Origin of the sequence: Stenotrophomonas pavanii, assembly GCF_900101175.1 — a bacterium.
Classification (GTDB): Bacteria; Pseudomonadota; Gammaproteobacteria; order Xanthomonadales; family Xanthomonadaceae; genus Stenotrophomonas; species Stenotrophomonas pavanii.
The window spans coordinates 40,722-87,846 of sequence record NZ_FNFQ01000016.1; the positions used below are offsets into that span (position 1 = coordinate 40,722).

The 47,125-nt window shown below is 67.5% G+C and carries 50 protein-coding genes and 2 tRNA genes; 24 read left to right on the forward strand and 28 right to left on the reverse strand.

Translation table 11 applies throughout. From position 1 onward, the window contains the following. The first annotated feature begins 203 nt into the window (after window positions 1-203). The 5 genes from yccS (at window position 204) to BLS66_RS20025 (ending at window position 5,612) form a co-directional block, all read left to right on the forward strand. Window positions 204-2,381 (forward strand): YccS family putative transporter, encoded by a 2,178-nt coding sequence (yccS, locus tag BLS66_RS20005; protein ID WP_074726630.1) that lies wholly within the window; start codon window positions 204-206, stop codon window positions 2,379-2,381. A gap of 42 nt (window positions 2,382-2,423) precedes the next feature. Next, on the forward strand, window positions 2,424-4,313 hold the full coding sequence (locus BLS66_RS20010; RefSeq protein ID WP_074726631.1) for an MFS transporter: 1,890 nt from the start codon (window positions 2,424-2,426) through the stop codon (window positions 4,311-4,313). 229 nt (window positions 4,314-4,542) lie between these two features. Next, the gene (locus tag BLS66_RS20015; RefSeq protein ID WP_005419784.1) at window positions 4,543-4,830 is read left to right on the forward strand and encodes a CD225/dispanin family protein; all 288 of its coding nucleotides are present in this window, start codon (window positions 4,543-4,545) and stop codon (window positions 4,828-4,830) included. Between the two features lie 34 nt (window positions 4,831-4,864). Next, on the forward strand, window positions 4,865-5,143 hold the full coding sequence (locus BLS66_RS20020; protein WP_005419785.1) for a CD225/dispanin family protein: 279 nt from the start codon (window positions 4,865-4,867) through the stop codon (window positions 5,141-5,143). 43 nt (window positions 5,144-5,186) lie between these two features. Further along, entirely contained in the window at window positions 5,187-5,612 is a 426-nt protein-coding gene (locus tag BLS66_RS20025; protein WP_049468614.1) for a DUF2752 domain-containing protein, read from the forward strand. A 517-nt stretch (window positions 5,613-6,129) separates the two neighbouring features. Here BLS66_RS20025 and ampE read toward each other — a convergent pair. From ampE to BLS66_RS20050, 5 genes are all read right to left on the reverse strand, one after another. Beyond that, entirely contained in the window at window positions 6,130-7,017 is an 888-nt protein-coding gene (gene ampE / locus BLS66_RS20030; protein WP_057494317.1) for a regulatory signaling modulator protein AmpE, read from the reverse strand. Window positions 7,018-7,162: 145 nt separating this feature from the next. After that, window positions 7,163-8,068, reverse strand: a complete 906-nt coding sequence (gene nudC / locus BLS66_RS20035) for an NAD(+) diphosphatase (protein WP_049467998.1) — start codon at window positions 8,066-8,068, stop codon at window positions 7,163-7,165. 116 nt (window positions 8,069-8,184) lie between these two features. Beyond that, window positions 8,185-8,577, reverse strand: a complete 393-nt coding sequence (gene erpA / locus BLS66_RS20040) for an iron-sulfur cluster insertion protein ErpA (protein WP_005419789.1) — start codon at window positions 8,575-8,577, stop codon at window positions 8,185-8,187. 31 nt (window positions 8,578-8,608) lie between these two features. Further along, on the reverse strand, window positions 8,609-9,073 hold the full coding sequence (locus BLS66_RS20045; protein WP_049467999.1) for a bactofilin family protein: 465 nt from the start codon (window positions 9,071-9,073) through the stop codon (window positions 8,609-8,611). A 4-nt stretch (window positions 9,074-9,077) separates the two neighbouring features. Continuing rightward, complete coding sequence (locus BLS66_RS20050) at window positions 9,078-9,821, reverse strand: DUF6776 family protein (protein WP_074726632.1); 744 nt, start codon at window positions 9,819-9,821, stop codon at window positions 9,078-9,080. 179 nt (window positions 9,822-10,000) lie between these two features. Here BLS66_RS20050 and BLS66_RS20055 point away from each other — a divergent pair, with 179 nt between their 5' ends. From BLS66_RS20055 to BLS66_RS20065, 3 genes are read left to right on the forward strand one after another with little or no spacing between them, the layout of a single operon-like run. Continuing rightward, on the forward strand, window positions 10,001-10,618 hold the full coding sequence (locus tag BLS66_RS20055; RefSeq protein WP_053461578.1) for a DUF4126 domain-containing protein: 618 nt from the start codon (window positions 10,001-10,003) through the stop codon (window positions 10,616-10,618). 44 nt (window positions 10,619-10,662) lie between these two features. Continuing rightward, window positions 10,663-12,552 (forward strand): EAL domain-containing protein, encoded by a 1,890-nt coding sequence (locus BLS66_RS20060; protein ID WP_074726633.1) that lies wholly within the window; start codon window positions 10,663-10,665, stop codon window positions 12,550-12,552. A gap of 1 nt (window position 12,553) precedes the next feature. Continuing rightward, window positions 12,554-14,779: a hybrid sensor histidine kinase/response regulator gene (locus BLS66_RS20065; RefSeq protein ID WP_074726634.1), complete on the forward strand. Its 2,226-nt coding sequence runs from the start codon at window positions 12,554-12,556 to the stop codon at window positions 14,777-14,779. Between the two features lies 1 nt (window position 14,780). Here the strand turns inward: BLS66_RS20065 and bfr are convergent, their stop codons facing one another. From bfr to BLS66_RS20080, 3 genes are all read right to left on the reverse strand, one after another. After that, window positions 14,781-15,251, reverse strand: coding sequence for a bacterioferritin (gene bfr, locus BLS66_RS20070; protein WP_033833577.1), 471 nt, complete (start codon window positions 15,249-15,251; stop codon window positions 14,781-14,783). Window positions 15,252-15,394: 143 nt separating this feature from the next. Next, window positions 15,395-15,604, reverse strand: a complete 210-nt coding sequence (locus BLS66_RS20075; RefSeq protein ID WP_005411309.1) for a (2Fe-2S)-binding protein — start codon at window positions 15,602-15,604, stop codon at window positions 15,395-15,397. Between the two features lie 108 nt (window positions 15,605-15,712). Beyond that, window positions 15,713-16,333, reverse strand: a complete 621-nt coding sequence (locus tag BLS66_RS20080) for an RNA pyrophosphohydrolase (RefSeq protein ID WP_033833578.1) — start codon at window positions 16,331-16,333, stop codon at window positions 15,713-15,715. 120 nt (window positions 16,334-16,453) lie between these two features. On the opposite strand from BLS66_RS20080, the gene BLS66_RS20085 reads away from it, so the two are divergent. Together BLS66_RS20085 and BLS66_RS20090 are read left to right on the forward strand one after the other, a co-directional pair. Further along, a tRNA-Met gene (locus BLS66_RS20085) sits at window positions 16,454-16,530 on the forward strand. Between the two features lie 55 nt (window positions 16,531-16,585). Continuing rightward, window positions 16,586-16,660, forward strand: a tRNA-Gln gene (locus BLS66_RS20090). A gap of 323 nt (window positions 16,661-16,983) precedes the next feature. On the opposite strand, the gene rpsI is transcribed toward BLS66_RS20090, so the two are convergent. Both rpsI and rplM read right to left on the reverse strand, forming a co-directional pair. Next, on the reverse strand, window positions 16,984-17,376 hold the full coding sequence (gene rpsI, locus BLS66_RS20095; protein ID WP_019661502.1) for a 30S ribosomal protein S9: 393 nt from the start codon (window positions 17,374-17,376) through the stop codon (window positions 16,984-16,986). Between the two features lie 2 nt (window positions 17,377-17,378). Beyond that, on the reverse strand, window positions 17,379-17,807 hold the full coding sequence (rplM, locus tag BLS66_RS20100) for a 50S ribosomal protein L13 (RefSeq protein WP_005414692.1): 429 nt from the start codon (window positions 17,805-17,807) through the stop codon (window positions 17,379-17,381). A gap of 196 nt (window positions 17,808-18,003) precedes the next feature. On the opposite strand from rplM, the gene coq7 reads away from it, so the two are divergent. Then, on the forward strand, window positions 18,004-18,648 hold the full coding sequence (gene coq7, locus BLS66_RS20105; protein WP_074726635.1) for a 2-polyprenyl-3-methyl-6-methoxy-1,4-benzoquinone monooxygenase: 645 nt from the start codon (window positions 18,004-18,006) through the stop codon (window positions 18,646-18,648). Window positions 18,649-18,703: 55 nt separating this feature from the next. On the opposite strand, the gene BLS66_RS20110 is transcribed toward coq7, so the two are convergent. Both BLS66_RS20110 and speD read right to left on the reverse strand, forming a co-directional pair. After that, on the reverse strand, window positions 18,704-19,024 hold the full coding sequence (locus BLS66_RS20110; protein ID WP_005419816.1) for a DMT family transporter: 321 nt from the start codon (window positions 19,022-19,024) through the stop codon (window positions 18,704-18,706). A 167-nt stretch (window positions 19,025-19,191) separates the two neighbouring features. Further along, a complete protein-coding gene (gene speD, locus BLS66_RS20115) occupies window positions 19,192-19,986 on the reverse strand; it encodes an adenosylmethionine decarboxylase (RefSeq protein ID WP_005411315.1) in 795 nt (264 codons plus the stop codon). A gap of 149 nt (window positions 19,987-20,135) precedes the next feature. Between speD and crp the strand changes: the two genes are divergently transcribed. Together crp and BLS66_RS20125 are read left to right on the forward strand one after the other, a co-directional pair. Continuing rightward, window positions 20,136-20,825, forward strand: coding sequence for a cAMP-activated global transcriptional regulator CRP (gene crp, locus BLS66_RS20120; RefSeq protein ID WP_010482649.1), 690 nt, complete (start codon window positions 20,136-20,138; stop codon window positions 20,823-20,825). A gap of 62 nt (window positions 20,826-20,887) precedes the next feature. Continuing rightward, complete coding sequence (locus BLS66_RS20125) at window positions 20,888-21,649, forward strand: sulfite exporter TauE/SafE family protein (protein WP_049468009.1); 762 nt, start codon at window positions 20,888-20,890, stop codon at window positions 21,647-21,649. A 116-nt stretch (window positions 21,650-21,765) separates the two neighbouring features. Here the strand turns inward: BLS66_RS20125 and BLS66_RS20130 are convergent, their stop codons facing one another. From BLS66_RS20130 to BLS66_RS20175, 10 genes are all read right to left on the reverse strand, one after another. Then, window positions 21,766-22,482 carry a haloacid dehalogenase-like hydrolase gene (locus BLS66_RS20130; RefSeq protein WP_005419826.1) on the reverse strand — a complete coding sequence of 239 codons (717 nt, stop codon included), beginning with the start codon at window positions 22,480-22,482 and terminating at the stop codon, window positions 21,766-21,768. Then, complete coding sequence (trpC, locus tag BLS66_RS20135; RefSeq protein WP_049432395.1) at window positions 22,479-23,273, reverse strand: indole-3-glycerol phosphate synthase TrpC; 795 nt, start codon at window positions 23,271-23,273, stop codon at window positions 22,479-22,481. The genes BLS66_RS20130 and trpC overlap by 4 nt, the downstream gene beginning before the upstream one ends. Before the next feature lie 75 nt (window positions 23,274-23,348). Further along, on the reverse strand, window positions 23,349-24,380 hold the full coding sequence (gene trpD, locus BLS66_RS20140; RefSeq protein ID WP_074726636.1) for an anthranilate phosphoribosyltransferase: 1,032 nt from the start codon (window positions 24,378-24,380) through the stop codon (window positions 23,349-23,351). 16 nt (window positions 24,381-24,396) lie between these two features. After that, window positions 24,397-24,984 carry an anthranilate synthase component II gene (locus tag BLS66_RS20145; RefSeq protein ID WP_049468013.1) on the reverse strand — a complete coding sequence of 196 codons (588 nt, stop codon included), beginning with the start codon at window positions 24,982-24,984 and terminating at the stop codon, window positions 24,397-24,399. A gap of 2 nt (window positions 24,985-24,986) precedes the next feature. Continuing rightward, the gene (locus tag BLS66_RS20150; RefSeq protein WP_049468014.1) at window positions 24,987-25,766 is read right to left on the reverse strand and encodes an SIMPL domain-containing protein; all 780 of its coding nucleotides are present in this window, start codon (window positions 25,764-25,766) and stop codon (window positions 24,987-24,989) included. A 67-nt stretch (window positions 25,767-25,833) separates the two neighbouring features. After that, window positions 25,834-27,309 carry an anthranilate synthase component I gene (gene trpE / locus BLS66_RS20155; protein WP_057494325.1) on the reverse strand — a complete coding sequence of 492 codons (1,476 nt, stop codon included), beginning with the start codon at window positions 27,307-27,309 and terminating at the stop codon, window positions 25,834-25,836. A gap of 299 nt (window positions 27,310-27,608) precedes the next feature. Further along, a complete protein-coding gene (yegS, locus tag BLS66_RS20160) occupies window positions 27,609-28,553 on the reverse strand; it encodes a lipid kinase YegS (protein WP_074726637.1) in 945 nt (314 codons plus the stop codon). A 303-nt stretch (window positions 28,554-28,856) separates the two neighbouring features. Next, window positions 28,857-29,339 (reverse strand): GNAT family N-acetyltransferase, encoded by a 483-nt coding sequence (locus BLS66_RS20165; RefSeq protein WP_049468075.1) that lies wholly within the window; start codon window positions 29,337-29,339, stop codon window positions 28,857-28,859. A gap of 12 nt (window positions 29,340-29,351) precedes the next feature. Further along, window positions 29,352-30,029, reverse strand: coding sequence for a ribulose-phosphate 3-epimerase (gene rpe / locus BLS66_RS20170; RefSeq protein ID WP_064239392.1), 678 nt, complete (start codon window positions 30,027-30,029; stop codon window positions 29,352-29,354). A gap of 29 nt (window positions 30,030-30,058) precedes the next feature. After that, a complete protein-coding gene (locus BLS66_RS20175) occupies window positions 30,059-30,388 on the reverse strand; it encodes a J domain-containing protein (protein WP_008265098.1) in 330 nt (109 codons plus the stop codon). Window positions 30,389-30,532: 144 nt separating this feature from the next. Here BLS66_RS20175 and BLS66_RS20180 point away from each other — a divergent pair, with 144 nt between their 5' ends. The 8 genes from BLS66_RS20180 (at window position 30,533) to BLS66_RS20215 (ending at window position 38,420) form a co-directional block, all read left to right on the forward strand. Then, window positions 30,533-31,459, forward strand: coding sequence for a phosphoribosylaminoimidazolesuccinocarboxamide synthase (locus BLS66_RS20180; RefSeq protein WP_049468023.1), 927 nt, complete (start codon window positions 30,533-30,535; stop codon window positions 31,457-31,459). A 220-nt stretch (window positions 31,460-31,679) separates the two neighbouring features. After that, the gene (locus BLS66_RS20185) at window positions 31,680-32,165 is read left to right on the forward strand and encodes an Mpo1 family 2-hydroxy fatty acid dioxygenase (RefSeq protein WP_049468026.1); all 486 of its coding nucleotides are present in this window, start codon (window positions 31,680-31,682) and stop codon (window positions 32,163-32,165) included. Window positions 32,166-32,497: 332 nt separating this feature from the next. Beyond that, window positions 32,498-35,326 carry a monovalent cation/H+ antiporter subunit A gene (locus tag BLS66_RS20190; RefSeq protein ID WP_074726638.1) on the forward strand — a complete coding sequence of 943 codons (2,829 nt, stop codon included), beginning with the start codon at window positions 32,498-32,500 and terminating at the stop codon, window positions 35,324-35,326. Beyond that, a complete protein-coding gene (locus tag BLS66_RS20195) occupies window positions 35,326-35,718 on the forward strand; it encodes a Na+/H+ antiporter subunit C (protein ID WP_049468031.1) in 393 nt (130 codons plus the stop codon). The genes BLS66_RS20190 and BLS66_RS20195 overlap by 1 nt, the downstream gene beginning before the upstream one ends. Then, entirely contained in the window at window positions 35,715-37,250 is a 1,536-nt protein-coding gene (locus BLS66_RS20200) for a monovalent cation/H+ antiporter subunit D (RefSeq protein ID WP_049468033.1), read from the forward strand. Before BLS66_RS20195 ends, BLS66_RS20200 begins: the two co-directional genes overlap by 4 nt. Next, the gene (locus BLS66_RS20205; protein ID WP_049468035.1) at window positions 37,247-37,753 is read left to right on the forward strand and encodes a Na+/H+ antiporter subunit E; all 507 of its coding nucleotides are present in this window, start codon (window positions 37,247-37,249) and stop codon (window positions 37,751-37,753) included. The genes BLS66_RS20200 and BLS66_RS20205 overlap by 4 nt, the downstream gene beginning before the upstream one ends. Then, a complete protein-coding gene (locus BLS66_RS20210; protein ID WP_005411334.1) occupies window positions 37,750-38,034 on the forward strand; it encodes a K+/H+ antiporter subunit F in 285 nt (94 codons plus the stop codon). The genes BLS66_RS20205 and BLS66_RS20210 overlap by 4 nt, the downstream gene beginning before the upstream one ends. After that, window positions 38,031-38,420: a Na+/H+ antiporter subunit G gene (locus BLS66_RS20215; RefSeq protein WP_049468036.1), complete on the forward strand. Its 390-nt coding sequence runs from the start codon at window positions 38,031-38,033 to the stop codon at window positions 38,418-38,420. Before BLS66_RS20210 ends, BLS66_RS20215 begins: the two co-directional genes overlap by 4 nt. A gap of 74 nt (window positions 38,421-38,494) precedes the next feature. Here the strand turns inward: BLS66_RS20215 and BLS66_RS20220 are convergent, their stop codons facing one another. Further along, window positions 38,495-39,454 carry a sodium:calcium antiporter gene (locus BLS66_RS20220; RefSeq protein WP_049468038.1) on the reverse strand — a complete coding sequence of 320 codons (960 nt, stop codon included), beginning with the start codon at window positions 39,452-39,454 and terminating at the stop codon, window positions 38,495-38,497. Between the two features lie 73 nt (window positions 39,455-39,527). After that, window positions 39,528-40,184 (reverse strand): hypothetical protein, encoded by a 657-nt coding sequence (locus BLS66_RS20225; protein WP_074726639.1) that lies wholly within the window; start codon window positions 40,182-40,184, stop codon window positions 39,528-39,530. A gap of 125 nt (window positions 40,185-40,309) precedes the next feature. Between BLS66_RS20225 and BLS66_RS20815 the strand changes: the two genes are divergently transcribed. Then, window positions 40,310-40,864 (forward strand): hypothetical protein, encoded by a 555-nt coding sequence (locus BLS66_RS20815; protein WP_074726640.1) that lies wholly within the window; start codon window positions 40,310-40,312, stop codon window positions 40,862-40,864. An 85-nt stretch (window positions 40,865-40,949) separates the two neighbouring features. Here the strand turns inward: BLS66_RS20815 and hmgA are convergent, their stop codons facing one another. Together hmgA and hppD are read right to left on the reverse strand one after the other, a co-directional pair. Then, a complete protein-coding gene (gene hmgA / locus BLS66_RS20235) occupies window positions 40,950-42,248 on the reverse strand; it encodes a homogentisate 1,2-dioxygenase (protein ID WP_049468044.1) in 1,299 nt (432 codons plus the stop codon). A gap of 85 nt (window positions 42,249-42,333) precedes the next feature. Continuing rightward, window positions 42,334-43,446 carry a 4-hydroxyphenylpyruvate dioxygenase gene (gene hppD, locus BLS66_RS20240; protein WP_208596533.1) on the reverse strand — a complete coding sequence of 371 codons (1,113 nt, stop codon included), beginning with the start codon at window positions 43,444-43,446 and terminating at the stop codon, window positions 42,334-42,336. Window positions 43,447-43,575: 129 nt separating this feature from the next. On the opposite strand from hppD, the gene BLS66_RS20245 reads away from it, so the two are divergent. Both BLS66_RS20245 and BLS66_RS20250 read left to right on the forward strand, forming a co-directional pair. Next, window positions 43,576-44,070, forward strand: a complete 495-nt coding sequence (locus BLS66_RS20245) for a MarR family winged helix-turn-helix transcriptional regulator (protein WP_053461595.1) — start codon at window positions 43,576-43,578, stop codon at window positions 44,068-44,070. Window positions 44,071-44,446: 376 nt separating this feature from the next. After that, the gene (locus BLS66_RS20250; protein WP_074726641.1) at window positions 44,447-45,502 is read left to right on the forward strand and encodes a PDDEXK nuclease domain-containing protein; all 1,056 of its coding nucleotides are present in this window, start codon (window positions 44,447-44,449) and stop codon (window positions 45,500-45,502) included. 31 nt (window positions 45,503-45,533) lie between these two features. Here the strand turns inward: BLS66_RS20250 and BLS66_RS20255 are convergent, their stop codons facing one another. Beyond that, window positions 45,534-46,673: a hypothetical protein gene (locus BLS66_RS20255; RefSeq protein ID WP_074726642.1), complete on the reverse strand. Its 1,140-nt coding sequence runs from the start codon at window positions 46,671-46,673 to the stop codon at window positions 45,534-45,536. 125 nt (window positions 46,674-46,798) lie between these two features. Further along, window positions 46,799-47,125, reverse strand: a 327-nt coding sequence (locus BLS66_RS20260; RefSeq protein ID WP_143025197.1) for a transposase, incomplete at its 5' end; no start/stop codon positions are given.

Consider the following 47,125-nt stretch of genomic DNA (forward strand, 5'->3'; position numbering starts at 1 on the left):
CGTTGGCCCGCACGTCGCGTGCGCAGGCGCGCGCAACGCGCATCGCTCTGGTAGAGCCGGCCGCTGGCCGGCTTTGTCGATGCACCGAGCGGCCAAGCTGCCGGCCAGCGGGCGGCACTACCGTGGGTGCAGACCGCTGGGCCGCACTCCATATTTCACGCGCAGGCCGCAATAATGGCGGCAGATCCGTCCACCGAGCCTGCATGCCTGCCCGACAATCCCGCCTCAGCCGCCTCTGGGCCCACGAAAAGGCCAGCTACGGCCTGCGCGTGTTCATCGCGCTGGCCACCGCGGTTGCTGTGTGCTGGCAGTTCGATGCACTGACTGCCCTGCCGGGCGTGTTCCTCGGCATCATCGCCAGTGCCATCGCGGAAACCGACGACAACTGGTGGGGCCGGACCAAGGCCGTGATGCTGTCGCTGCTGTGCTTCTGCCTCGCTGCGGCCTCGGTGATCTGGCTGTTCCCGTGGCCGTGGGTCTTCATCGGCGCGCTCGCACTGTCCACCTTCGGCCTGACCCTGCTTGGCGCGCTCGGCGAGCGCTACGCGTCCATTGCCCAGGCCACGGTGACGCTGGCGATCTACACCATGATCGGCCTGGAGCAGCACGGTGCCAGCGACCTGCACAGTGCGCTGGACGCGGTCAGCCACCTGCTGGCCGGTGCGGTCTGGTACGGCCTGTTGTCGATCCTGTGGACCGCGCTGTTCGCCAACCGGCCGGTGCGTGAGCGCGTTGCGCGGCTGTACCAGGAACTGGGCCGCTACCTGCAACTGAAGGCCGCGCTGTTCGAACCGGTGCGCGAAGCCGACCTGCAACGCCGCCAGCTCGACCTGGCCGAACAGAACCGCCGTGTGGTCGGTGCGTTGAACGAGGCCAAGACCGCGATCCTGGCCCGCTTCGGCCGCTCCGGCCGACCGGGGGTGAATTCCGGCCTGTACCTGCGCCTGTACTACATGGCGCAGGATTTCCACGAGCGCGCGAGTTCCTCGCACTACCCCTATGGCGCGCTGGTGGACGCGTTCTTCCACAGCGACGTGCTGTACCGCTGCCAGCGCCTGCTCGACCTGCAGGGCCAGGCCTGCGCGCGCCTGGGCGAAGCGATCCGCCTGCGCCGCCCGTTCGTGTACGGCGAAAGCAACCAGCAGGCCGGCCGTGACCTGGCCGATGCGCTGGCCTACCTGCGCGACCAGCAGCGGCCGCAATGGCAGCGCCTGCTCGCTTCACTGGACCTGCTGGTGCACAACCTGCGCAGCATCGAACGGCGGCTGCTGGATGCCGAGCGTTCCGAAGCCAGCCTCGACAACGTCGACACCCGTCTGCGCGACAGCAACCCGCACACGTTGCGCGAGATGGGCGTGCGCATCCGCCAGCAGCTCACGCCCGGCTCGGTGCTGTTCCGCCATGGCCTGCGCATGGCGCTGGCGCTGATCGCCGGCTTTGCCGCGATCCGCCTGTTCAATGCGCAGAACGGCTCGTGGGTGCTGCTGACCATCGTGTTCGTGTGCCGGCCCAACTTCGGCGCCACCCGCCAGCGCCTGGCGCAGCGCATCGTCGGCACGCTGGCCGGCCTGGTGCTGACCTGGGCGCTGCTGCAGCTGTTCCCGCAACTGCACGTGCAGCTGCTGATCGCCCTGCTGTCGGCGCTGCTGTTCTTCTTCACCCGCACCGACCGCTACCTGGTGGCGTCGGCGGCCATTACGGTGATGGCCCTGACCTGTTTCAACCTGATCGGTGATGGCTTCGTGCTGATCGTGCCGCGCATGGTCGATACGGTGCTGGGCTGCGCGATCGCCGCAGCGGCGGCGTTCCTGATCCTGCCCGACTGGCAGGGCCGCCAGCTTCACCTGGTGCTGGCGCGCGTGCTGGACACCGCCGCACGCTACCTGGATTCGGTGCTGGGCCAGTACCGCAGCGGCATGCGCGACGACCTTGCCTACCGCATCGCCCGCCGCGACATGCACAACGCCGATGCTGCGCTGTCCACCGCGCTGTCGAACATGCTGCGCGAGCCGGGCCATGTCCGCCGCAACCTGGACGCCGGCTTCCGTTTCCTGGCGCTGTCCAACACCCTGCTCGGTCATCTGTCGGCCCTGGGCGCGCATCGCGACCAGGTGGACAGCTATGCCGGCGATCCGCTGGCATTGGCGGCCGGTGAGCGCGTGCGCAAGGCACTGCAGCAGCTGGCCTCGGCGCTGGCCGCTCGGCAACCGGTCGCCGAGGATGACAACGACGCTGACCGCGCGGTGGCCGCAGAGCTGGAGCAGATCGAGGACGCGATGCCGCCGAAACTGCAGCTGATCCGCACGCAGATGGCACTGGTCCTGCGGATGCTGCCGAAGGTGCGGGCGGCGGCCAATGAGGCGGTAACCAGTCTGACCTGATCGCGGGCAGGAATGCTAGGCTGCGCCGGTCAAGGAGGTTCCATGTCCGGTCACAACCAGTTCGCCCTGCTGCGCCAGCGCCGCTTCCTGCCGTTCTTCGTGGTGCAGGCGCTCGGTGCGTTCAATGACAACGTGTACCGGCAGGCGATCATCAGCATGCTGCTGTTCATGGCCGTGCCGGAAGAAGAACTGGGGTTGTACGCCACCCTGGCGCCGGCCATCTTCATCATGCCGTATTTCCTGTTCTCGGCACTGGCCGGGCAGATCGCCGACAAGCTGGAGAAATCGCGCCTGATCGTGATCACCACCACCATGGAGATCGTGATCATGTCGCTGGCGGCCACCGGCTTCCTCACCCAGAGCCTGCCGGTGCTGCTGGTCGCGCTGTTCTGCACCGGCATGCAGTCGACCCTGTTCGGCCCGGTGAAGTACTCGGTCCTGCCCTCGGTGCTCAGGCCCGAGGAGCTGACCGGCGGCAACGGCCTGGTCGAGATGGGCACCTCGATGTCGATTCTCTCCGGCATGATCGTCGGTGGCCTGGTGTTCACCGTGGCCGGCAGCCACGGCACCGTGGTGGCCGCGTGCGCGATCATCGCACTGGCGATCTGCGGCAACATCGCCGCGCGCCTGATCCCGAAGGTCGATGCCGGCGACCCTGCTCTGAAGATCAACTGGAACCCGCTGCCGGAATCGCTGGCGGTGCTGCGCATGGCGCGCCAGCAGAAGGCCGTGCGCAACTCGATCCTGGGCGTGTCCTGGTTCTGGTTCGTCGGCACCGTACTGACCTCCCAGCTGCCGGCCTACGCGGTCACCAACCTGGGCGGCGAGCCGACCCTGTACATCTTCGCGCTGGCCCTGTTCTCGGTCGGCACCGGCGTCGGCTCGCTGCTGTGCGAAAAGCTGTCGGCCCGTACCGTGGAAATCGGCCTGGTGCCGCTGGGCGCGTTTGGCATGACCGCGTTCCTGCTCGACCTGTACTTCGCCCGCAGCGGCGAAGCGACCGTGCACGGGCTGACCATCGGGCCGTTCCTGCAGCAGCCCGGCAGCCTGCGCATCGTCATCGACCTGATCGGCATCGGCCTGTTCACCGGCATCTTCGTGGTACCCCTGTTCGCGCTGATCCAGAGCCGCACCCCGAAGGCGCAGATGTCGCGCGTGTTCGCGGCGTTGAACATCCAGAACTCGGGCTTCATCGTCGCTGCGGCGCTGCTGTCGCTGGCCGCGCACACGCTGCTGCACTGGACCATTCCGCAGCAGTTCCTGGCACTGGCCATCGCCAACGCGCTGGTGGCGATCTACATCTTCACCATCGTCCCCGAATTCCTGATGCGCTTCCTCAGCTGGCTGATGGTGCGCACCCTGTACCGGCTGCGCCCGCACGGCATCGAGGCCAACGTGCCGGACGAAGGTGCCGCACTGCTGGTCTGCAACCACGTCAGCTACATGGACGCGCTGATCCTGTCGGCGACGATTCCGCGCCCGGTGCGCTTCGTCATGTACTACAAGATCTTCAACATCCCGGTGATGCGCTGGATATTCCGGACTGCCAAGGCGATCCCGATTGCCGGCGCGCGCGAGGACCCGGCGCTGATGCAGCGCGCGTTCGACGAGATCGACGCTGCGCTGGCCGAGGGTGAGCTGGTATGCATCTTCCCGGAGGGTGCGCTGACCCGCGACGGAGAGATGGCGCCGTTCAAGTCCGGCGTCGAGAAGATCCTCGAGCGACGGCCGGTGCCGGTGGTGCCGATGGCCCTGCGTGGCATGTGGTCGAGCATGTGGAGCCGGCGCGACAGCCGGCTTGGCCGCATGCGGGTGCCGCGTCGTTTCCGCGCCACGGTCGAGGTGGTGGCGGCACCGGCCGTGGATGGCCGCGCCACCAGCGCCCCGGTGCTGGAGGCTCAGGTGCGGGCCCTGCGTGGTGATCACGCCTGATCGGCCGCGCGGCCGCCGGTAACCCTTCCAGGCAACAGCCCCATTCCCCCTGCCACGACGGCCTCTGTTTCATTGCAGGGGCCGTCAGACGCGCCCGGTCAAGGGCCATACACGGCAGTATCTGACTGTAACCGCATACATGCAGCGCAGGTTGAGGTAGATTACGCACCCACAGGGGGGAGGTTCGGCCAATGCACCAGGGCCGGCCACCAAGGAATGGAGTCTCGCTTTGAATCAACCGCCACCGCTCAGCCGTCCGGTCTACATCCCCAACCATCTGGTCTGGGCAATCCTGACGACGCTGTTCTGCTGCCTGCCGTTGGGCGTGGTGTCGATCGTCTACGCCTCCCAGGTCGATGGCCGCCGCGCGGCGGGCGACCTGCCGGGGGCCTACAGCGCGTCGCGCAAGGCGGGCTGGTGGGCGGTGGCTTCGGCCGTGGCCCTGCCGGTCCTGTTGTTGTTGTGGTTCGGGCTGTTCGGCGGCTTGGCCGTACTGGGCGCTCTTTCCGACCAATGATTCACCACCACCACCCATCAAGGAGCTTGAACCCATGAACACCGCCACTCCGCAGGTCCCGAACAACCTGGTCTGGGCCATCCTGAGCACCCTGTTCTGCTGCCTGCCGGCCGGCATCGTCTCGATCGTCTACGCCGCGCAGGTCAACGGCAAGCTGGCCGCTGGCGATATCGCCGGTGCCCAGGAATCCTCGGCCAAGGCCAAGAAGTGGGCCATCTGGTCGGCCATCGCCGCCGTCGTGGTCGGCGTGCTGTACGGCATCCTGATCGTCGCTCTCGGCGGCATGGGTGCGATGAGCAACAGCGGCTACTGATCCGCGTGGACGGATCCGGCGCCTGCGCCGGATCCGTTGCTGCATGTCCGCACTGCCCTCCCGATCCCGACTGGCCCGCTGGGCACCGCTGCTGGCCGCCACCGGACTGGCCGCCGGTGCCGCGCTGGTGCTGCGCAACGTCAATCCCTATGTCGCCGGCAATCCGTTGCCGAGCTGCCCGCTGTACGCGCTGACCGGCCTGTACTGCCCGGGCTGTGGCAGCACCCGCTGCCTGTATTCACTGGTCCACTTCGACCTGCCCGGCGCGATGGCGATGAACCCGCTGCTGGTCATCAGCCTGCCGTTCCTGTTGCTGATGCTGCTGAACACCGCCGGCATCCGCCCGCGCGTGCTCGACCCGTTGATGCGGGTACTGGCCAATCCCACGTTCTGGCTCTGGCTGCTGCCCGGGTATGCGCTGCTGCGCAACCTGCCGTGGGCACCGTTCACCGCACTGGCACCGGTCTAGGTTTTCCAGCCAACGGCGCAGCCCCTCGTGGTGGGCGGCGTTTGTCGATCATGGGATTGGCCGGGCGGGTGGACTGCGCAGGGGTCGCTGCAAGTACGTCCATGTAAGCTCGGTCGCCGCATCCATGCGGCTCACGCCCCTGCGCAGCCCACCCGCCCGGCCACGGACAGTTTCCGTGCACGTCCACCACGGAAAAGAAAAAGAAGATCAAAAGCAAAAGCGGATCGCTTCGCTACGCATCCACGCATGGCGTGGATCTACCGTGTCAACCAAGGTCGACACCCAACGGCAGTCGCATTTGACCCACCGTCACCGGGAAACTGTCGGGGGTGGGGCGGTGTGGGGCCGCAGGACCGTTGGCGCCATGGATGGCGCCATCGAGCCCCCAGGGACGGGTTTACGGCGTGTCCTGCAGCCCCACACCGCCCCGCCCAACCCTCAGCAACCCAGAGCCGCTTTGGCTTTGGCTTTGGCTTTGGCCTCTGCAGGTGCAGGGCTGCAAGCCCTGCCAAAACACCTACGTCACCCAGCCTGCAATCACCAGCAGGGCGAGAATCGCCAGCCACAGCAGCAGCATCCGCCACACCAGGCTCATCGCATCACGCAGGTCCGGCAGCCGCTGCCACACCGGCAACAGCCCGGCCTCGGTGTAATCGTGCGCATCCTCGCGCAGCTCGGCGTTGACGCTGGCCCGCGCCACCGCGCCCAGGAAACCGATGGTGCCCGCCAGGCGCTCGCCATGGGCCTGGCGCCAGGCCTTCCACGCCGTATCGAAGTTGCCCACCAGCGCCATCGAGAACGCCATCAGCTGCGCTACCGGCCACTCGATCCATCCCAGCAGGCGCTGCGCCAGTGCCAGCGGCTCCACCGGCACGCGTGCACGCATCGGGCTTTCCGCCATCAGCGCCAGCAAGCGGTAGCCCAACGCACCGGCCGGGCCCAGCAACAGGAACCAGAACAGCACCGCGAACCAGCGCCGCAGCGCATTGAGCACGGTCGCCTCGACCAGCGATGGCACGTCCTCGCGCAGGCTGCCGCCGGCGGATTGCAGGTTGCGCACGGCCGCCTGCCGCGTCGCCGCGTCATCGGCATCGATGATGGCTTCGATATCGCGATCCAGGTCGCGCGGCCCCCAGCACCAGGCCAGCACCGCCACGCCCAGCAGCAGCGACGGCAGGCCGAACAGCACCCCGCGCAGCAGCCACGCCAGCAGCGCCATCAGCAACAGCGGCGGCAGCAGCGCCAGCGCCGCACCGGCCGGTCCCTGCCATGCCTTGCCGCCGTGCGCGTCCAGCCAGCCCAGCCAGCGCCGGAAGCCGTCGAAACGGCGCAGCGAAGCGGCAGCGGCGGGGGCAACATGGCCCAGGGCCAGCGCCACCAGCACGGCGGCCAGAGTGGTGAACATGGCAGGTCTCCCTACGAAACAGAACGCTCGGCGCCGCTACCTTACCTGTCGCAGCGGCCCCCTCAGCGGTGAACCGGACTGTAACCCGGGCCGTGTTCAGGTGGTGGCAATACAGCGGCCACCACGGCCCGGCGGCAGCGTCGGCTCAGCCCTGCTGCTCGCGGTACCAGTGCTCGATGAGCCCACGCGAAATCGAGATCGGCGGCGACAGGCGGATCCCCTCGCCGTCATCCTCCACATCACGGGCCAGCGCAGCGCCAACCTCGTCGGCACTGAACCAGCGCGCATCCTCCAGCTCGCCATCCACGGTCGGCAGGTCGTCCAGTGCCTGCGCACGGAAGCCGACCATCAGCGCGCCGGGGAACGGCCATGGTTGCGATCCGAGATACTGGCAGGCGGTTACCCGCACCTTGCTCTCCTCATGGACTTCGCGCACCACGGTCTGCTCGAAGGTCTCGCCGGGTTCGACGAAGCCGGCCAGGACCGAGTAACGACGGGGGGCCCAGTTCGACTGCCGGCCCAGCAACAACCGCCCCTGGTTTTCCACCGCGACAATCACGGCCGGATCGACGCGGGGGTAATGTTCGGTGGAACACTGCGCGCAACGGCCGACGAAGCCGCCCCGGGCGAATGCCACGGCACCGCCACACACACCGCAGAAGCGGGTGCGCGAGTGCCAGTAGGACATGCCGCGGGCATAGCTGAAGGCGGTCGCGTCAGCCGTCGACCACAGCAAGGCCGCCTGGCGCAGATCAAGGCGTCTGGGTGCGCTCACCGTGACATTGGCGGCTTCGACCGAGAACCACGCCTGTTCCCCACGCAGGCCAAGGAAGATCGCAGCACCGGGGCCACCACCGATGTCGGCGCCGGTCAGCGCCAACGGCTGGTCATCATCGCCGGTGAAGGCGCTGCCGTCCTGATCGAGGACGAGGATGCGCGCGCCCGGCCACAGGCGCGCCAATGCATCGGCATCCTCGCGCAGGGCATCGGCGCGCTCCAGGGGTTCGCCAACGAAGGCAAAACCGGAAAGCGGCGAAGGAGTATTGGGCATCCGCCAAGCGTGCCGCCAATCGAGGCGGGTGGCAAGGTCGGCACTGTGCGCAGTTTGCCCGTGTGGTCCACAGGCGCGGTCGCGGGCACCGCGCATCCACGCGTGGCGTGGATCTGCTACATGCTGAAGCTGCTGCCGCAGCCGCAGGTGGTCTTCGCGTTCGGGTTGCGGATCACGAACTGCGCACCGGTCAGGCTCTCGGTGTAATCCACCTCGGCCCCCATCAGGTACTGCAGGCTCAGCGGGTCGACCAGCAGGGTCACCCCGCTGGTCTGCACCGCCAGGTCGTCCTCGGCACGGTTCTCATCGAACTCGAACCCGTACTGGAAGCCCGAACAGCCACCTCCCTCGATGTACACGCGCAGCGCCAGGTCGGGGTTGCCCTCTTCCTGGATCAGGGATTTGACCTTGGCGGCCGCCGACTCGGTGAAGTTCAGCGGACGCTCCAGCGACTGGTAATCGGGCGCGGCAACCGGGGTGGCGCCGGGCAGGGAGACTAGCGTACTCATGCTGCCAGCATGGGGGTGCCGGCGACGGCTTTCAAGCCATCGCCTCGGCCAGCTTGCGGCGCGCGGCGGTGTCGCCCTTGTCGCCCTTGGCCTCGTCGCCGTCCGGTGCCGGCAGCGCCGCGACCGGTGCGCTGGCATGGATCAGGCGGCCGTTCAGCTGAGCCCCCGCATTCATCTCCACCACCTGGTAATGGACATTGCCATTGACCCGGGCGCTCGGGGTCAGTTCGACCTTCTCGGTGGCATGCACGTCGCCGTCCAGGCGGCCGCTGATGACCACCACCTGCGCGCGGATCTCGCCCTCGATCACGCCATGCTCGGCAACCGTCAGGGTTGCACCACTGGCGCCTTCGCTGGCAATCACCTTGCCGTGGATGCGGCCTTCCACATACAGCCCCCCACTGAATTCCACGTCACCGCGGATCACCACCTGGTTGCCGATCAGGGCATCCACCACCAGCTGGCCGTCACGGTTGGATTTGCTGCTTCCGAACATCTGCCTACTCCCCTTTGCTGGCCGGCGCACCGGCCTGTTTCCAGTCGAATACCTGGGTGGTACCCCCCGTACCACTCCCCAATGTCACCCGCACGCGTTGCGGGGTGAAGTCAGCCGGCAGCATCACGCTGCCGGTGAGCTGCTGGAAGTACCGGAACGAGTAATCCTGTCCCGGCACCTTGCTGCGCTGGTGCAGATCATCCCAGCTGATCGTGGCCAGCTTGCCGTTCTTCACGCCTTCCACGGTGAAGCGCATCTGCCCCTGGCTGATGGCACCGCGGTTGAGGTTCTGGGTCAGCACGGCGGTGTACTGCCAGGTGCCGGCCGCCTCCGGGCTGAACTCGATCGAATGGGTGTTCAGGCCCTTGCGCTGGCTGGTCGAGCCGACCAGTCGCTCGTAGAAGGCGACATCGGCGCGCAGCCCGGCGATTTCCTCATCGCGTTCGGCCAGCGAGGACTGCACCTCGGTGTTGGCGGCGCGGCTGATGCGGTCGGAGGCTTCCAGCGTGGCCTGCTTCTGGCGCAGCTCGGTCAACTGCGCCTGCAGCGTCTCGGCACGCTTCTCGGCGGCCTGCAGGCGCTGGCCCTGGGCATCGCGCGGGGTGGCCATCCAGCAGCCGCCAAGCACCGCCAGCACCAGGCTGAGCAGCCAGACGGCGCCGATCACCAGCAGGCGGCGACGGTCGGCAGGCGGTTGCGGCGCGCCGGGCAGGCGGACCTGCACGCGCATGGGAGGACGGTTGGTCATGGGTGGTTTCCGGGGTATCGCGAGGGCGACACCGGTACGGCCCCTGTGGCAAACGACGGGTTAGTGTATGACAGGACGAGGGGGTTTCCTGCGCCCTGGCCGGCCACGGTCTGTGGCGTTCAGGCACGCCATCGTCGATAGTGTGGCCCCCTGCACAGTTCCGTCGCCGGAGCACCGCCATGACCGAAGCCCACCTGTTCGTGATCGGCATCCTGCTGGCTTGGCTGGCCGGAATCCGCGTCTACCTCACCGTGTTCGGCGTCGGCCTGGCCGGCCTGCTCGGCTGGGTCGAGCTGCCGCCCGCCCTGCAGGCCACCGAATCCTGGTGGGTGCTGGGCACGTCGGCAGCACTGGCCATCGCCGAGTTCTTCGCCGACAAGATTCCCGGCGTGGACTCGGTCTGGGACCTGGTGCAGACGCTTGCACGCGTGCCGGCCGGCGCGTTCCTCGCAGCGGCCACCCTGTCGCCGGACGGTCAGCTCGGCGCCGGCGCACTCGCCGCCGGTGCCGGCGTCGCCCTGGCCAGCCACGGCCTGAAGGCCGGCACCCGCGCCCTGCTCAACACCTCACCGGAACCGGCCAGCAACTGGGTGGCCTCCGCTGCCGAAGACACCGTGGTGGTCGGCGGGCTGGCACTGGCGTTGGCGCATCCGTGGATCGCCCTGGTGGTGGTGCTGGCCTGCAGCCTGGCCGGCGCACTGCTGGTGTGGCTGGTCTGGCGCGCACTGTGGAAGGGCGTGCGCTGGCTGGCGCGCGGTGCATCCGCATCAGCCCCCGGGCACACCGGCAGCGGCTGAGCACCGGGCTTGTCGCATAATGGACGCGAACACCAGGAGCACCGATGGCCGCAAACGAATCCCCCGCGGGCGCCCGCCCGGGACGCGCTGAAACCCCTCCGGCCGATCATTGGCAACGCTGGACGCCGGAGGTGGCGCCGCCTGCGGTTGCCGCACCGATGGCTGCGGCCCCGCCCGCCGTGGCGGCCGATGTGCCTGCCCCGGTCAACGGCGCACCGCCGCCGCTGCCCGGTCCGATCACCGCGGCCGAAGCCGGCAACAACGATCTTGCCCCACCGTCATCGGACTCGCCCTACCGCGTGCTGATCGTCGAAGACGATCGTGCGCAGGCCCTGTTCGCGCAGAGCGTGCTGCACGGCGCCGGCATGCAGGCGATCGTGCACAGCGACGCCGATGGCGCGCTGCAGGCGATCAAGGAACACCGCCCCGACCTGATCCTGATGGATCTGCACCTGCCCGGGCTGGATGGCATGCGGCTGACCGCACTGATCCGCCAGCAGCCCGGCCTGCAGCTGCTGCCGATCGTGTTCCTCAGCGGTGATCCGGATCCGGAGCGCCAGTTCGAAGTACTCGACAGCGGCGCCGACGATTACCTGAGCAAGCCGATCCGGCCCCGCCACCTGATCGCCGCAGTGGCCAACCGCATCCGCCGCGCACGCGCCCAGGCGGCGACCCTGCCTGGTGCCAGCGGCGCACCGGCCACCAGCAATCCGGAAACCGGCCTGCCGACGCGCCATCACGTGCTGCAGCAGCTCAACACCGCACTTGCCCACCGCGACCGCGGCGGCGTGTTCTTCGTCGAAGTGGCCAGCGCGCTGGGCCTGCGCGAGCGCTATGGCTATGCCGCGTTTGAACGGCTGATGGTGCAGGCCGGGCAGCGTCTGGCCGAGGCCGGGCATCCGCACCTGCTGGCCCGCCTGAACGACAACAGCTTCCTGCTGCTGGCCCGCAACGCCGACGAGGACGCGCTGGAGGGCATCGCCGCTTCCCTGCGCGAGCAGCTGTCGGCACGCGCCTTCGTGATCCGCGACGACGAATCGGTGCACCTGCGCGGCGTGGTCGGCTATGCCCCCCTGTCACCGGGCTTCGAGGATGCCAACAGTGCGCTGGAGGCGGTCGAGCGCACCACCCTGCAGGCCCGCCTGCTCAGTGCCGGCGTGGCGGGCCATGTGCATCGCCAGGCGGTCACCGAACAGGAGCATCTGGCGCTGCTGGAAGGCCAGCTGGAACTGGCCTACCAGCCGATCGTCGCCGTCGCCGGTGGCAACACCGCGCAGTACCAGCTGCTGCTGCGCCTGCGCCAGGCCGATGGCACGGTGCTGGCCGCCGGCCAGGTGATCCCGGCGGCGGAAGCAGCGGGCCGCATCGCCGACCTCGACCAGCAGGTCATGGACCACGCGCTGGGGCTGCTGGATCTGTACCGGCACGCGACGCAGCCGCTGAACCTGTTCGTCTCGCAGTCGCTGCGCACCCTGCAGCGCGATGCCTTCGCCGACTGGCTGCTGGAATCGCTGCAGCAGCGTGACCTGCCCGGCGCTGCGCTGGTGATCGACGTGCGCTTGCCCGATGCGCTGATCCACACCGTGCCGCTGCAGCAGTTCTGCCAGCGCATGGCCAGTGCCGGGGTGCGCTTCTGCCTGAGCCAGTTCGAACCCGGCGGCGAGGCCGACGCCCTGCTGACCCAGCTGCCGCTGTCGTTCGTGCGCATGGCCGCGCGCTTCTCCAGCAGCCATTCCAACCCCGCCACGCGCGAGGAACTGCGCAAGGCGATCGAACAGGCGCATGCCGCCGGACTGAAGATCATCGGCCAGCAGATCGAGGATCCGCAGGCGGCTGCGGCGATGTGGGTCGGCGGCGTGGACTACATCCAGGGCAACATGGTGCAGTCGGCCGGCAGCGACCTGAACTTCGACTTCCACAACGCGGTGCTCTGACGTGCCGCTGTGGGGCGTGCTGCTGGTTGCCCTCGCTGCAGCCGCCCCGGCGCTGGTGGTGGGCCTGCGCCTGCGCGCGCGCGCCCAGGCACTGGCCCAGCTGCGGCGCGCCCACGACGCGCTCGCCGCCGAGCGCGACCAGCTGCGCCGCACCACCGAACGCCAGGGCCAGCTGGAGCAGCAGCTGCTGCAGGCCAAGCAGGCCGCCGAAGCGGCTGCGCTGGCCAAGGGCGAGTTCCTGGCCACGATGAGCCACGAGATCCGCACCCCGCTCAATGGCATCCTGCCGATGCTGGAGCTGATCGCGCGCGGGCCGCTGGGCGAAGACCAGCGACAGATGCTGGCCACTGCCTCGGCCAGCTCGCAGCAGCTGCTGCGCATCGTCGACGACATCCTCGATTACTCACGGCTGGAGGCACAGGCGCTGGAACTGGAGATCACCAGTTTCAACCTGCGCGATCTGCTCGATGGCGTCGTCCAGCTGATGCAGCGCGCGGCCGATGCCAAGGGCCTGGCCCTGGCCCTGCAGCTTGATCCATCGGTGCGCCTGCCGGTGCGCGGCGACCCGGTACGCCTGCGCCAGGTCCTGAGCAACCTGCTGGCCAACGCGATCAAGTTCACCGCGCGCGGCCACGTGCAGCTGCGCGTGCTGCGCCTGGGCGAAGGCGCCGCACAGCACCAGCTGCGCTTCGAGGTCATCGATACCGGCATCGGCATCGATGAAGCCCTGCAGGCGCGCCTGTTCCAGTCCTTCAGCCAGGCCGACGCCTCGACCACCCGCATCTATGGCGGCACCGGCCTGGGCCTGGCCATCTGCAAACGCATCATCGACCTGATGCACGGCCGCATCGGCGTGCAGTCCACGCCCGGCCAGGGTGCTACGTTCTGGTTCGAGATTCCGCTGCTGAAGGTGCCGGGCGACCTGCCCGCGATGTCGCGGGCGCCGGCCCCGCTGCTGCTGTTCAGTGCCGACGTGCCGCTGCAGGCCCGCATCGGGCGCATCGCCGCCCACCATGGGCTGCAGGTACAGGTGCTGTCGCAGCTGGACGCCGTGGTCGAACGCCTGCGCGCGGCGCCACGGCCCGGACAACCGGCACCGGCCTGGCTGCTGGTCGATGCGCGCGCGCGCCGCAGCGGCGAGGCGACGCTGCAGCAGGCACTGGCCGAGCGCGGTGACGACGACACACTGCAGGTACTCTGGCTGCAGGATGACGCACCGGCGCGACGACCGCGCCAGCGCCAGCTGCCCGCGCACTTCGACGATGCCGCCGTGCATGCGCTGCTGGCTGCACCGGTCACCCCTGCGCGCCCCGCAGCACTGCTGGCCAACGCGGACGACGCGCAACCGGTGGCCTCGCTGCCGCCGCTGCATCTGCGCGTGCTGCTGGTGGAGGACAACACGGTCAACCGGATGGTGGCCGAGCAGCTGCTGCGCGTGTTCCAGTGCGAGGTCCGCAATGCGGCCGATGGCGAGCAGGCACTGCTTGCCCTACGCCAGGGTGAGGTGGACGTCGTATTGATGGATTGCCAGATGCCGGTGCTGGATGGCTACGCCGCCACGCGCCACTGGCGTGCCGAAGAAGCAGAAACCGGCCGTGCGCGACTGCCGATCATCGCAATGACCGCCAACGCCATGGCCGGTGACCGCGAGCGCTGCCTGCAGGCGGGGATGGACGATTACCTGTCCAAGCCGATCGACCGTGCCACGCTGCACGCGCTGCTGCAGCGCTGGGGTCGCCGGAACGCGGCGTCGTTGCCGCTGCCTTCCATAGAGCCGGCGGCAGCGGCAGGCGCGGCTGCCAACGTCGCTGGCGACGGCCTGGAGCAGGCGCCCCAAGGCGATGACGGCCCGGTCGGCACGACGCCGCAACCGGTCCTCGACCGCGGGGTGCTGGACGAACTGCGCGCGGTGATCGGCGACGCTGCGACCCAGATCGTTACGGTCTTTCTGGAAGATGCGCCGGTCATGGTGCAGCAGCTGCAGCAGGCCGCGCAGGCCGGTGATGAGCCGCGCCTGCAGGCGCTCGCGCACAGCCTGAAATCATCGAGCGCGAACGTGGGCGCGCTGTCGCTGTCGGCGGTCGCGCAGCGGATCGAGCACGAAGCCCGGAGTGGCAGCCTGCAGCGCCCCGCGGTCGCGGTGGCGCTGCTGGTGGCCGAATTCGCCCGGGCACGGGTGGCGCTGACCGGCTACCTGGCACAGCATCGCGCCGGCCAGTCCGGCTGATTCACTCTTCCAGCTTGCTCAGCAGGTACTTCGGCTCACCGATGCGCTCGATCAGGTCGAGCTGGGTTTCCAGCCAGTCGATGTGCTCTTCTTCCGAATCGAGAATCTTCACGAACAGCTGGCGGCTGACGTAGTCGCCGACCGAATCGGCATGGGCGACGGCCTCGCGCAGGGTGACCACGCCATCGCGTTCCAGCGACAGGTCGCACTGCAGGATCTCGGTCGGGTTTTCGCCGATGCGCAGCTTGCCCAGCGCCTGGAAGTTCGGCAGGCCTTCGAGGAACAGGATGCGGTCGGCGAGCATGTCGGCATGCTTCATCTCGTCGATCGATTCCTTGTACTCGTGTTCGGCCAGTTCCTTGATGCCCCAGTTCTTCAGCATCTTGGCGTGCAGGAAGTACTGGTTGATCGCGGTCAACTCGTTGTAGAGGACCTTGTTGAGGAATTCGATGACCTTGGTGTCGCCCTTCATGGGGATGCTCCTGCACGCTGAAAACGCAGGCACTTTAACGCCTTGCGTATCGGGGTGAAGGAACGCGAATCGTGCGCATTGGCCTGCGCGGCCGCGCGTGAAGGATGCGAAAGCGCGGCGTCATTGCGCCGCGAAAGAACCGCTCAGGCGACCTGTGCCAGGCCGAGGACCGGCAGCGGCAGGTCATGGGTCGCGCGCGCCTTGGCCAGCAGATCACCGGCCATGTCCAGGCAGGAACCGCAGGTGGCACCACATCCGGTACGCATGGTCAGTTCGGCCACCGTACTGACGCCATGGCTGGCGGCTTCGCGGATCTGGTGGTCGGTGACTCCGTTGCAGATGCAGACGTACACAGGCGGGAACCGGGCTGGCAGGCCAGGAGCGGCCTGTTGGCTATTCCAATGGAAACGAGAATGGTTGTCAATCAGAGACCTGAACCATTCTCGATACCGTTCAGGCTGTCAGCTCGCCGGACCGTCGCCGGTGGCCTTCTTCGGCCAATAGCCCCGGGTTCGGGGGCGCTTGCGCGGCCGGTCGTGGCCGGCGGTGTGGCCGGGCATCCAGGCCTCGGCCGCACTCTTGGGCATGGCGGTGACGCCCGGCCCGGCCACCCCGCGCGCCAACGGCGCCAGGTGTCGCAACGCGCGCGCATAGACCCCGCGCTTGAACATCACCACGTGCTCCACCGGGTACCAGAAATCGACCCAGCGCCAGTGGTCGAACTCGGGCGAGTCGGTGTGGTCCAGCTTCACGTGGGATTCGTCGCCGGTCAGGCGCAGCAGGAACCAGACCTGCTTCTGGCCGATGCAGACCTGCCGCTCGTTGCGGCGGATGGCCCGCGCCGGCAGCTTGTAGCGCAGCCAGCCGGGTGTCGCCCCGAGCACTTCCACATGCTCAGGCAGCAGGCCGGTCTCTTCCTGCAGTTCACGATACATGGCCTCGACAGGCGTCTCGTCGGTATTCATGCCGCCCTGCGGGAACTGCCAACCGTCCCGGCGCACGCGTCGTGCCCAGAACACCTGGCCGTCCTGCCGCATCAGCACGATGCCGACGTTCGGTCGATAGCCGTCCGGATCGATCACGATGCGGACTCCTAAAAAATCTACTGGTCGGGACTATCCCATGCCGTCTGTCGGCCCACAAGCACGGCACAAAAGTGTTGACAGGGGCCATACACATCCGCAGAATAGCGGGCTCACCAAGGCTATGTAGCTCAGCCGGTTAGAGCACAGCACTCATAATGCTGGGGTCGGTGGTTCGAGTCCACCCATAGCCACCACACTGAAATTCAAGTTGTTTTTCAGTGTGAAGAGTGAGAAAATAGTTGCACGTTTTGCCCCGTCGCCAAGCGGTAAGGCACCTGACTCTGACTCAGGCATTCGGTGGTTCGAATCCATCCGGGGCAGCCAAATTAAAAGCAAAAGGCCAGATCGAAAGATCTGGCCTTTTGCTTTTAATCTGGTCGCGCATTCCACCTTATCCCCGCGCCTGTCGGCGCACCCCCTTGAACATCAAGGGGGCTCTCCTCCAGAGAAAGGCCCGGGGGCGGATCCCTTTCCAAAGGAAAGGGCTCTGACCCCACCCCTTCCGAGATGCGAAACCATGGGTAGTGCCGGCCGCTGGCCGGCAACCCGGAAATGCATCCCCCCGAAACGACAAAAGCCCGGCCGAAGCCGGGCTTTTGCTTTTCCATCCAGCGGGCCCCCGAAGGGGCCCAACCAGGCGCGGTGGATCAGCGCTTGGAGAACTGGGTGGCGCGGCGGGCCTTGTGCAGACCGACCTTCTTACGCTCGACCTCACGGGCGTCGCGGGTCATGAAGCCAGCCTTGCGCAGCTCGGACTTCAGGCTTTCGTCGTACTCGACCAGCGCACGGGCGATGCCCAGACGGATCGCACCGGCCTGGCCGGTGGTGCCGCCGCCAGCGGCGGTGACCAGGATGTCGAAGCTTTCGGTGTTCTTGGTCAGCTCGAGGGGCTGGCGCACGATCATGCGCGCGGTCTCACGACCGAAGAACTCGTCCAGCGGACGGCCATTGACGGTGATGTTGCCCGAACCCTTGCGCAGGAACACGCGAGCGGTGGAGGACTTGCGGCGGCCAGTGCCGTAGTTTTGAGTGATAGCCATGATTAGATATCCAGAACCTGCGGCTGCTGTGCGGCGTGCGGATGCTCAGTGCCGGCGTAGACCTTGAGCTTGCGGTACATCTGGCGACCCAGCGGGCCCTTCGGCAGCATGCCCTTCACGGCGATCTCGATCACGCGCTCCGGGTGGCGCTCCAGCGCCTGGGCCAGGGATTCGGTCTTCAGGTTGCCGATGTAACCGGTGAAACGGTGATACATCTTGTCCTGCAGCTTCTTGCCGGTGACGGCAATCTTTTCTGCATTGATGACGACCAGGTAGTCGCCGGTATCAACGTGCGGGGTGTAGACCGGCTTGTGCTTGCCACGCAGACGGCGGGCCAGCTCGGTGGCGAGACGGCCCAGGGTCTTGCCCTCGGCGTCGACGAGGTACCAGTCGCGCTGGACGGTCTCGTTCTTGGCAGTGAAAGTGCTCATGAAGAACTCTAGGTTAGGTCGGGCTCATTGCGGCGAAGGACTCGCCGGAACTCTGCCACGCGTTGTGAAAGGTGAAGCGCAAGAGGCGGGATTGTACGCAGGTCACGCCCGCGATGCAAGCCGGCCCCGCCGCGGGTTGGCAGGGGGACGGGGCCGGGCGAGAATCGACGGGTCTTCCGCCCCGCCGCGTACCGCCATGACCGTGCCCCGCCAGACCACCCCGCTGGACCACCTGCTGACCGAGGCGCAGCGCGCCCTGGACACCGTGTTCGGCAACCCGCCGGCGGCCCGTCCCTACCCCGCCACGGACACCGGCGAGCCCGGCATGGATCGCGCCGAGCGCCGCCACGCGGCTGGCCTGATGCGGATCAACCACGTGGGCGAGGTCTGCGCGCAGGGCCTGTATTTCGGGCAGGCCGCCGTGGCCCGTGACCCGGCCACGCGTGACCACCTGCTGGAAGCGGCCCAGGAAGAAACCGACCACCTGGCCTGGTGCGCCACCCGGCTGGCCGAGCTGGACAGCCGTCCCAGCCTGTTCAACCCCCTGTGGTACGCCGGCAGCTACACCATCGGCACCCTGGCCGGGCTGCGTGGCGACGGCTGGAACCTGGGCTTCGTGGTCGAGACCGAGCGCCAGGTGGAAGCCCATCTGGACGAGCACCTGGTCGACCTGCCGGCCGGCGACCTGCGCAGCCGCGCGGTCATCCAGGTGATGAAGGAAGACGAGGCGCGCCATGCGGAGCATGCCGAGCAGGCCGGCGCACGCCGCCTGCCGTTCCCGATCCCCGGCGCGATGGCCCTGGCCTCCAGGGTGATGAAGGCCATTGCCTACCGGCTGTAGCCGCGACACGCGGTCCGTTGTGACCGCCCGGTCGGCCAGCGGCCGGCACGACCGATCAGTTCGGCGAGACCAGCTTCAGGCCGATCACGCCGGCCACGATCAGTCCCACGCAGGCCAGGCGGGCCGGCGACGCGCTGTCGTTGAACAGGTAGATGCCCAGCACCGCCACGCCCATGGCTCCGATGCCGGTCCAGATCGCGTAGGCGGTGCCGACCGGGATGCTCTTCATCGCCTGGCTCATCAGGTACAGGCTGATCAGGGCCGACACCACCGTGGCAACGGTGGGCAGGGGTTTGCTGAAACCTTCCGAGTACTTCATTCCGAGGGCGAAACCGATCTCGAACAGGCCGGCCAGCAGCAGGTAGATCCAGGGCATGGGTGGGGGCTCCTTACCTTTCTTGGGAAAACAAAACGGCCCGGTGTTTTCACACCGGGCCGTGGGCCGGTACATCACCGTGGAACAATATCGCAAGTGCGACACCAGTTCCACGGGGCGGGTCGTCCCGCCTGGGCGGCGATGCCTGCAGGCATCGCGCATGGGGCTTACTCGGACAGGTTCCGGCCGTGGAACAGCTCTTCGATCTCGCGCTTGAGCAGCGCTTCGATCTTCATGCGCTCCTTGAACGACAGGTTCTTGGCCTTTTCCTCGAACAGGTACTGATCCAGGTCGAAGTCCTTCAGGTGCATCTTCGTGTGGAAGATGTTCTCCTGGTAGACGTTGACGTCGAACATCTCGTAACGCGACTTGATGTTCTTGGCCAGGAAGTTCTGGATCGAGTTGATCTTGTGGTCGATGAAGTGCTTCTTGCCCTTCACATCGCGGGTGAAGCCACGGACGCGGTAGTCCATGATCACGATGTCCGACTCAAGGCTCTCGATCAGGTAGTTCAGGGCCTTCAGCGGGGAAATGACGCCACAGGTGGCTACGTCGATGTCCGCGCGGAACGTCGCGATGCCTTCCTGCGGATGGGTTTCCGGGTAGGTATGGACAGTGATGTGGCTCTTGTCCATGTGCGCGACCACCGCGTCGGAGATCAGCTCCTTGCCGGCCAGCTTCTTGTCGATCACCGGTTCTTCGGAGATCAGGATGGTCACCGAGGCACCCTGCGGGTCGTAGTCCTGGCGGGCCACGTTCAGGATGTTGGCACCGATGATCTCGGCGACATCGGTCAAGATTTGAGTCAGCCTGTCGGCGTTGTACTCTTCATCGATGTATTCAATGTAACGCTGACGCTCCTCTTCGGTGCGCGCGTAACACACGTCATAGATGTTGAAGCTCAGCGCCTTGGTGAGGTTGTTGAAACCCTGCAGCCTCAGGCGAGGCAACGGCTTGACCACGGCGGTCGATTCCTGTGTAAGAAGGGAAAGGGGGAATTATGGGGCAAACTGCCCCCGGGGGGAACGTGAAGACGCAAGAGTTCTGGCACACTGTTTGCCCTTAACAATTGCGCTGGTTAAGCTCCGCTATCGACCCCGTGAATCCGTTCATGCGCAGAGGGAGCGCCCCTATCGTGTCAACCGTGCGCCTAGCTAGCAGTCCACTGGCCCTGGATATCGCCACAATCGATCGTTTCCTGGCGCACAGCCACAGGCGGCGATATCCCACCCGTACCGACGTCTTCCGACCCGGTGACCCGGCGGGAACCCTGTATTACGTCATCAGCGGCTCGGTTTCGATCATGGCCGAGGAAGATGACGACCGCGAGCTTGTGCTGGGCTACTTCGGTGCCGGCGAGTTCGTCGGCGAGATGGGCCTGTTCGTTGAATCGGACCGCCGCGAGGTGATCCTGCGGACCCGCACCGCCTGCGAGCTGGCTGAAATCAGCTACGAGCGCCTGCATCAGCTGTTCCTCGGCCCGCTGTCGGCCGATGCCCCGCGCCTGCTGTACGCGCTGGGCCAGCAGATCTCCAAGCGCCTGCTCGACACCAGCCGCAAGGCCAGCCGACTGGCATTCCTGGACGTCACCGACCGGATCGTGCGCACCCTGCACGACCTGGCGCAGGAACCGGAAGCAATGAGCCACCCGCAGGGCAGCCAGCTGCGCGTCTCGCGCCAGGAACTGGCGCGCCTGGTCGGCTGCTCGCGCGAAATGGCCGGCCGCGTGCTGAAGAAGCTGCAGACCGACGGCCTGCTGCATGCCCGCGGCAAGACCGTGGTGCTGTACGGCACCCGTTGACCGTTGAGCACCCGGTGGGTGCGGACCTTGGTCCGCCCCCCTTCGCGCGCTAGGCTCGAGACATGGAGCTGAGCAGCGAATTCTGGTGGTTCATCCTCATCGGCCTGGGCGCACAGCTGGTCGACGGCGCGCTGGGCATGGCCTTCGGCCTGGTGTCCTCGTCGGTGATGCTGAGCATGGGCCTGCCGCCGGCGCAGGTCAGCGCGAGCATCCACACCGCCGAAGTGTTCACCACTGGTGCCTCGGGTGTGTCGCACCTCGCAGCCGGAAATGTCGATAAACGCCTGTTCCTGCGCCTGGCCCTGCCTGGCGCGGTGGGCGGTGCCGTGGGCGCGTACGTGCTCACGCAGATTCCGGGCGAGATCATCCGGCCACTGATCTACCTGTACCTGCTGGTGCTGGCGATCATCATCCTGGCCCGCGCGGCCGGACGCTGGATGCCCAAGGGCGAGATCCGCCGGGTACCGGTGCTGGGCTTCTTCGCGGGCCTGCTCGACGCCAGCGGCGGTGGCGGCTGGGGGCCGATCGCCACGTCCACCCTGCTCGCCCGTGGTGGCCAGGCGCGTACCACGATCGGTACGGTCAATGCAGCGGAGTTCGTGGTCACGCTGACGGTGTCGGCGACCTTCCTGCTGTCGATGGGGGTGCAGCACCTGCAGATCGTCGCCGGCCTGCTGATCGGCGGCATGATGGCCGCGCCGGTGGCGGCCATCCTGGTCAAGCGGGTGCAAGAGCGCTGGGTGCTGGTGGCCGTCGGCGTGCTGGTGCTGGGGATCAGCCTGTTCCAGGTCGGGCACGCGGTGTACGGGTACCTGGGGCATTGAGCGTTTGCCGGCCAGCGGCCGGCACAACCGCGACGGAGGAGGGTAGTGCCGGCCGCTGGCCGGCAGATCCGTCATCGTGCGAAGGGGTCAGGCCCCCGACGGGATCTGGCCCCGGGCTACGCCTTGTCGCCGCCCCGGTCCACGCAACCCCAGTTGAGGATGCGGGTGCCGGCCGGCAGCACGCGGCGGAAGAACGCCACCCGGCCCGGCTTCGGGTTCACCACCACCGGCGCCTTGGCCGCCAGCAGCAGCGGCAGGTCGGCGGTACTGTCGGAATAGGCGATATCGATGTCGCCATAGCCGCGCTCGCGCAGCATGCGCATCTTCTCTTCGTTGTGGCAGTGACGGGTCGGGCCGACGCCGCCCAGCCGCGGGCCGACCTCGGTGCCGATCACCGGCACGTCCTGATGGGCCACGAAGGCCAGGATCGCGCGTGCCAGTTCCGGCGGCGCGCCGGTGGCGACCACCACGCGGTCGCCCTTGGCACGGTGCGCGGCGAACACCTCCAGCGCCTGCGGCAGCAGCTTGGCGCGCATCTGCGCCTGGTTGCGCAGCACGTAGGCGTCGATCACCTTGTTGAAGTCGCGGGCACGGTGCAGGCCGAAGCTGCCGATCCACACATAGACCGAGATGCCCGCACGGCGGGTCGGCAGCATCGCCACCATCGGCCCGGCGATCGGCGTGACCAGCAGTGCCGCCAGCATGCGCAACGGGTTGCGCTTGATCAGCGAGGCGAACAGGTGAGTGCCCGAATCGCCGTCGTAGAGGGTGTGGTCGAAGTCGAAGACCACCAGCGGCGCATCCTCGCGCGGCGTTGGATAGTGCGTTGTCATGCCGCGAAGAATAGCTGACGCAGACCCTCGCCCGGCTCTTCCACGCGCATGAAGGCCTCGCCGACCAGGAAGGCATGGATCCCGGCATCGCGCATCAGCGCGACATCCTGCGGGCCGAGGATGCCGCTCTCGGTGACCAGCAGGCGGTCACGCGGCACGGCCTGCTGCATGTCCAGCGTGGTCTGCAGCGACACCTCGAACGTGCGCAGGTTGCGGTTGTTGATGCCGATCATCGGCGCCGGCACCTGCAGGGCGCGCTCCAGTTCATCGATGTCGTGCACTTCCACCAGCACGTCCATGCCCAGCGACAACGCCAGTTCGGACAACGTGGCCAGCTGGGTGTCGTCCAGCGCGGCCACGATCAGCAGGATGCAGTCGGCGCCCAGCACGCGTGCCTCGTACACCTGGTAGGCGTCGATCACGAAGTCCTTGCGCAGCACCGGCAGCGTGCAGGCCTCGCGCGCCTGCTGCAGGTAGGCGTCGGCGCCCTGGAAGAAATCCACGTCGGTCAGCACCGACAGGCAGCTGGCACCGCCGAACTCGTAGCTGACGGCGATGTCGGCCGGGCGGAAGTCCGGGCGGATGACGCCCTTGGACGGGCTGGCCTTCTTCACCTCGGCGATCACCGCCGGGTCGCCGTTGGCCACCGCCGCCTGCAACGCGCGCACGAAGCCACGTACCGGCGGGGCGCTGGCCACGGCGGCCTGCAGCGCCTCGAGCGGGCGCTGGGCGCGGCGCTGGGCCACTTCTTCGGCCTTGCGGGCCAGGATCGTCTGCAGGATGTCGCTCATCGTCTTCGGGTCGGTGCGGGGGGCGGTGAGGACGGCCATTATCGGCCATCGACGGGGTCAGGCTGAACCGCGCGCTCAGGCAACCAGCGCGCGGGTGGTCTCCACGTAATGCTGCAGGCGCTGGCGGGCGCTGCCGTTGGCAATGGCGGCACGGGCGCGGGCCAGGCCATCGCCGATGTCGCTGGCCACGCCGGCCACGTACAGGGCGGCGCCGGCATTCAACGCAACGATGTCCAGCGCCGGGCCGGACACGTTGTCCAGCACGGCGCGCAGCATCTGGATGGACTGCTCCGGGCCGTCCACGCGCAGGTTGCGGCTGGCCGACATGGCGATGCCGAAGTCCTCCGGGTGGATCTCGTACTCACGCACCTTGCCGTCGCGCAGCTCGCCGACCAGGGTGCCGGCGCCCAGCGAGATCTCGTCCATGTTGTCGCGGCCCCAGACCACCATGGCGCGCTCGGTGCCCAGCTCGCGCAGCACGCGGGCCTGGATGCCCACCAGATCGGGATGGAACACGCCCATCAGTACCGACGGCGCGCTGGCCGGATTGGTCAGCGGGCCGAGGATGTTGAAGATGGTGCGCACGCCCATTTCGCGGCGCACCGGCGCGACCACCTTCATCGAGGGGTGATGGATCGGCGCGAACATGAAGCCGATGCCGGTCCGGTCGATGGCGGCGGCCACCTGGTCCGGCTGCAGTTCGATCACCGCGCCCAGCGCTTCCAGCGCGTCGGCACTGCCGGACTTGGAAGACACGCTGCGGTTGCCGTGCTTGGCCACGCGCGCACCGGCGGCAGCGGCCACGAACATCGAGCAGGTGGAGATGTTGAAGGTGTGCGAGCCATCGCCACCGGTACCGACGATATCAACCAGGTTGGAGGTATCGGCCACCGGCACTGGCCGGGCGAATTCACGCATCACGGTGGCCGCCGCGGCGATCTCGTCCACGGTCTCCTTCTTCACCCGCAGGCCGGTGAGGATCGCCGCGGTCATCATCGGCGACACGACGCCGCGCATGATCTGCCGCATCAGGTCGACCATTTCGTCGAAGAAGATTTCGCGATGCTCGATGGTGCGATGCAGGGCTTCCTGGGGGGAGAAGCTCATGGGAATGCTCCTTGGATCAGGCCGCCGGGCGCTGCAGGAAATTGCGCAGCAGGGCGTGGCCGTGTTCGGTGAGGATGGATTCGGGGTGGAACTGCACGCCCTCCACCGGGAACTGGCGGTGGCGCAGGCCCATGATCTCTTCGATCGAGCCGTCCTCGTTCTCGGTCCAGGCGGTCACTTCCAGCACATCGGGCAGGCTGTTCTTGTCCACCACCAGCGAGTGGTAGCGGGTGGCCTGGTAGCGGTCCGGCAGGCCGGCGAACACGCCCTTGCCTTCATGGCGGATCGGCGAGGTCTTGCCGTGCATGATGTTGCCGGCACGGATGACGGTGCCGCCGTAGACCTGGCCGATGCCCTGGTGGCCCAGGCACACGCCGAGGATCGGCGTGGTCGGGCCCAGGCGCTGGATCAATTCCAGCGACACGCCCGCTTCGTTGGGCGTGCACGGGCCAGGCGAGATGACGATGCGCTCGGGTTTCTGCGCGGCGATCTCATCCACGCTCATCGCATCATTGCGCACCACCTTCACTTCGGCGCCCAGCGTCTGCAGGTACTGCACGAGGTTGTAGGTGAAGCTGTCGTAGTTGTCGATCATCCACAACATGGTCAGGTTCCGTCGCTTATCAGGAAAATGGCGTATACGTTTTCGGTGTAGGTGATGGGGCCGGCTTCAACGGATTCGGGCTCAGCGGGCGCAGGCGCCGAGGCGGGCGCGTAGCTGCCGGTCACCGAGATCCTGTCGAGATCCCCGCCGTCTTCGCCCGGCTGCGGCCATTGCCCGGCCTGGATGCCGTAGGCGAAGTTCGGCGCCACGTCGGAGATGCTGTACAGACCGCGCAGCCGCGTGCCGTAGGCCTTGGCCAGGCCCTGCGCGGACTGGCGGGTCTGGGCTGCGGCCTCGCCCTTGAGTTCGCGCCGCAACGCCGCTTCGCCCGAGTAGGTCGGCGCCATGCTGCTGACCTGCACGTTCTCGTTGGCCTTCAACGCACCCAGCACGTCCTGCATCGCCTTCACGCTGGCAAAGCTGGCGCGCAGCTGGCGCGACACGCGGGTACCGATGAAGACCTGCCGGTTCTGCTCGTAGCGCGTCGCCGGGCCGATCCGCAGGTTGTCCGCACGCACGCTGCCCTCCACCGCCTTGTGCTGCTTGAACAGCGCCAGCACGCGGGCCACGTTGCCCTGCACGCGGCGGCGCGCCGCATCGGCATCCATGTCGGTCTCTTCGATGTTCAACTGCAGGCCGAACCGGTCCGGCATCACCGTGCGGGTGCCCTGCCCCTTCACCAGCAGGTGCGGCTGCGACGGAATGGTATTGGCCTGCGCCCACGCAGACGGGGCCATCGTGGCCAGCAGCGACGACCACAGCAATGCGCTCAGCAGCTTCATGCGGTACTCCTTGTCTTGAATGGGAACAGCAGGAGGTGCCGCGGCGCAGGCCACGGCACGGAAAGGCTCACAGGCCCTTGGCAGCCTGGGCGACAGCGCGGAACAGCGCGCGGCCCTTGTTCATCGTCTCGTCCCATTCCTTGTCCGGGTCCGAGTCGTAGACGATGCCGGCGCCGGCCTGCACGTACAGGCGGCCGTCCTTGATCACCGCGGTGCGGATCGCGATCGCGGTATCGGCATCGCCGTGCCAGCCGATGTAGCCGATGCTGCCGGCATAGACATTGCGCTTGATCGGTTCCAGCTCGCGGATCACTTCCAGCGCGCGGATCTTCGGCGCGCCGCTGACCGTGCCGGCCGGGAACGTGGCACGCAGCACGTCGGCATAGCTCAGCCCCGGCTGCAGCTGCCCGGTGACTTCGCTGACGATGTGCATGACGTGGCTGTAGCGTTCGATCACGAACTGCTCGCCCACTTCCACGGTGCCGGCCTTCGAGACGCGGCCAGCATCGTTGCGGCCGAGGTCGATCAGCATCAGGTGCTCGGCGCGTTCCTTCGGGTCGGCCAGCAGCTCGGCTTCCAGCGCCAGGTCCTGCTCGACGGTGGCACCGCGCGGACGGGTGCCGGCGATCGGGCGCACGGTGACTTCGCCATCCTGAAGGCGTACCAGGATTTCCGGCGAGGAGCCGACCACCTGCAGATCGCCGACATCCAGGAAATACATGTAGGGCGACGGGTTCAGTGCACGCAGCGCGCGGTACACATCCACCGGGCGCGCCTTGAACGGCACGCTCAGGCGCTGGCTGAGCACCACCTGGAAGATGTCACCGGCGCGGATGTATTCCTTGCTGCGCTGGACCGCATCGACGAAGCCTTCGCGGGTGAACCCGGAGACGAAATCCGATTCATCCAGCACGTCGCTGTTGAGCGGGGCGGGATAGCCGGCACCCGGTGCACGCAGCTTCGCCGTCAGGGCATCCAGGCGCGCCTGGGCCTGTTCGAAGGCACCGTCGACGCGCGGGTCGGCGTGCACGATCAGGTACAGCCGGCCCTTGAGGTTGTCGAACACCGCCAGCTCGTTGGAGTCCAGCAGCAGGATGTCCGGCGTGCCCAGTTCATCGCGGCCAGCGGGCGGGGCCAGGCGCGGCTCGATGTAGCCGATGCACTCGAAACCGAACCAGCCGACCAGGCCACCGGTGAAGCCCGGCAGGCCGTCCAGCTTCGGCACCGAGTGGGCGCTGCGCAGCGCCTCGACTTCGGCGAACGGGTCGGCCACCTCGCGGGTGTCAACCACCTGGCCGTCTTCGCGCACGGTCAGCGTGTGGCCATGGAAGGCGTAAACGCGCCGCGCCGGCAGCCCGATGATCGAGTAACGACCAAAGCGCTCGCCGCCTTCGACGGATTCAAACAGGTAGGTATTGGGGCCGTCGGCGAGCTTCAGATAGACCGAGAGCGGCGTGTCCAGGTCGGACAGCACTTCACGGACGACGGGAATATGGGTGTGGCCTTCAGCGGCCTGCTGCTGAAACTGAGCGTGCGAGTTCAAGACGACTTTCCTTCCGGGACACAGCGTTATGGGGGCGGACGACGGCAACGGGCCACCATCGCCACCAACGGCGTGCGGAAGAAAGGGTATGCGGGGTCGTCAGGCTGGACACCCCTTGACTGTATCGCAGCTTGGTCGGCAGGGGAACCCTGGGAAACTGAACCACGGGACGGGCGGGGCCGGCCACGGGAACCGACGACGCGGACCGGTAGAGTCGACTGTTGGTCGACTTGCGCGCGTAGCGCGGGGTTTTATGCCGTCGGAACGAAGAGCAGTCGACTGACAGTCGACTCTACCCCCTACCCATCTAACCCCTGCCCCGCCAGCAACGGGCAACCGACCGGCAGGTGCATCCGCACCCTGCCCGGCACGCACGCGATGCGGAACTGGCGCGCCTGCACCGGTTCGCCGTCCAGGTTGAGCGTCAGCGGCCGCTCGGCTTGCACCTGCAGCCACGGCAGCCTCGCGCGCGTGGCCAATTGTTCGAGCGCGGCCTGCGTGCCGGACTTCAGCATCTGGCCGAGGGTGGCGGTGACCTCCCCTTCCAGCTCTGGCAGCACGGTGACATCCAGCAGCCCGTCGTCGATCAGGGCCTGCGGGCACAGCTGCTGGCCACCGCCGGCCTGGCGGCCATTGCCGATGCCGAGCGCGATGAAGTCGCCTTCCCACGCGAAATCCGGGCCGGACAGGCGCGCGGTGATCGGCTCGATGCGGCCCAGCTTGGCAATGCCGGTGATCACGTAGGCCAGCCCACCCAGCATCTTCTTCAAGCCGGCATCGGTCTCCACCGTCACCTGCGTGCCAAAGCCACCGCTGGCGAGGTTGGCGCACCACCAGGGCGTGCCATCGGCGTCCACGCGCAGCAGGTCGATGGCATGCGGCGGTGCCTGGCCGATCAGGGCGAAGGCCTCCTGGGGCGCGGTCGGGATGCCGGCAGCCGTGGCGAAATCGTTGGCGGTCCCCATCGGGATCAGCGCCAGCGAAGGCAGCGCCTGCGCCGGTTCATCGCGATGGGCCAGGGTTTCGGCCACCGCACTGAGCGTGCCGTCGCCACCGGCGGCCACGATCACGTCCACGCCATGGTCGATGGCTTCGGCAACGTAGCGTTCGGCGTCGCCGTCTTCCCAGGTCACCCGTACGTCCAGCTGCACGCCCTGCCCGCGCCAGTGGCCGACGGCATCGCGCAGCTCCTCGTTGCCAGCGGATTTTCCATTGAGGATCAGGCGCCAGCGCGGGGTGGTCATGCAGAGCTTCCAGGAGAGGGGGGGCACAGGCTAGCAATCGCGCGTTCGCTGCCAGTGAACGCCAACGCTTGGAAGCCGTAGATCCACGCCACGCGTGGATGATGGTGCAGGGGAGCCGACGCGGCACCGCAACGGCGATGTCATGCAGATGTCATTGCCGGCCCGGAGAATGGAAGGCCATAGCAGGGACGACGGATGGAGGCAGGATCAGCCTCCCACGCATGCAGCGAAGCCACGCCCGTGATGGGCGTGGCTTTTTTTTGCCCGGCCGTAGATCCACGCCGTGCGTGGATGCACGTCATCTCACCCGTTGGCGAAATCGTGCAGCGCCTGGCCCTGCAGCCGGTACACGGTCCACTCGTCCTGCGGCTTCGCGCCGGCAGCGGTGTAGAACGCGATGGCCGGGGTGTTCCAGTCCAGCACCGACCACTCGAAGCGGCCGCAGCCTTCGGCCACGGCCTGGCGGGCGATGTACTTCAGCAGCGCCTTGCCAGCGCCCGCGCCACGCTTTTCCTGGCTGACATACAGGTCTTCCAGGTAGATGCCCTTGCGGCCCAGCCAGGTCGAGTAGTTGTAGAAATACACGGCGTAACCGATGGCCTCGCCACCGGCTTCGCAGATCAGGGCGCGCGCCGTGGCATCGGGTCCGAACAGGCTCTCGGCGATGCCGATCTCATCGGTCTGCACCGAGTGCTCGGCCTTCTCGTAAATGGCCAGCTCGCGGATGAAATGCAGGATCAGACCGGCATCGGCCACGGTGGCCGGGCGGATGTTCAACACGGCCACCGTGCTCATGGTTCAGCCCCGCGCCGCGGCAACGTTGGCGCGCATCTGCGCGATCACGTCCTGGTAGCTGGTCTTGGCATTGAAGATGGCCGAACCGGCGACGAAGGTATCGGCGCCAGCGGCAGCGATCTGGCCGATGTTGTCGGCCTTCACGCCACCGTCGATCTCCAGGCGGATGTCCTTGCCGCTGGCGTCGATCATCTTGCGCACGACCTTCAGCTTGTCCAGCGCCGAGGGGATGAAGGCCTGGCCGCCGAAGCCCGGGTTGACCGACATCAGCAGCACCAGGTCCAGGTCCTCCAGCACCCAGTCGAGGATGTCCACCGGCGTGGCCGGATTGAGCACGATGCCCGGCTTGCAGCCCAGCGAGCGGATCAGCTGGATGGTGCGGTGCACGTGGCGGCTCGCCTCCGGATGGAAGCTGATGTAGGTGGCACCGGCCTCGGCAAAATCCGGAATGATGCGGTCCACCGGCTCGACCATCAGGTGCACGTCGATCGGTGCGGTCACGCCGTGCTTGCGCAGCGCCTGGCAGACCATCGGGCCGATGGTCAGGTTCGGCACGTAGTGGTTGTCCATCACGTCGAAGTGGACCCAGTCCGCGCCAGCGGCGAGGACGTTGTCGACTTCCTCGCCGAGGCGGGCGAAGTTGGCGGACAGGATGGAGGGGGCGATGAGGCAGTGGGACATGGCCGGGCCTTGCAACGAGGGGAAAGGGGTCAGCGCTTGCGCAGGGTCTTGATGCGGTCGTAGGCGGCATTGATCCGCCGCGACTTCTGCTCGGCCTGCTGCTGCAGCTCGGGGGCGGCGCCGCCAAGCTTGTCGGGGTGGTACTGGGAGATCAGCTTGCGGTAGGCGCGCTCGATCTCGGCATCGGTGGCCTCGGAGGTCAGCCCCAGCTCCCGGTACGGGTTCTCCTTGTTCAGGCGGAACCAGTCCGAGTCGAAGGCGTGGCCGATCAGCAGCCCCACCACGGCGCCGAACAGCGGATTGGGCCGGAACAACAGGGCGCCGGCGATGAATCCGAGCAGTTTTCCGTACCAGCGCATGGCGCTCCGGGGTGGACCGACGAAATGGACGCTCATTTTACGTCACAGCGGGCCCGGACCGCTTTACACTAGGCCGCCCGCTGGTCAGCGGGCCCGCCGGGTCCGTTGGGCAGCAGCCGTATCGACAACGCCCCAGGAGTGCCCGTGCCAACCACGCTGTTGCAATCCGATCTCCCCGGCCTGCCCTTGCGCCATCGCGGCAAGGTGCGTGATGTGTTCGATATCCCGCGCGAGCGGCTGCCAGCCGGAACCCCGCCGGGCGATTACCTGCTGATGGTGGCCACCGATCGCCTGTCTGCGTTCGATGTCGTGCTGCCCGACCCGATCCCGGGCAAGGGCGAGATGCTCTGCCAGGTCTCCAACTTCTGGTTCGCCAAGACCGCCCACCTGATGCCCAACCACCTGACCGGCATCGACGTGGCCAGCGTGCTGCCCGAGGGCGTGGACCCGGCCCTGTACGCCCGGCGCGCGGTGGTCACCCGCAAGCTGAAGCCGGTGCCGGTGGAAGCGATCGCGCGCGGCTACCTGATCGGCAGCGGCTGGAAGGACTACCAGCGCACCGGCAAGGTCAGCGGCATCGACCTGCCCGATGGCCTGCGCCAGGCCGAGCAGCTGCCCGAGCCGATCTTCACCCCGTCGACCAAGGCCGCCGTCGGCGACCACGACGAGAACATCGATTTCGATGCGATGGTGAAGCAGGTCGGTGCGGAACTGGCCGAGCGCGTGCGCGACGCCACCCTGCGCATCTACAAGTTCGCCGCCGATTACGCCCGCGAACGCGGCATCCTCCTGGCCGACACCAAGTTCGAGTTCGGTACCGACGCCGATGGCCGCCTGTACATCATGGACGAGATGCTGACGCCGGATTCCTCGCGTTACTGGCCGGCCGACGAGTACGAAGTGGGCACCAGCCCGCCGAGCTACGACAAGCAGTTCGTGCGCGATTACCTGGAGACGCTGGACTGGGGCAAGACCGCCCCGGGCCCGACCATCCCGGCCGAGATCATCGAGCGCACCCGCGCCAAGTACGCCGAAGCGCTGCAGCGCCTGGCCGGGATCAGCGTCGACTGATCCCCTGCGCCCCCGGCCGGAAAGGCGGGGGGCGTTCTGAACGCGGTAGTGCCGGCCGCTGGCCGGCAACTTCGGTATGCCTGCAGCCAGGCGTGGCCGGGCTCTACTGCCGGTTGCCCGGGGTAGTGCCGGCCGCTGGCCGGCAACCTCGCGAACTCGGCTATGCTCTGGAGTGCCGGCCGGCGGCCGGCACTACCGTTGTCCGAGGAAGCGACGCAGCATGCAGACATCCACCCAGCTTGCGCGGCCGATCGACCGCTATTTCGCCAGCTACTCCGACGACCACCGCAATGTGATCAACCAGCGCATCCACGTGGTGGCGGTGCCGGCGATCCTGTGGTCGGTGGTGGCCCTGCTGTGGTGCCTGCCACCGCTGATCACCTGGTTCCAGTACGGCATCTGGTCGGCGTTGGCGATGTTCAGTGCCTGGTGCTTCTACAACAAGCTGTCGCGCCCGCTGGGCATCGGCATGCTCATCCAGTTCTTCGTGTTCGGCTGCCTGTGCCGCCTGCTGGAGGCCGAGATCGGCCTGCAGGGGCTGCGCTGGCTGGCGGTAGGGGTGTTCGTGGTGGCCTGGATCGCGCAGTTCATCGGCCACAAGTTCGAGGGCCGTAAGCCCAGCTTCCTGACCGACCTGACCTACCTGCTGATCGGCCCGGCCTGGGTGATGGCCAAGCTCTACCGCAAGCTCGACTGGCGCTACTGACCTTGCGGTGGCCGACAGTGGCCGTCGTTTCCTGAACGGGCGGATTCCGTCACCCACGCTACACGGCGGCCCTGCCAGCCTGCGGCAGTGACTCGCTCCCCACCTCTCGCCCGTTGGCGGCAGCCCCTGTGCGACAGGGCCTGCGGTCTCCCTGCGTGGGCGTAAGGTGTCCCCCGAGGGCAAGCGGGGAGGAGCAACAGGAACGCGATGCTGCGCCGCGAAAAAATGAATCAGCGGACGTTACATGCAGTTGATCGCCGTTCGATGGGTTTCGGCGACATTTCGCAGCCTGTTATCCTCCCTGACCTGCTCGTGAATCATGGATTCCCTGCATGCTCCCCAGCCTGCCCCTGCTGCTGGCCCTGCCATTCCTGATGGCAGCGGCCGTTGCGGCCTTCCCCCGTAGTTCGCGCTCCACTGCTGCCTGGCTGGCGGCACTGGCGCCGTTGGGCGGGCTGGCCATCCTCGGCTGGCTGACCCCGTCGGTGCTCGACGGCCAGGTGGTCCGCACGCTGGTGCCGTGGCTGCCGCAGATCGGCCTGGACTTCACGCTGCGCCTGGACGGGTTGGCCTGGATGTTCGCCGGGCTGGTGCTGGGTATCGGCGCGCTGGTGGTGCTGTACGCACGCTACTACCTGAGCCAGCAGGACAACGCGCACCGCTTCTACTGCTACCTGCTGCTGTTCATGGGTGCCATGCTGGGCATGGTGCTGTCGGGCAACCTGCTGCTGCTGATGATCTTCTGGGAAATGACCAGCATCAGCTCGTTCCTGCTGATCGGCTTCTGGTCGCACCGTCAGGACGCGCGCGAAGGCGCGCGCATGGCGCTGGTGATCACCGGCGGCGGCGGCCTTGCGCTGCTCGGTGGCGTACTGCTGATCGGCCGCATCGTCGGCAGCTTCGACCTGGACGTGGTGCTGGCCGCCGGCGAGCAGATCCGCGCCAGCGCGCTGTACCCGTACGCGCTGTTCCTGGTACTGGCCGGTATCTTCACCAAGAGCGCGCAGTTCCCGTTCCACTTCTGGCTGCCGCACGCGATGGCCGCGCCGACACCGGTCTCGGCCTACCTGCACTCGGCCACCATGGTGAAGGCCGGCGTCTTCCTGCTGGCGCGCCTGCACCCGGTGCTGGCCGGCAGCGACCTGTTCTTCTACACGGTCAGCGGCATCGGCGCGCTCACGCTGCTGATCGGTGCCTGGAACGCGATCTTCCAGCACGACCTGAAGGGCCTGCTGGCCTATTCGACGATCTCGCACCTGGGCCTGATCACCCTGCTGTTCGGCCTGTCCACGCCGATGGCGGTGGTGGCCGGCGTGTTCCATATCCTCAACCACGCCACCTTCAAGGCCTCGCTGTTCATGGCCGCCGGCATCATCGACCACGAGACCGGCACCCGCGACATGCGCAAGCTGGGCGGGCTGCGCAGGCTGATGCCGTTCACCAGCGCGCTGGCGATCATCGCCTCGCTGGCGATGGCTGGCATCCCCCTGCTCAATGGCTTCCTGTCAAAGGAAATGCTGTTCGCCGAAGCGATCACGGCCGGGGGCCCGGGAATCATGCGCACGGCGGTGTCGATCGCTGCGTTGCTGGCTGGCGTATTCGGGGTGGCGTACAGCCTGCGCTTCGTGCACGACACCTTCTTCGGCCCCGGCCCGCACGACCTGGACCGCGTGCCCCACGAACCGCCGCGCTGGATGAAGGTGCCGGTGGAACTGCTGGTGGTGATCTGCATCGCGGTGGGCGTGGCACCGGCACTGACCGTAGCGCCGGTGCTGCACGCCGCTGCGGCCTCGATCCTCGGCGACGCCATGCCCGAGTACAGCCTGGCGGTATGGCACGGCTTCAACCTGCCGCTGGCGATGAGTGCGATCGGCGTGGTCGGCGGCGTGGCCCTGTACTTCGGCCTGCGCAAGCTGATCAACCTGCACGCCGTGACCAACGTCAGCACTGGCCGCAATGTGTTCCATGCGCAGCTGGACGCGATCTCCGCACTGGCCATGCGGCTGACCAACGGCATCGCCAACGGCAGCCTGCAGCGCATGCTGCTGTGCCTGGTGCTGGTGGCGATCGTGGCCGCCGCCGCGCCGTTCGTGGCCAACCCCGCCTCGCCGGACTGGACCAGGCCACAGCCGATCCCGCTGCTGGGCTGGGCGCTGTGGCTGGTGATGATGGCCTGCGCGGTGGCTACCCTGCGCATCTACAAGCAGCGCCTGCTGGCAGTGCTGCTGGTCGGCGGCGTCGGCCTGATGGTGGCGCTGACCTTCGTGTTCCTGTCCGCGCCCGACCTGGCCCTGACCCAGCTGCTGGTGGAGATGGTGACGCTGGTGCTGATGCTGCTGGGCATGAACTACCTGCCGGCGCAGTCCGGGCCGGAGCGGCCGCGCTGGCGCAAGCGCCGCGATGCGGTGATCGCGATCATCGCCGGTGCCGGGCTTGGCGCGCTGGCCTACTCCGCGATGACCCTGCCGCCGAACACCATGGCCGGCGAGCTGCTCGCCCGGGCGCTGCCCGAGGCCTACGGCCAGAACGTGGTCAACGTGATCCTGGTGGACTTCCGCGGCTTCGATACCTTCGGCGAGATCACCGTGTTCGGCATCGCCGCGCTGGTGGTGCATGCGCTGCTGCGGCGTACGCGGATGGCACCGGAGCAGATCATGCCCGGCCCGCCGATCAAGCTGCCGGTGCCGGCCGACCTGGCCCAGATCATGTTCCCGCTGACCCTGACCGTGTCGATCTTCCTGTTCCTGCGCGGCCACAACGCACCGGGCGGTGGCTTCATCGCCGGCCTGGTGCTGGCGGTGCCGCTGCTGATCCAGTATGTGATCCAGGGCACCGCGTCGGTGGAGTCGCGCTTCGGCTTCGACTACATCCGTTGCATCGGCATGGGCCTGCTGATCGCCCTGCTCAGCGGCAGCGCCTCGATGCTGTTCGGCGTGCCGTTCCTGACCAGCGGCCATCTCGACCTGCACCTGCCGCTGATCGGCGAGGTGCCGCTGGCCAGCGCGATTGGTTTTGACATCGGCGTCTACCTGGTGGTGTTCGGCGGCGCCATGCTGATGCTGTCGATGATGGGCACGATCAAGCCGTCGCGTACCCGCACTGCCCGCAAGGGCGAGATCGACCTGCAACGCCGTTCGGCACGCACCGGGGAGATGCACTGATGGAACTGGCCCTGGCCACCGCGATCGGCGTGCTGACCGCCATCGGCATCTACCTGCTGCTGCGTGCGCGCAGCTTCGATGTGATCCTCGGCATGACCTTCCTGTCCTATGCGACCAACCTGCTGATCTTCGCCGGTGGCCGGGTGGTGCTGGGCAAGGCGCCGGTGCTGCAGGAAGGCGTGGACAGCCACCTCGGCAACTACACCGACCCGCTGCCGCAGGCGCTGGTGCTGACCGCGATCGTGATCGCCTTCGCGATGACCGCGGTGAGCATCGTGCTGGCCATGCGCAGCCGCAGCGACAACCACAGCGACCATGTGGACGCCCACGAGCCGGACGACGACCTGCAGGATGAACGCGCGCCGCCGCGCCAGGGCGAGGACCGCGCATGAACCATCTGGTGATCCTGCCGATCCTGATTCCGCTGCTGGGTGCCGCACTGTCGCTGTTCGTCGAACACCGCCGCTATGGCCCCCGGGTGCAGCGCGCGGTGGCCTGGACCGCGCTGTCGGCGCTGGCGCTGGCGGTGGGCCTGCTGTTTGCCACCACCGCCGGCGGCGAGATCAACGTCTACCTGCTCGGCGACTGGCCGTCGCGGCTGGGCATCGCACTGGTGGCCGACCGGCTGTCGGCGTGGATGCTGCTGACCACCCTGCTGCTGGCCATCCCCTGCCTGCTGCATGCCTGTTCCGGCTGGGACCGCCGCGCCCCGCACTTCCACGCGTTGTTCCAGTTCCAACTGGTCGGCCTCAACGGGGCGTTCCTGACCGGCGACATCTTCAACCTGTTCGTGTTCTTCGAGGTGATGCTGATCGCCTCCTACGGCCTGCTGCTCAGCGGCGGTCGTGGTCTGCGCATGCGCATCGGCCTGCACTACGTGGTGTTCAACGTCACCGCCTCGACCCTGTTCCTGATCGCGCTGGGCCTGCTGTACGCCACCCTGGGTTCGCTGAACATGGCCGAGCTGTCGCAGCGCATCGCGCAGGTACCGCCGGCACAGCTGACGCTGGTGAAGGCGACGATGGGCCTGTTGCTGCTGGTGTTCTGCGCCAAGGCCGCACTGATGCCGCTCTACCTGTGGCTGCCGGAAGCCTATTCGCGCGCGCCGGCGGCGGTCGCCGCGCTGTTTGCGATCATGACCAAGGTCGGCCTGTACTCGGTGCTGCGCATCCAGATGCTGTGGTTCGGCGATGACGCAGGCGCGATGGCCGGCTATGGCCGCGACTGGCTGCTGTGGGCCGGCGTGGCGACGCTGGTGCTCGGTGGCCTGGGTGCACTGGCCGCGACCCGCCTGCGCGTCCTGATCTCGTACCTGGTGATCGTGTCGGCGGCCACGCTGTTCATCGCCTTCTCGGTGGGCACGCCGCAGGTTCTCTCGGCGGGTCTGTACTACCTGCCGCACAGCAGCTTCGTCGCCGCCGCGCTGTTCCTGATCGCCGACCTGATCCGCCGTCGTCGCGGCGGTGCCAGCGACCGCAAGGAAGTAGTGGCACCGATGCCGGGCAAGGAAACCCCAGCGGTGCTGTTCCTGATCGGGGCAGTGTCGGTGGCCGGCCTGCCGCCGCTGTCCGGCTTCCTGGCCAAGGCCGCGCTGCTGGCCGGCATGCCGGCGCAGTACACCGGGCCGGTCTGGACCGCCGTGCTGGTCAGCAGCCTGCTGGTGATCATGGGCCTGACCCGCGGCGGCATCCGCCTGTTCTGGCGCGTGCCGCCGGTCGACCCGGAGGCACCGAAGCCGCGCAAGGCTCCCCTGCGTCGGGTGGAGCTCTACGCCGCCTGCCTGTTGCTGGCCTACGGCATCGGGATGACGCTGGCCGCTGCACCGTTGATGCGCTACACCGACGCCACCGCCGCACAGCTGCTGCAACCCAGCGAGTACGTGCAGCAGCTGCGCGCGACCACGCCGGAGATCCGCCAGCCATGACTGCCCAGCGCTCCCTGTTCCGCCGCCTGATCCCCTCGCCGATGCTCAGCATCATGGTGGTGGCGTTCTGGCTGCTGATGTCCGACAGCTTCACCCTCGGCCAGATCGTGCTGGGGCTGCTGCTGGGCGTGGTGGTGCCGCTGTTCGCCGCGCGCCTGGACCGCGAGTTCGCGCGCATCGGTACGCTGCGGCCGCTGCCCAAGCTGGTGTGCGTGACCCTGTGGGACATCCTGATGTCCAACATCCGCGTCGCCCTGCAGGTGCTGGGCCCGGAAAAGAACATCCACCCGGGTTTCATCTGGCTGCCGCTGGACATCGCCAACATCCATGGCATCGCCGCGCTGACCAGCATGATCACCCTGACCCCGGGCACGGTCTCGGCCGCGCTCAGCGACGACCGCAGGTTCCTGCTGGTGCACGTGCTGCACCTGGAGGACCCCCAGGACCTGATCGATACGATCAAGCGCCGTTACGAGGCGCCGTTGATGGAGATCTTCCCATGACCGGTTTTGAAGTCATCCAGACCACCCTGGTGGTGTGCATGCACGTGGTCGGCCTGGCCATGCTGCTGGCCACCTGGCGCCTGCTGCGCGGGCCGACCGTGCCCGACCGCATTCTCGCCCTGGACACCTTGTCGGTGACCGCGATCGCCGAGCTGATGCTGTTCGGCATGTACCTCAACTCGCCGATCTATTTCGAGGCGGCCCTGATCATCGCCATGCTCGGCTTCGGCAGCACCGTGGTGCTGAGCAAGTTCGTGCTGCGCCGGGACATCGTCGAATGATCACCGCGATCCAGATCGGCCTGTCGATCCTGCTGCTGTTCGGCTGCTTCTTCATCCTGGTCGGCGCATTGGGCCTGGTGAAGCTGTCCACCTTCTTCAAGCGCCTGCACGCGCCGACCAAGGCCAGCACGCTGGGCGTGGGCTGCGTGCTGGTGTGCTCGGTGTGCTACCACATCTTCCTCGGCCAGGACCCGCAACCGCGCGAACTGCTGATTACCGTGTTCCTGTTCATCACCGCACCGATCAGCGCGCACATGATGGCCAAGGCCGCGCTGTCGCTGCTGATGGAGACCCGCCCCAGCCTGCCCGGCAACGAGCGTGCCGCCGAAGAGCAGCTGCCGCCGCCGGAACCGGCGCGGGAAGAAGACACCCCGCAGAACCGGTAGTGCCGGCCGCTGGCCGGCAGTGGCAAGGGATCCGTCAGAGGCGATGAGGTTGCCGGCCAGCGGCCGGCACTACCTCATGCCGCGCCTACCAGCAGCAGTTCCAGCACGAACCAGCCGACGAATGCGGCCAGCAGGATGCCGCCTTCGCTGCGGCTGATCTTCAGGTCGCCGCGCAGCATCGGGTACAGCACCAGCGCGAAGGCCAGCAGCGCCGGAAGTTCCAGGCGCACGAACGAGGCCGGCAACGCCAACGGCTGCAACAGCGCCATCGCGCCGACCACCAGCAGCAGGTTGACCACGCTGGAGCCCAGCACGTGGCCGAGCACCATGTCGCCGTGGCCGCGACGGGCGGCGGCGATCGCCGCGGCCACTTCCGGCAGCGCGGTGCCGATCGCCACCGGCAGCAGGCCGACCAGCAGCGGCGTCCAGCCCAGTGCGACCGCGAAATCGGCGGCGGCCCCCACCACCAGTCGTGCGCCCCAGTAGAGGGTCAGCGCAGCGATCAGCACCCGCAGCACGTTCAACGGCAGGCTGGTGCGGCTCAGGGCGGACTCGGCGATGGCGGCCTGCACCTCCTCGCTCTCGCTGCGGCCGCGGCGCAGCAGCAGCACCTGCATGACGATGAAGCCCGCCACCAGCACGCCGCCCTCCCAGCGCACCAGGCGGCCATCCAGCCCGAACAGGACCAGCAGCACGCCGGCCACCAGCAGCGACCACCACAGCACGGTCTGCAGGCGCGCGCGCAGCAGCAGGGGCGCGGCGATGGCGGCCACGGCCAGGGTCAGGCCCAGGTTGACGATGCTGCTGCCGACCGCATTGCCCAGCGCCAGCTCTGGCTGGCCCACCGCCAGCGCGCGTGCGTTGACCGCCAGTTCCGGCAACGAGGTGGCCACCCCGAGCAGCAGCAATCCGGCGGTGAACGGGCTGGCCCCGAAACGCTGGGCCAGGCCGGACACGGCCTTGACGATGGAGTCCCCGCCCAGGGCCAGCAGCAGCAGGCCAAGCAGGAACCAGGCAATGGCAATGGCGATCATCGAGCACTCCCCCAGCAGTGGTGGCGCGATTCTACGCGTGGCCCGAGCGCATGGCTGGGCGGTGGATCAAGGATCAGCCACAGCCTTCGGCGTAATCGACCTGCGGGGTCTTGCCGACGCGCCAGGCACTGACCCGCCCATCAGCGTCGAGTGCGAAGTCGATGACCGCCCCGCCCTCCTGCGCCGGCCGCACGCGCAGGTGCTGCGCTTTCTCGTCGTACTTGTCAGGACCGACGTCCGCGCGCTCAGGGTACAGCACCTGCAGCTCGCCCAGGGTCATGCCGACCTTGCCGCCGCCCGGAGCGATGATCGCCGCACTGCGCACGTCGTAGCGCACCAGCTTGCGTGCCTCGATCATCAGGCGAGGGTCTTCGGCGCCCTGCGGACGCAGGAAGTAGCAGCCGTCGTTGCCGTCGTCGGCCGGCAAGGGCTTGCCACTGGCGTCGGTGCCCAGTCCCTGCAGCGGCGTGCCGAAGCCGCTGCGGACCTCAGCGATGCCGGCGCCCAGCGCGGCGCCGCCGAAGCCATCCAGGCGCGCCGGGCTGTCCTTGCGGAGGTCGTTCGCCGGGCGGGCCGCCAGGTCGGGATCGGTCGACTGGGCCGGCCCGGTCGCCGAGGCGGTTTCTGCCGGGGTGTCGCTGCCGCTGCCGGCGGCGCCCTGCTTGTCGGGGCCACCACTGCAGGCGGCAAGCGAAAGGAGCAACAGACCAGCAATCGGGAGGTGCTTCATCGGTGCGGTTCCCTGGCACGAAGGTAGCTGCACGCTAGCGCAGCGCGCGTGCAGGCGCTGCATTGTCATCGCCGTTTCATCGCCTTCGTTCAGGCTCGGCGTGCACCGACTTGGCTGTCCCTTCCATGCAACCGCGCAAGACCGATCTCGCCCGAACCGCGCTGCAGGCCCATCGCGCGCCGCTGGACATGCGCCAGCGCCGGTTGTTGATCCTGTGCGACGGCCAGCGCACCCTGGCCGACCTGACCGGCCTGATTGGCCAGGACGCGGCGGCCATGGTCATCCAGCTGGTGCAGGCCGGTTACCTGAGCACCGGAACCGCCGCCACAACCACACCGCCGCCACCCGCAGCCACGGCAGCACCGGCGCCCGCCACGCCGGCTGCGGCACCGGCTGCGGCACCGGCTGCACCCGCAACCGGCAGCGAACGCCGCCGCTCACTGGTGGCCGCGCGCATCTACGTGCTGGGGATCCTGGAGATGCAGCGCCACCCACAGGCAGCGGCCCTGTTCCGCGAACTGCAACAGGCCCGGGCCGAGAGCGATGTCCTGCAGGTACTGCAGTCTGCGATGCGGACGCTGCCCGGGCTGGCCTCGGAAGGCTATTGCCAGCGCGTGCGGCAACGCCTGCTGGAAGCGCTGCCGCTGGAGCATTGCGACGCGTTCGCCGAGGTCGCCTGAAGAAAAAGGGGACGGAGGGGATTAAGTCGTTTCAGGCACACGTGTGCTGATTGCGGCTTAATCCCCTCCGTCCCCTTTTTTCGGGTCAGCGGAAGTTGTTGCGCAGGCCGTTCCAGCACTGCTGGTAATCGCCCTGGCGGTGGCCGGCGGCCAGCGCCTGTGCGGTCGGGCGGATCACCGCGCGGGTTTCGAACATGAAGGCCATGGTGTCCTTGATCACATCGGCCTTCGACAGATCCGCATTGGACGCCTTGTCGAAGGTCGGTGCGTCCGGGCCGTGGCCGCTCATGCAGTTGTGCAGCGATGCCCCGCCCGGCACGAAGCCTTCGGCCTTGGCATCGTAGGCACCGTGCACCAGGCCCATGAACTCGCTGGCGATGTTGCGGTGGAACCACGGCGGGCGGAACGTGTTCTGCGCCACCAGCCAGCGCGGCGGGAAGATCGCAAAGTCCATGTTGCTGGTTCCCGGCGTGTCGCTGGGCGAATGCAGCACCAGGAAGATCGACGGATCCGGGTGGTCGTAGCTGATCGAGCCAATGGTGTTGAAGCGGCGCAGGTCGTAGCGGTACGGCGCGTAATTGCCGTGCCAGGCCACCACGTCCAGTGGTGAATGGTCGATCGGCGCACGCCACAGGCGGCCCTCGAACTTGGCGATCAGCTCGAAATCGCCATCCACATCCTCGAACGCCGCGTGCGGGGTTTCGAAGTCGCGCGGGTTGGCCAGGCCATTGGAACCGATCGGGCCAAGGTCGGGCAGCTTCAGCAGTGCACCGTAGTTCTCGCAGAGGTAGCCGCGGCTCGGCCCATCGGGCAGTTCAACGCGGAAGCGCACGCCGCGCGGGATCACCGCGATCTGCTGCGGCTCGATCTCGATCACGCCCAGCTCGGTCAGCAGGCGCAGCGCGCCCAGCTGCGGCACGATCAGCATCTCGCCATCGGCGTTGTAGAAGTAACGGCCGACCATGTCGCGGTTGGCAGCGTAGAGATGGATGCCTACACCGGCATGCGCGTCGGGCGAGCCGTTGCCGCCCATGGTGTACAGCCCCTCGACGAAGTCGGTCGGCAGTTCCGGCAGCGGCAGCGGGCTCCAGCGCAGCTGGTTCGGCGAAGCCGGCTGTGCGCCGAAATCGCACTGCAGTTGCGACTGCGCGAACGGGGTGAACTCGCCATGGGTTACCGCCGGACGGATCCGGTACAGCCAGCTGCGGCGGTTGCTTCCGCGCGGCGCGGTGAAGGCGGTGCCGGTCAGCTGCTCGGCGTACAGGCCGTGGGCCACCTTCTGCGGTGAGTTCTGCCCGACCGGCAGCGCGCCGGCGATGGCCTCGGTGGCGAACTCGTTGCCGAAACCGGACTGGTAGCCACGGGCGGTGATGGCGGGGGACATGGGGGCTCCAGAAATGGCCGGCCAGCGGCCGGCACTACCATTCGGACAGGCAATGCCGGCGGGAAGCCGGCAGTGCCCGCAGACCTTACAGCACGCCGCGGCGGATCTGGTCGCGCTCGATGCTCTCGAACAGCGCGGTGAAGTTGCCTTCGCCGAAGCCTTCGTTGCCCTTGCGCTGGATGATCTCGAAGAAGATCGGGCCGATGCAGTTCTGGGTGAAGATCTGCAGCAGCTTGCGCTGGTGGGTTTCCGGATCGGCATCGATCAGGATCTTGTTCTTGGCCAGGCGCGCCACGTCTTCACCGTGGTTCGGCACGCGCTGGTCGATCACATCGAAGTAGGTTTCCGGCGTGTCGAGGAAATCCACGCCCTGCGCGCGCATCGCTTCGACGGTCTCGTAGATGTTCTCGGTGAAGCAGGCGATGTGCTGGATGCCCTCGCCCTTGTATGCGTCCAGGTACTCGTTGATCTGGCTCTTCGGGTCGGACGATTCGTTCAGCGGGATGCGCACGATGCCGTCCGGCGCGGTCATCGCCTTGGACACCAGGCCGGTCTTCAGGCCCTTGATGTCGAAGTAGCGGATCTCGCGGAAGTTGAACAGGCGCTCGTAGTAGTCCGACCACTGCTGCATGTTGCCGAAATACAGGTTGTGGGTCAGGTGGTCGATGAAGGTCAGGCCGAAGCCGAACGGGTGCAGGTCGGCACCGGCGATCGGCTCGTAGTCGCCGTCGTAGATGCTGCCGGCCGCGCCATAGCGGTCGACCAGGTACAGCATGCAGTCGCCGATGCCCTTGATGACCGGTGCGCTGACCGCCTTGCTGTCCGGCTTGAAGGCGATGGCTTCGGCGCCGTTGCCCAGTGCGGTCTGGTAGACCTCCTGGCCCGGCTTCTTGAAGCGGATGGCGAAGCCACAGGCACAGGGGCCGTGCTTTTCGGCGAAGTCGGCGGCGAACGAATCGGGGTCTTCATTGACCAGGAAGTTGACGTCGCCCTGGCGATAGACGGTAATCGGACGCTGCTTGTGCTTGAGCACCGCGTTGAAGCCCATCTTCCGGAAGTACGCGTGCAGCTCCTGGCCTCGGCCGGCGGGGGCGGCGAATTCGACGAACTCGAAACCGTCGATGCCCATCGGGTTCTCGAAGGTGGTGACCTGCATGCCGGGGTTGGGATGCGAGGCGGTCGGGACTGCGGTATTCATGGCGTGGCTCCGAATCGGTACCGCATCGGTACAAACCAGGTGCGGGCAGGTTGGGACCCGGCGAGAATGCAGGGTCTGGACCCACCCCTTATAGTTACACTTGAAACCACCAGCAAGGTGCACCGCAACATGAGCCCCGCCGATCCCGCCTCGACCCGCCTGCGTGCCTCGCACGTCCTGCTCGACCTGGAACAGTTCCTGCCCTACCGGCTGAGCGTGCTGTCCAACCGGGTCAGCGGCAACATCGCCAAGCTATACGGCGATCGTTACGGTCTGGCGATTCCCGAATGGCGGGTCATCACCATCCTGGCGCTGTACCCGGGTTCCTCGGCCAGCGAGGTCTCCGACCGCACGGCAATGGACAAGGTGGCGGTCAGCCGCGCCGTGGCCCGCCTGCTGGAGCGCGGCTTCATCAAGCGCGAGACCCACGGCGACGACCGCCGCCGCTCGGTGCTGGCGCTGTCGGCGGCCGGCTTCGAGGTCTACGAGACCATCGCCCCGATGGTGATCGAGATCACCCGCAAGCTGATGTCGGTGCTGAGCGAGGAGGAAGAGCAGGTGCTGGAGAAGCTGATCCTGCGCCTGGCCGGCGAAGGCCTGGAGCGGATGGGCCAAGGGGTCTGAAAGAAAAAAGGGGACGGAGGGGATTAAGTCGCTTTGGGCACCAGGGCGCGGGTGCCGACCCTGGCCGGCAGCGGAACAGTAGCTGGGCGATTGTCGTCCGCCCCCCTTTGATCTGCCGGGACCCGCTCTTGTACGGGCTGTGGGCCGACCACAAGCGATGACATTGCACGCATTCACTTCCGGCGGAATCCGTCATGAAGTGTCGCCCTCGCCCGTCGGCATTTCCGCATTGGCACGATACGACCCGTTTCCGCGAAGCTGGTGTATCGAAACGGGCTGATCCAATGAGTTCTCTTATTGGACTGTCGGTGCGTGCGGCCGGACGGTACGCGTTCAACGGGCATCAGCCCGGCCATCCACATCGAACGGCCCCCTCATGGATGACTCGCGTTCAACGTCGCCGCATGGCCAGGAATTGCTGGCCGATCTCAGAGAGCTGATCTGCGCAGCGCGCAGCAGGATGCACAGGTCCATCAACGCCGAGTTGACGCTGCTGTACTGGCGAATCGGTCGTCGCATCCATGTTGACCAGATGGCAGGGCAGCGTGCGCGTTACGGCGAGGCTCTCTTCACCCGGATCGCCAAGGTGCTGTCTGCCGAGTTCGGCACGTCCTTCGGTGAGAAGAGCCTGCGCCGGATGGTGCAGTTCTCCATCGCATTTGCAGACGAGCGGATTGTCGTATCGCTGATACGACAATTGAGCTGGACCCATTTCATCGCGCTGATTCCACTGGCGGATCCACTCAAGCGCGATTTCTATGCCCAGATGGCCGCCACCGAGGGCTGGAGTGTACGCACGCTGCGCCAGCGCATCGATTCGATGCTGTATGAGCGCACGGCACTCTCCAGCCAGCCAGAGCAGACCATCGCCGAAGAGTTGGCGGCACTGCGCGGCAACCAGCAGCTGTCTCCAGGGCTGGTACTGCGTGATCCCTACGTACTGGACTTTCTTGGCCTCAAGGACAGCTGGGACGAGCAGGACCTTGAAACCGCGATCCTTCGCGAGATGCAGGGCTTCCTGCTTGAACTTGGTACCGGCTTCAGTTTCGTCGCCCGCCAGAAGCGCATCCAGATCGACGGCGATGACTTCCACCTGGACCTGCTGTTCTACAACCGGCGCCTGCGAAGACTCATTGCCATCGAGTTGAAGATCGGCGAGTTCAAGCCGGCCTACAAGGGACAAATGGAACTCTATCTGCGCTGGCTGGACCGCTACGAACGTGAGGATGGCGAGCAGGCGCCGTTGGGCATCATCCTCTGTACAGGGAAGAAGGCGGGCCAGATTGAACTGTTGGAGCTGGATCGCTCAGGCATCCATGTTGCGGAGTACCTGACCACGCTGCCCTCCCGTGAGGTCCTGAAGCGAAGATTGCAGACTGCCATGGAGCGGGCGCGGCAACAGCTGCAGACCGCGGCGCCCGGCCTCCCGTAGATCCACGCCACGCGCGGATGGCGTTCATGCTTCAGCTCAGGTGCTTGCGGCGGGCATGGATCCACGGCACCGCGAGCGCTGCGATGGCACCACCGGCGAAGCCCAGCGAAGCGGCCACCGTGGCTGCTTCGACCGCCCCCGGCAGCGCCAGCGCCGCCGCCACCAGCAGCAACGAAGGCAGGCCGACGAAGGTACCCAGGAAGAAGTGCCAGCGCGGCGACCAGGTGTTGAGCTGCAGCAGGCTGACCGGCTGCCAGGCGTCGGAGGCGGCGTCCTCGGCGATCTTCGCCACCGCCTTGGCCAGGTCCACCTCCGGCAGCGCGCGGCCCAGGCGGGCGGTCGCCAGCAGCTCGGCCACCGCCTCCACCGGCGGGAAGCTGGACGGCCACGCCACCGGCGCCGGCACGCCGTAGGCGGTGAGCAACGGCACGCTCAACCACGGTGCCACCAGCGGACGCATGCGGCGGCGCGCGTGCACGCACCAGATCTGCGGCTGGCCGTGCGCAATGACGCTGTACAGCGCCAGTTCGTTGGCCGGCGGGTAGCCGAGCATGGTCACCCGCGCTGCCAGGCTGTCCTGGCCCATCGCGCGCAGGAAGCCGGGGCGGCTGCGGCCTTCCTGCATCCACGCCAGGCCCAATGCGCCCACCAGATACGCCTCGGCGACGTCCTTGCTGCCGGCCGTGGCGCGCTCGTCACTGGCCAGGTACCACGCCAGCGACTTGGGTTCGGCAACATCTTCCAGGCCCCAGCGGCTGTCATCGCCCAGTACGTGGCGCACCGGCAGTCGCGCGGGGGCGGTCTCGCCACGCTCGCCGGTCTGCAGGAAGGGCAGCACGCCCTGGATGAAGGCGGACAGCTCGATCGCGCGCGCGCCATGGCCTTGCCATTCGGGCGGCAGCAGCCCGGCCAGCTGGCCTTCGGCGGCCAGCGCATCAAGGCGCGCCTTCTGCTCGACCAGCTTCTGCACCGCCCCCTTCAGCACCACGTTGTCGGGCAGCGCGATCTGCGGCAGGCGGTGGCGTGGCGGTGCCAGGTCGACGCTGTCCTCTCCGGTACCGGCATCATCTAGAAGCGCCTCCTGCTGGGGCAGGGTCACGCCCTCGCCTGCCCCAGCCTCGGCCAGGTCGCTGGCAGGTTCGGGCAGTCGTTCGGCGTGGTCGCTGTGCATGGGCGTTCCGGAAGGTTGCGTCGACGGGGCGTCGACTGAGGTCCTTGCCGGTAACGGCGTGCTCACGGTGAAGTTGAGACACGGATTCAGAGAGTGTGACGGGGCGCGCAGTAGCAACTGTCTTGTCAGGGGCAGCCGAGGGCCACCTCGGCGTCCCGCTTACGGGCGTTTAGGATCACCAGCATTTTGCGCATGACCGCCACGAGCGCCACCTTGCTCGCTTTGCCCTTGGCCTTCAGACCAGCGTAAAACGCGCGCAGTCTTGGCTCGTACCGGATGGCCGTCAGGGCCGCCATGTAAAGGGCTTCGCGTACCACCGCGCGCCCACCACTGATCCGCCGTTGGCCCTGCCAGGTGCCACTTTCGCGGTTCATCGGGGCCAGCCCCACCAGCGACGCTATGGCTTTGCTTCCCAAGCTGCCCAGTTCGGGCAACTCGCAGGCCAATGTGCT

What these genes read in the sequence shown, in the direction of transcription:
- yccS (WP_074726630.1), top strand. Translation starts at nt 204, where the DNA reads ATGCCTGCCCGACAATCCCGCCTCAGCCGCCTCTGGGCCCACGAAAAG.
- BLS66_RS20010 (WP_074726631.1), top strand. Translation starts at nt 2,424, where the DNA reads ATGTCCGGTCACAACCAGTTCGCCCTGCTGCGCCAGCGCCGCTTCCTG.
- BLS66_RS20020 (WP_005419785.1), top strand. Translation starts at nt 4,865, where the DNA reads ATGAACACCGCCACTCCGCAGGTCCCGAACAACCTGGTCTGGGCCATC.
- BLS66_RS20025 (WP_049468614.1), top strand. Translation starts at nt 5,187, where the DNA reads ATGTCCGCACTGCCCTCCCGATCCCGACTGGCCCGCTGGGCACCGCTG.
- ampE (WP_057494317.1), bottom strand. Translation starts at nt 7,017, where the DNA reads ATGTTCACCACTCTGGCCGCCGTGCTGGTGGCGCTGGCCCTGGGCCAT.
- nudC (WP_049467998.1), bottom strand. Translation starts at nt 8,068, where the DNA reads ATGCCCAATACTCCTTCGCCGCTTTCCGGTTTTGCCTTCGTTGGCGAA.
- erpA (WP_005419789.1), bottom strand. Translation starts at nt 8,577, where the DNA reads ATGAGTACGCTAGTCTCCCTGCCCGGCGCCACCCCGGTTGCCGCGCCC.
- BLS66_RS20045 (WP_049467999.1), bottom strand. Translation starts at nt 9,073, where the DNA reads ATGTTCGGAAGCAGCAAATCCAACCGTGACGGCCAGCTGGTGGTGGAT.
- BLS66_RS20050 (WP_074726632.1), bottom strand. Translation starts at nt 9,821, where the DNA reads ATGACCAACCGTCCTCCCATGCGCGTGCAGGTCCGCCTGCCCGGCGCG.
- BLS66_RS20055 (WP_053461578.1), top strand. Translation starts at nt 10,001, where the DNA reads ATGACCGAAGCCCACCTGTTCGTGATCGGCATCCTGCTGGCTTGGCTG.
- BLS66_RS20060 (WP_074726633.1), top strand. Translation starts at nt 10,663, where the DNA reads ATGGCCGCAAACGAATCCCCCGCGGGCGCCCGCCCGGGACGCGCTGAA.
- bfr (WP_033833577.1), bottom strand. Translation starts at nt 15,251, where the DNA reads ATGAAGGGCGACACCAAGGTCATCGAATTCCTCAACAAGGTCCTCTAC.
- rpsI (WP_019661502.1), bottom strand. Translation starts at nt 17,376, where the DNA reads ATGGCTATCACTCAAAACTACGGCACTGGCCGCCGCAAGTCCTCCACC.
- rplM (WP_005414692.1), bottom strand. Translation starts at nt 17,807, where the DNA reads ATGAGCACTTTCACTGCCAAGAACGAGACCGTCCAGCGCGACTGGTAC.
- coq7 (WP_074726635.1), top strand. Translation starts at nt 18,004, where the DNA reads ATGACCGTGCCCCGCCAGACCACCCCGCTGGACCACCTGCTGACCGAG.
- BLS66_RS20110 (WP_005419816.1), bottom strand. Translation starts at nt 19,024, where the DNA reads ATGCCCTGGATCTACCTGCTGCTGGCCGGCCTGTTCGAGATCGGTTTC.
- crp (WP_010482649.1), top strand. Translation starts at nt 20,136, where the DNA reads ATGCGCAGAGGGAGCGCCCCTATCGTGTCAACCGTGCGCCTAGCTAGC.
- BLS66_RS20125 (WP_049468009.1), top strand. Translation starts at nt 20,888, where the DNA reads ATGGAGCTGAGCAGCGAATTCTGGTGGTTCATCCTCATCGGCCTGGGC.
- BLS66_RS20130 (WP_005419826.1), bottom strand. Translation starts at nt 22,482, where the DNA reads ATGACAACGCACTATCCAACGCCGCGCGAGGATGCGCCGCTGGTGGTC.
- trpC (WP_049432395.1), bottom strand. Translation starts at nt 23,273, where the DNA reads ATGAGCGACATCCTGCAGACGATCCTGGCCCGCAAGGCCGAAGAAGTG.
- trpD (WP_074726636.1), bottom strand. Translation starts at nt 24,380, where the DNA reads ATGAGCTTCTCCCCCCAGGAAGCCCTGCATCGCACCATCGAGCATCGC.
- BLS66_RS20145 (WP_049468013.1), bottom strand. Translation starts at nt 24,984, where the DNA reads ATGTTGTGGATGATCGACAACTACGACAGCTTCACCTACAACCTCGTG.
- BLS66_RS20150 (WP_049468014.1), bottom strand. Translation starts at nt 25,766, where the DNA reads ATGAAGCTGCTGAGCGCATTGCTGTGGTCGTCGCTGCTGGCCACGATG.
- yegS (WP_074726637.1), bottom strand. Translation starts at nt 28,553, where the DNA reads ATGACCACCCCGCGCTGGCGCCTGATCCTCAATGGAAAATCCGCTGGC.
- rpe (WP_064239392.1), bottom strand. Translation starts at nt 30,029, where the DNA reads ATGTCCCACTGCCTCATCGCCCCCTCCATCCTGTCCGCCAACTTCGCC.
- BLS66_RS20175 (WP_008265098.1), bottom strand. Translation starts at nt 30,388, where the DNA reads ATGCGCTGGTACGGAAAACTGCTCGGATTCATCGCCGGCGCCCTGTTG.
- BLS66_RS20185 (WP_049468026.1), top strand. Translation starts at nt 31,680, where the DNA reads ATGCAGACATCCACCCAGCTTGCGCGGCCGATCGACCGCTATTTCGCC.
- BLS66_RS20190 (WP_074726638.1), top strand. Translation starts at nt 32,498, where the DNA reads ATGCTCCCCAGCCTGCCCCTGCTGCTGGCCCTGCCATTCCTGATGGCA.
- BLS66_RS20195 (WP_049468031.1), top strand. Translation starts at nt 35,326, where the DNA reads ATGGAACTGGCCCTGGCCACCGCGATCGGCGTGCTGACCGCCATCGGC.
- BLS66_RS20200 (WP_049468033.1), top strand. Translation starts at nt 35,715, where the DNA reads ATGAACCATCTGGTGATCCTGCCGATCCTGATTCCGCTGCTGGGTGCC.
- BLS66_RS20205 (WP_049468035.1), top strand. Translation starts at nt 37,247, where the DNA reads ATGACTGCCCAGCGCTCCCTGTTCCGCCGCCTGATCCCCTCGCCGATG.
- BLS66_RS20210 (WP_005411334.1), top strand. Translation starts at nt 37,750, where the DNA reads ATGACCGGTTTTGAAGTCATCCAGACCACCCTGGTGGTGTGCATGCAC.
- BLS66_RS20215 (WP_049468036.1), top strand. Translation starts at nt 38,031, where the DNA reads ATGATCACCGCGATCCAGATCGGCCTGTCGATCCTGCTGCTGTTCGGC.
- BLS66_RS20220 (WP_049468038.1), bottom strand. Translation starts at nt 39,454, where the DNA reads ATGATCGCCATTGCCATTGCCTGGTTCCTGCTTGGCCTGCTGCTGCTG.
- BLS66_RS20225 (WP_074726639.1), bottom strand. Translation starts at nt 40,184, where the DNA reads ATGAAGCACCTCCCGATTGCTGGTCTGTTGCTCCTTTCGCTTGCCGCC.
- BLS66_RS20815 (WP_074726640.1), top strand. Translation starts at nt 40,310, where the DNA reads ATGCAACCGCGCAAGACCGATCTCGCCCGAACCGCGCTGCAGGCCCAT.
- hmgA (WP_049468044.1), bottom strand. Translation starts at nt 42,248, where the DNA reads ATGTCCCCCGCCATCACCGCCCGTGGCTACCAGTCCGGTTTCGGCAAC.
- hppD (WP_208596533.1), bottom strand. Translation starts at nt 43,446, where the DNA reads ATGAATACCGCAGTCCCGACCGCCTCGCATCCCAACCCCGGCATGCAG.
- BLS66_RS20245 (WP_053461595.1), top strand. Translation starts at nt 43,576, where the DNA reads ATGAGCCCCGCCGATCCCGCCTCGACCCGCCTGCGTGCCTCGCACGTC.
- BLS66_RS20250 (WP_074726641.1), top strand. Translation starts at nt 44,447, where the DNA reads ATGGATGACTCGCGTTCAACGTCGCCGCATGGCCAGGAATTGCTGGCC.
- BLS66_RS20255 (WP_074726642.1), bottom strand. Translation starts at nt 46,673, where the DNA reads ATGCACAGCGACCACGCCGAACGACTGCCCGAACCTGCCAGCGACCTG.